Origin of the sequence: Prauserella muralis, assembly GCF_003202285.1 — a bacterium.
Classification (GTDB): domain Bacteria; phylum Actinomycetota; class Actinomycetes; order Mycobacteriales; family Pseudonocardiaceae; genus Prauserella_B; species Prauserella_B muralis.
The window spans coordinates 1,243,630-1,301,300 of record NZ_MASW01000002.1 but is presented as its reverse complement, the minus strand read 5'-3'; the positions used below and the strand labels follow the sequence as shown (position 1 = coordinate 1,301,300).

The window sequence follows — 57,671 nt, the reverse complement described above, 5'->3', positions numbered from 1 at the left end:
CCGGGCGGGGAGCAGCGCATCGCCGACCTTGCCGCGCGCACGGCCGCGCTCGCCGCGCGACGGGAGGGCTCGTGAGCGCGCCGGGCCGCGTCGTGGTGGTCGGCTCGGCCAACGTCGATCTGGTGGTGGACGTGCCCCGGCCGCCGGGGCCCGGGGAGACGATCCTCGGTGGGGAGCTGCGCCGCAGCACCGGCGGCAAGGGCGCGAACCAGGCCGTGGCCGCCGCGCTCGCGGGCGGCGCCGACACGACGTTCGTCGGCACGCTGGGCCACGACGAGGCGGCGAGCCTGCTGCTGGCGTCGCTGGAGCGGGCGGGGGTCCGCACCGATCTCGTCGAGCGCGTGGACGCCGCCACCGGCACCGCGCTCATCACCGTCTCCCCCGGCGGCGAGAACTCGATCGTCGTGGCGCCGGGCGCCAACGCGCGCGTGCGGCTGACCCCCGGGCACGAGGAGCGGATCGCCTCCGCCGAGGTCGTCCTCGCACAGCTGGAGATCCCGCTCGACGTCGTGCGCGCGGCGGCCGCGGCGCGCCGTCCCGGCGCGCTGCTGGCCCTCAACGCCGCCCCGTCCCGCGACCTGCCCTCCGACGTCTGGGCGGCCATCGACCTGCTGCTGGTCAACGAGCACGAGGCGGCCGAGCTCGCGGGAACGCCCGGGGACGCGGAGGCCCTCGCCCGCACGCTGCTGGCGCGGGTGCCCGCCGTCGTGATCACGCTCGGCGGCGACGGCTGCCTCGTCGCCGAACGGGACCGCGCTCCGATGCGCGTGCCGGGCACGCCGGTGCGGGCCGTCGACACCACCGGCGCCGGGGACACCTTCTGCGGGGTGCTGTGCGCGGCACTCGCCCGGGGACTGACCCTGCCCGGCGCCGCGCGGCTCGCGGGCGCGGCCGCCGCGCTGGCCGTGACGCGTCCTGGTGCCCAGGCGGCGGTGCCCACAGCCGAGGAGGTCGCGGCGTTCGCCGCCGGAGGAAAGGCACGATGACGTACACGTTCGACCCGCTCGTTCCGCGCCCGATCGACCGGCCGACCGAGGTGCCCGCGGGCGGCCCGGTGAGCCCGGAGACACTGGCCGCGCTCGACGAGGCCAAGATCTTCGCCGGCCCGCCCGATCCCGCCGACCGGCCCGCGTGGCGGCAGCGCCTGCACGAGTGGCGGGCCGACGCGCGGCGCCGCCACGGCTACCGCGGCACGGCCTACGACCGCCCGGCCGCCGCCTGGGCGGCGCGGTGCCACACCGTCGCGCAGGTGTGGCTGTGGGACGAGCTGCTGTACTCGTTCGAGCAGCGCCGCTTCACACCCGAACGGTTCCTCGCCGACGCTCGCGAACGCTTCGGCGGGCTCGATGCGGTGGTGCTCTGGCACGCCTATCCCGTGATCGGGATCGACGAGCGCAACCAGTGGGACTTCTACCGCGACGTGCCCGGGCTGGCCGGCCTCGTCGCGGCCCTGCACGACGCGGGGCTCGGCGTGTTCGTCGACTACAACCCGTGGGACACCGGCACCCGGCGCGGCGGCGACGACACCGACGACGTCACCGAGCTGGCCGCGCTGGTGGCCGGGCTCGGAGCCGACGGCGTCTTTCTCGACACTCTCAAGAAGGCCGAGCCGGAGCTGGTCGCGCGCCTGGAGGCGGCGCGGCCCGGGATCGTGCTGGAGGGCGAGTCCAAGCTGCCCGTCGAACGGATCGAGGACCACTCGTGTTCGTGGGCGCAGTTCTTCGCCGACTCCCCGGTGCCCGGGGTGCTGCGCGCCCACTGGTACGAGCGGCGGCACATGCAGCACCACGTGCGCCGCTGGCACCGCGACCACACCGAGGAGCTGCAGTCGGCCTGGCTCAACGGCGTCGGCGTCATGGTGTGGGAGGTCGTGTTCGGTGTGTGGGTGGGCTGGTCGCGGCGCGACGCCGCCACCGTGCGCCGGATGGTCACCGTGCAGCGCGCGGCGGGCGAGCTGCTGCGGGACGGCGAATGGACGCCGCTCGCGCAGCTCGACGACCGTGCCGAGACCGCCGGGGTGTACGCCTCCCGCTGGGAGCTCGACGGCCTGACACTGTGGACGGTCGCCAACCGCGGCGAGCACGACTACACCGGTCCCCTCGTCGCCGCTCCCCGCGACGGCACGCTGCTCGACCTGTTCGCGGGCGGGCAGGCGGGTGAGTCCGTCACCGTGCCGGCGCGCGGCATCGCCGCCCTGCTGCACCGGGCGCCCGGCACCGCCGAGCCCGCCTGGCTGCCCGCGCTGCTGGAGACCCTGCCGGGCCTGCGGCACGACCCGGACGCGCGCTTCCCGCACCGGATCGCCATCCGCAGGAACCCGGAGCCGAGCACCGGCGAGGCCGAACCGGACGCCGTGGTGGTGCCCGCGGGGCCGTACGTGCTCACGGTGCGCTACCGCGCCAGGGAGACCGGCATGTACCAGGGCGCGCCCTATGTGGACGAGTGGAAACCGCTGCCGCCCCGGCTGCACGACGCGCGGACGCTGCAGCGGGACGGCGAGCTCACCGCGCCGGTCGCGGTGGGTGCACGCGAGGTGACCAACGCGCAGTTCGCGCAGTTCCTCGACGCCACCGGCTACCGGCCCGCCGAGCCGCACCGGTTCCTCGCGCACTGGGTGAACGGCAGGCCCGCACCGGGTGCGGCGGACGAGCCGGTGACCTTTGTGGACCTCGACGACGCGCGTGCCTTCTGCGCCTGGCGCGGTGGCCGATTGCCGACCGAGGACGAGTGGCAGCTCGCCGGGCAGAGCGGCAGGCTGCGGCGCGGCGAGCCCGCGGTGTGGAACTGGACCGAGAGCGAGCACTCGGACGGGCGGAGCAGGTTCGTCATGCTGAAGGGCGGCTGCGACCATCGGGCCGAGGGCGCCGACTGGTACTTCGACGGCGGCAGGCAGAGCGCGGACTTCAGCGCGAAACTGCTGCTGCCGGGGCTCGGACTGGCCCGCGGCGCCACGGTCGGCTTCCGCTGCGCCTGGGATCTGGCGGCGGAGGTGACGCCGTGACCGTCTCCCGGGACCCGTCGGCTGGTGCGCTGGCCGGGTTGCGCGTCGTCGACGCATCCACGTTGTTCGCCGGGCCGATGGCCGCGATGCACCTCGGCGACCTGGGCGCCGAAGTCATCAAGGTCGAGCACCCCGGCAGGCCCGACCCGTCGCGCACGCACGGCGTCGCGAAGGACGGCGTCAACCTGTGGTGGAAGACGCTGGGCCGCAACAAGCGCACGGTCACCGCCGACCTGGGCAGCGACGGCGGGCGGGAGGTGTTTCTCGCGCTCGCGGCGTCGGCGGACGTGGTGATCGAGAACTTCCGGCCCGGCACGCTCGAACGGTGGAAGCTCGGCTACGACGAGCTGTCGGCGGCCAACCCCGGACTCGTGCTGGCCCGCGTCACCGGGTTCGGGCAGACCGGCCCCTACGCCGCGCGGCCGGGCTTCGGCACGCTGGCCGAGGCGATGAGCGGGTTCGCCGCGATGACCGGTGAGCCCGACGGCCCGCCGACGCTGCCGCCGTTCGGCCTCGCCGACGGCGTCGCCTCGCTCGCCACCGCGTTCGCGATCATGGTGGCACTGTCCACGAGGGACACCCGCGGACACGGGCAGGTGGTCGACGTGGCGATCATCGAGCCGATCCTGGCGATGCTCGGGCCGCAGATCACGCGCTGGGACCAGCTGCGCACCGTCCAGCCGCGCACGGGAAACCGCTCGATCAACAACGCGCCCCGCAACATCTACCGCACGGCCGACGGGCACTGGGTGGCCGTGTCCACCTCGGCGCAGTCGATCGCCGAGCGCGTGCTGCGGCTCGTGGGCAGGCCGGATCTGGCCGAGCAGCCGTGGTTCGCGCGCGGCGCCGACCGTGCCCGGCATGCCGACGAGCTGGACGAGGCCGTGGGCGGCTGGATCGCGCGGCACACACGCGACGAGGTCGTGGCCGCGTTCGCCGAGGCGCAGGCGGCGGTCGCGCCCATCTACGAGGCCTCCGACATCGTGGCCGACCCGCAGTTCCGGTCGCTCGGCACGATCCACGAGATCACCGACCCGGAGCTGGGGCCGATGCTGATGCAGGGACCGTTGTTCCGGCTGTCGAACCACGACGGCGTCATCGGCTTCACCGGCCGCCCGCACGGCGCCGACACCGACGACGTGCTGGGCGAACTCGGGTTCGCCCCGGAGCGGATCGCCGCGCTGCGGGCCGAGGGAGCGATATGACCCCGCCGCCGCTGACCCTGCTCTACGTGCCCGCCGACCGGCCGGACCGGGTGTCCAAGGCACTCGCCTCGGACGCGGACGTCGTGCTCGTGGACCTGGAGGACGCCGTCGCACCGGCCCGCAAGGACGAGGCCCGCGCGGCCATGCTGCGGCTGCTCGCCGACGCCTCGCCTGCCCGCCCCGTGCAGGTGCGGCTCAACCGCCCTGGCACGCCGTGGCACGCAGGCGACCTCGCCGCCGTGGCGGGCCTGCCCGCCGCCGTGGGCGCCCGGCTGCCGAAGATCGAGGAGCCGGACGAGGTCCGTGCGCTTGCCGCCGCGCTGCCGGGGCGCGCACTGCATCCGCTGCTCGAGTCGGCACTCGGGGTCGAGCGGGCGCTGGAGATCGCGACGGCGTCGCCCCAGGTCGCCTCGGTGGGGCTCGGTGAGGCGGACCTGCGCTCCGATCTGGGCGTGGCCGACGACGCGGGGCTGACCTGGGCGCGCAGCCGCGTCGTCGTCGCGGCCAGGGCCGCGCGCCTGCCGCCCCCGGCCATGTCCGCCTACCCCCACGTGCGGGATCTCGCCGGGCTGGCCGCGTCGTGCCGGGAGGGCCGGGCGCTCGGCTTCCGCGGCCGCACCGCCATCCACCCCGCGCAGCTGGACACGATCCGCGCCGCGTTCCTGCCGACGGCCGAGGAGATCGAGCGGGCCCGCGAGGTGGTGTCCCGCCTGGCCGGGGCGACGCAGGCGGGCGTCGGGGCACTCGCGCTCGCCGACGGCACGTTCCTCGACGTCGCGATGCTGGAGCAGGCCCGTGCCGTGCTCGCGCTCGCCGGTGTCCCGCGGCCCTGAGTCCCCTCTCCCGCCAGATCCGCCGACGCACGACGTCCATGCGAGTGCTGCGCACCCGCTTCAGCTCGACATACGCAGTTTTACGTTGACTGCGATCAAAAGTCCCCTTACTGTTCGACACGGCGTAGACACCCGGTGTGGGGCGCAGGACGCGATCCCGCATTCAGCACGACCGATGCGACGAAGGGGTCACCGCGTGAGCAGGATCGCTGCGGATCCGGACACCGCACCCACCACCTGTGCACCGGCGTGCCACGCCGCTTTCACCTCGCGAATCCCACTCGCAGTCCCGGAGGCCGCGGCCCCGTGCCCGGCTCTCCGATCCCCATCCCCATTCCCCACCGCACCTGACGAGAGGTAGGTGACCATGCGAATACCGCGCATGGTGGCACTGGCAGCGGCAGCGGGCACGGCTCTGGCCCTCGCCCCTGCGACAGCGGCGGTCTCGGCGGCGCCGTCGTCGCCACCGCCCGACTCGGCGTTCCAGAAGGTGACGCTGAACGACACCCCCGGCGAGCCGATCGACCTCGCGGTCGTGCCGGACGGACGGGTTCTGCACACCACCCGGGCCGGTGAGCTGTGGCTGCACGACCCCAAGACCCGCCTGAACACCCTGGCGGCCAAGCTCGACGTCTACACCCACGACGAGGAGGGACTGCAGAGCGTCGCCGTGGACCCCGGCTTCAACGGCCGGACCAACCGGTGGGTGTACCTGTACTACGCCCCGCCGATGAACACCCCGGCCGACGACCCGGCCACCCCCGACGTCAACGAGGGCGACGCGCCGACGACCGGCACCCCGGCCGACTTCGAGCCGTTCGAGGGGGTCCAGCGGCTGTCCCGGTTCCAGCTCGTGGGCAACAAGCTCGACCTCTCCAGCGAGCAGCAGATCCTGGAGGTCGAAGAGGATCGCGGCATCTGCTGCCACGTCGGCGGTGACATCGTCTTCGACGGCAAGGGCAACCTGTACCTGTCGACCGGCGACGACACGAACCCGTTCGAGTCCGACGGCTACAGCCCGATCGACGAGCGGGCCGACCGCAACCCCGCCTTCGACGCCCAGCGGACCTCGGCCAACACCAACGACCTGCGCGGCAAGGTCCTGCGGATCCAGGTGCAGCGCGACGGTTCCTACACGATCCCCGAGGGCAACCTGTTCGAGCCCGGAACGCCGAAGACCCGGCCCGAGATCTACCTGATGGGCCTGCGCAACCCGTTCCGGATCGAGGTCAACAAGAACGGCGACCTCTACGTCGGCGACTACTCGCCCGACGCGAGCTCGGCCGACCCGCAGCGCGGCCCTGCCGGTCACGGACGGTGGTTCGTGGCCAGGGACGCGGGCAACTACGGCTGGCCGTACTGCGTCTCGCCGGACCTGCCCTACATCGACTACGACTTCGCCACCCAGCAGTCCGGCGAGCCGTTCGACTGCGCGAACCCGGTGAACACCTCGCCGAACAACACCGGTCTCACCGAGCTTCCGCCGGTGGAGCAGCCGGACGTGTCCTACAGCTACGGCCAGTCCGCGCAGTTCCCCGAGCTGGGCACGGGCGGCATCGGCCCGATGGCGGGCCCGGCGTACGACTACGACCGCAGGGACCAGTACGGGCGCACTCCCGTGGCGTGGCCGAAGCACTACGACGGCATGCCGCTGTTCTACGAGTGGACCCGCGACTACATCAAGGGTTTCCGCCTCGACGAGTCCGGCCAGGTGTCGTCCATTGAGGACATCGTGCCGTCGATTCCGGTGTCCGGGCCGATCGACATGGAGTTCGGGCCCGACGGCGCGCTCTACGTCCTCGAGTACGGCAAGGGCTACTTCGCGGAACTGCCGGAGGCCCAGCTGGCCCGCATCGACTACATCGGCCAGGGCGGCAACCACACGCCGGCGCCGAAGGCCTCGGCCGACGTCGACAACGGCCAGACGCCGCTGACCGTCAACTTCTCCAGTGAGGGCACCGAGGACGCCGACGGTGACCGGCTGCGCTACGCGTGGGACTTCGACTCCGACGGACGGGTCGACTCGCGGCAGCCCAACCCCACGCACACCTACACCGAGAACGGCGCCTACACCGCGACACTGAAGGTGACCGACGTCGGCGGCATGCACCGTGGCCGCTCGGCCTCGGCCGAGGTCGACATCGTGGTCGGCAACAACCGGCCCGTCGTCGAGTTCGTGACGCCGGTCGAGGGACAGGCGTTCGAGTTCGGTGACGTCGTCCAGTACGAGGTCTCGGTGACCGACGACCAGCCGGTCGACTGCTCGCGGGTGGAGGTCACCTACATCGTGGGTCACGACGACCACGGTCACCCGCAGAGCACCGCGTTCGGCTGCAGCGGCTCGTTCGTGACGACGGTGCCGGGCGGGCACGACCCCGACAACGACCAGATGGCCGGCGTGTTCCACGCGTCCTACACCGACCCGGGCGGCGACGGCGCACCGTCGCTGACCGGTGACGCGGAGGTCGCCCTGTATCCGGCCCAGTGACATCCCGCCCGTGGCGTTCCGGTGAGCCCGGGGCGTCACGGGCGGGCAGCCATCCCGACAACGAGCGCGGTGTCCGCCGTCCGGCGGGCACCGCGCTCGTTCTTGCGTGGGCCGGTCAGCGGTAGTGCAGGCCGAACGGCACCGCACGGATCAGCGTGACCCGGACCGTGGCGCCGCTCGGCACGACATAGCTGCGCTGTTCACCTTGCCTGGCGCCGAGCAGGGCGGTGCCGAGCGGCGAGTCGGGCGAGTACACCTCCAGCCCGTCCTGCTCGGCACCGTCCCGCAGGCCGAGCAGGAACGTCTCGGTGTCGCGGTCGTCGTCGAACCGGACCGTGAGCACCATTCCCGGCTCGGCGATCCCGTCGTCAGGCGGGGTCTCGCCCACCGCGGCCCGGTGCAGCAGGGCTTCCAGCTCCCGGATCCGGTTCTGCCTGCGGTGGCGCTCCTCGACGTCGGGCTCGAGGGACTCCGCACCGCCGTCGGCAGCCGTGGGCACCGACCGCAGCCGGGCGAGTTCCCCGCACAACCGGTCGTAGGCGTCCTGCGTCAGCCAGACGCGAAGGGTGCCGGTCGCGGGTCGCTGCTCGCCGGTGGTCATCGCAGCGGATCGCAGTCGCGCAGTGCCTCGGGCCGCTTGCCCGTGGTGATCTGCTCGGCCAGCAGGCGTCCGGTGATCGGGCCCTGCGTCAACCCCCACATGCCGTGCCCGCCGGCCAGGTAGATCCCTGGCGCCCGCAGGGCACCGATCAGCGGCCGCCCGTCCGGCGTCACCGGCCGGGGTCCGACCCACTCGTCGGTGCGCTCGTTCCAGCGGACACCGCGCAGGTACGGGCGCGCCGAGGCGATGATCGCCTCCAGCCGGCCCGGGTCGAGCGGTGCGTCCGGGCGGCGGAACTCCATCGTTCCGGCGACCCGCAGCCCGTCGCGGTACGGCGTGCACGCGACACGCACGTCCGGCAGATACACGGGCCCGGGAACCGGCTCGTCGGTCGGCACGGAGAAGGAGTACCCCCGGCCCGCTCGCACCGGGACGCGCACCCCGAATCGCCGCATCAGCGTGCCGGACCACGCTCCGGTGGCCAGTACCACGACGTTGGCCGACACGGACGTTCCCGACCGCGAGCGGACGGTGGAGGCGACGCGATGCGGCCGCACGTCCACCACGTCGAAGCCCGTCCGGATGTCGCCGCCCCGCGCGCGCACCGACTCCGCCAGCGCGGCGACGAACCGGCCCGGGTCGACGTAGCGCTGCCCCGCCAGCCGCACCCCCGCACCGACGCGCTCCGACAGCTGCGGGCGGAGGTCACGCGCCTGGTCGCCGGACAGCCCGACGTAGTCCACGTCCTGGCCGATCTCGGTCATCCGGCGGAGCTCACCCAGCAGGCCGGACGCGTGCTGGGCGGACTCGAAGCCCGCGATGATCGGCGCCTCGACCGTGGCCGCGTCCACCCCGCCGGACGCCAGCACGTCGAAGGCCTCGAGACACTCGGCGTTCAGCGGCAGTCCCGCGTGGGCCGCGGCAGCCCACCCCCGCCACGTGCAGTGCGCGGCGAACCGCAGCAGGAACCGCCACAGGCCCGGGTCGGCGGTGGCGGGAACGTGCAAGGGTGCCTGCCGGTCCAGCAGCGCGCGCAGACCGTAGCGCAGCACCGCGGGCTCGTTGAGCGGGATCGCCAGACCGGGCGAGAGCCATCCCGCGTTGCCCCACGACGCCCCGGCGGCCACGTCCTGCCGGTCCAGCACGGTCACCTCCAGACCGCGCTCCTGCAGGAACCACGCGGCCGACAGGCCCACCACGCCGGCCCCGACCACGACCGCCGTGCGCGGTCCCGATCCGGCGTAGGCGATTCCATCCATGCGTACCTCCGAGCCTGCTCTCCACGTCAACGCCGAGCATGACCCACGCCGCGAGCGGGCACGTTGTCGAGATTCAACAAACTCAAGGCGTTGGTTTGTCCGTCTTGGACAACGGCCACACGAGGTCCCGTGCGAGAATGGGGCGTGGCACAGGCGAGGACACCGGAGGGCAGCGTGCCCGGCATCGATCCCGCGCGCCGGCGAGAGGCTCGCGACCGATGATCAAGCTGGACCGGCTGGTGACCGTACTCGGCAGCTACGGCGCGCGCCTCGCCACGGCCGCGGAGGCACCCGGCGCCGAGCTGCGCAGCGTCGCCATGCACGATCCGACGGCGCCCGGCCCCACGGTCGGCGACGCCTTCCTCGCCGTCGGCGTGCCGTCCCTGCGAGAGGCCGTCGATCTCGCCGTCGGCGCCCGCGCCGCGGTACTGCTGGCACGGACCGGCGACGAGCCCGAGCGCGATGTCCTCGCCACAGCTCGCGACCACGGGCTCGCCGTGGTCCTCCTCGATCGCGGGACACCGTGGAACCAGGTCGCGGCGGTGGTCTACGGCCTCGTCCTGGAGGGGCGCGAAACGGAGTCCGGCCGAGGGCCCAGCGACCTGTTCGCCCTCGCCGACACCATCGCCGCCGCCGTCGGCGGGCCGGTCACGATCGAGGACCCGCTCTCCCGGGTCGTGGCCTACTCCAGCCTGCAACAGGATGCCGACCCGGCGCGCCTCGACACGATCCTCGGCAGGCGGGTTCCGGACCAGGTGCGCGCCCTGTTCGACGAGCGCGGCGTGTTCAGTCACCTCGCCGCCTCCGACGAACCGCTCTATGTCCCCTCGGTACCCGAACTCGGCCTGCGCGGCCGCACCGTCGCCGCCGTGCGCGCGGGCAAGGAGCTGCTCGGCTCGGTCTGGGTCACCTGCGCCGCACCGCTGGAGGCCGCTCGCACGCGCGTCCTCGCCGAGGGTGCCCACACCATCGCGCTGCACCTGCTTCGCTCCCGGGTCAGCGCCGACCTGGAACGGCAGGTCGAGTCGGAGCTCGTCATCCAGCTCCTCGAGGGAACCCCGGACGCCACGGCCGTGCTGGCCAAGCTCGGCCTGCCCCCACGGCAGCTGCGCGTGATCGCGCTGCAGGCACACGCTCCCGACGAGCGCAACGCGGCGATCCTGCTCGCGTTCGAGCGAGCCACCACGGGGTTCGGCTGGTCCCGTCCCGGCCGCTCGACCCTGTTCGGCAACACGGTCTACACCGTCCTGCCCTGCGATGACGACGTCGCGCCCGCCCACCGTTGGCTGCGCGACCTCGATCGCGCCCTGCCCGGCCACGTCACCATCAGCGCCGGAATCGGTGGCGCCGCCACGCCGGGCGACATCCCGGCCAGCAGGCAGGAGGCCGACGAAAGCCTCGCCCTGCACTCCGGGCGGCCCGCAGGCCCGGCCGTCAGCTACGACGAGGCGTGGGACGAGATCCTCCTGCAGCGGCTGCGAACGGCCGCCTCCGCGGGCCGCCTGCCCTCACGAGGCCCGATCGCCGAGCTCGCCCGGCACGATCGCGACCACGCGACCGGCTATCTGCCGACGCTGCGCGCCTGGCTCGAGGGCCAGGGCGACCTCAACGCAGCGGCCGCCGGCCTCGGCGTCCATCCCAACACGATCCGGTACCGGCTCCGCAAGATGACCGAGGTCGCCCACCTGCAGCTCGACGACCCCCGCAAACGGCTCGCCATGCTCATCACGCTCGCGATCCAGGAGCAGGAGGGCGCGTGACGTCCGCGCTGCCGCCGCACCGTCACCCGGCCGCGGCGTCTCCGGTCCGCTGGTGAAGCCGTCCAGGGACCGCCGGAACAGCTCCGGGCTCAGCGATCCGGCTGCTGCCGTGCGTCGTACCGCTGCTGGCTGCGCTCGATGTCGGCGTCGTGCTCGACCGCCCACTCCGCCAGCCGCACGGCCGGGTCGATCAGGGTGCGGCCGACGTCGGTGAGTTCGTACTCGACGCGGGGCGGCACCTCGGCGTACGCGGTTCGCGAGACGAGCCCGTCGCGTTCCAGCTGCCGCAGGGTCAGCGACAGCATCCGCTGGGAGACACCGGGAATGCGCTGCTGCAGGTCGGTGAAGCGCATGCGCTCGTCATGCAGTGTCGCGACCACCAGCAGCGTCCACTTGTTGCCGATCCGCTCCAGGATCCTGCGGATCGTCCGCCCGCCGTCGCCCCGGATCAGGCAGGTTCTCTCGTACGTCGACATGGCCACGTCCCTGTGAGCAACGAACACGTGTGTGCCTTTTGTATCGCCTCCGATAGTCACCCATCATGGCCATACTTACAAGTGGTAACCATTGGAGGATGCCGTGGAAATCGCCTACTGGATCGTCGCTGCGCTGCTGGCGGTGCTCTACCTGTACGCGGGCGCGAAGAAGGTGGTGCAGAGTCAGGAGCAGCTGGCGCCCATGATGGGCTGGGTCGACACGGTCCCGATGTGGCTGGTCCGCGGCATCGGTGCCGTCGAGATCCTCGGCGTCCTCGGCCTGCTGTTGCCACCGCTGACCGGTGTCGCGCCGGTGCTGGCGCTGGTCGCGGCCATCGGGTTCGCCGTCCTTCAGGTGCTGGCGGCAGGGCTGCACCTCTCCCGCGGCGAGGTGAAGGAGACCGGGCTCAACATCCCCCTGATCGCCCTGGCGGGCGTCGCGGCATGGCTGGCCACCGTGTGGTGAGCGTCCGCGCTACCCGTGGCCCCTGGGTTGCGGCTCGGTCCTGATGTCGACCTCCGAGCGGAGTGTCCGGTGCACCGGGCACTTGTCGGCGATCGCCAGCAGCCGCTCCCGCTGCCCGGCGTCCAGGTCGCCCTCGAGCCGGATGGTGCGCTCGATCCGGTCGAGCCTGCCGGCCCGGGTCTCGCAGTGGGCACAGTCCTCGGCGTGGATGCGGGAATGGCGCAGCGCGACGGACACGTGCTCCAGCGGCCAGCCCTTGCGCTCGGCGTACATCCGCACGGTCATCGACGTGCAGGAGCCGAGTGCGGCGAGCAGCAGGTCGTAGGGGGCGGGGCCGGAGTCGGCGCCGATCGGCGCGGGCTCGTCGGCGGCCAGGACGTGGCGGCTCGCCTCGATCCGCTGCCCGAGGGGGCCGTCGCCGGTCTCGGACACGACGACGGTGCCCTCGGCGGTGCCGTCGGTGCTGTCCGGCGCGCTCCCGGGATCGAGGACGTACCGGGACGCCCAGGCGCCGAGCACGGTCGCCACGTACTCGGCGTCGGCCGGTTCACTGAGCAGGTGGTCGGCCCCGTCGAGTGCGACGAAGGACTTGGGGTGGCGGGCGGCGTCGAAGATCCGCCGGGCGTTGTCGATGCTCACCAGCTGATCGCCGGGTGCGTGCAGCACGAGCAGTGCCGCGTCCAGCGTGGCGATGCGCTCGGTCTGCGGCTGGGCGGCGATGTCGTCGAGGAACTGTCTGCGGATCCGGAACGCCCTGCCCGCGAGCACCACCTCCGCCTCGCCACGCTCCTCGACCTCGGCCGCACCGTCGCCGAGCAGGTGCCGCACGTGCTCGGGGTCGGCGGGGGCGGCGATGGTCGCCACCGCGCGCACCTCGGGGATGCGGTGCCGCGCGGCCAGCACGGCGGCGCCGCCGAGCGAGTGCCCGATCAGCAGGGCCGGGGCGGCGAACTCCGCACGCAGGTGGTCCGCCGCGAGCACCAGGTCTTCGATGTTGGAGCTGAAGTCGGTGTTGCCGAAGTCGCCGCCCGACTCGCCGAGCCCGGTGAAGTCGAAGCGCAGCACGGCGATCTCGGAACCGGTCAGCGCCCGGGAGATCCGCGCCGCCGCGACCACGTCCTTGCCGCAGGTGAAGCAGTGCGCGAACACCGCGTACGCCCGTGGCTCTCCCGCGGGCAGGTCGAGCCGGGCGGCCAGCGGTGTCCCCTGCGATCCGGTGAACGGGACTCTCACGGTTCTCGTCATCGTCTCCCCTGCGCGTCGCGTGGCTGAGACGAGTCTGCATCATCGGACCGCCCGCGGCCGGGTCGCGCGCCCGGCCCCGTGTCAGATCACGAGCGCACCGGCGTCGACGGGAAGCGCGACACCGGTGATGTAGCGCGCCTCGTCCGAGGCGAGGAACAGCACCGCGTTGCTCACGTCGATCGACTCCACCCAGGGGATGGGCAACAGGATCGTGGCCCCCGACGCCTCGCCGAAGTCCTCGCGGGTCGGGTTCTCCACGTCCGGGCAGAACAGCCGGTACATGCTCTCGTTCTGGATCATGTCCGTGTCCACCTGCGTGGGGTTGACCGTGTTGACGCGGATCGAGTGCTCGGCCAGCTCCTGGGCCAGCGTCTTCATCAGCCCGACGACGCCGTGCTTGGCCGCGACGTAGTGCGAGACGCCGCTGTAGGAGCGCAGGCCCGCCACGGAGCTGGTGAGGACGATGGAACCGCCGCGGCCGCCGGCGATGAGGTGCGGGATGGCGACGGTGCACGTCCGCCAGACACCGCTGAGGTTGATGTCGATCATCTGCTCCCACGTCTGCTCGGACAGCTCGTGGGAGGGCCCGTTGGACAGGATTCCCGCGTTGGCGCACACGATGTCGAGCCTGCCCAGCTCGGCGACGCCCTCGTCCACGGCGGCCCGCAGTGACCCGGTGTCGCGCACGTCGGCCTCGCGTGCCACCACCCGCCCGCCGAACTTCTCCACCTGCCGCGCCGTCTCGGCCAGGTCCTCGGCGGTGGCCATCGGGTAGCCGACGGTGTCGATGTCGGCACAGTGGTCCACCGCGATGATGTCGGCACCTTCCTGGGCGAGCCGGACGGCGTGGCTGCGCCCCTGGCCGCGTGCTGCTCCCGTGATGAAGGCGACCTTGCCTTCGACCCGACCTGGCATGGCAACTCCTCTGCTCGTGGTCACTTGATGAGTACACCCGCGTCGACGGGAAGCGCGACACCGGTGATGTAGCGCGCCTCGTCCGAGGCGAGGAACAGCACCGCGTCGCTGACGTCACGCGGCTCGACCCAGGGCACCGGCAATGCGTTCATCGCCTGCGACACGGGTGCGAAGTCCTCCCGGGTGGGCTCCGCGACGCCGGGGCAGAACAGCCGGTACATCGGCTCGTTCATGATCATCGGGGTGTCGACCTGCGTGGGGCTGACCGTGTTGACCCGGATCCGGTGCGGCGCCAGCTCCTGGGCCAGCGTCTTCGTCAGGCCGACGACGCCGTGCTTGGCCGCTGTGTAGTGGGCGATGTTCGCGTAGGCCTTCAGCCCGGCGGCCGAGCTCGTCAGCACGAGGGAGCCACCGCGGCCCCCGGCGATGAGATGCGGGATCGCCGCCGCGCACGTCCGCCAGACACCGCCGAGATCGATGTCCACGACGTCGCGCCACACAGACTCGGGCATGTCCTTGGCCGGGGCGGGCTGGTTGACACCCGCGTTGGCGCACACGATGTCGAGCCTGCCCAGCTCGGCGACACCCTCGTCCACCACGGCACGCAGGGCGCCGAGGTCGCGGACGTCGGCCTGGCGCGCGAGGACGCGCCTGCCGAGCCGCTCGACCTGCCGAGCCGTCTCCGCCAGGTCGGCCGCCGTGCCCAGCGGGTACGGCACGTTCTCCAGGTCGGCGCACACGTCGACGGCGATGACGTCGGCGCCCTCCTCGGCCAGCCGCACCGCGTGCGCGCGGCCCTGCCCGCGCGCCGCGCCGGTGACCAACGCGACCCGCCCGGCCACCCTGCCCCGGCTCATTTGATGGTCCCGTAGCGGCGGCGGTCGATGGTGAGCACCACCGCGGCGATGACGACGGCGCCCTTGACGATCAGCTGCGTGTACGGGTCGACCGACGTGATGTCCATGCCGGAGCTGAGGATGACGATGACGAGCGTCCCGAGCAGCGTGCGGTGCGGGCCCCCGACGCCACCGGAGAGCGCAGTGCCGCCGACGACGATCGCGGCGATCGAGTTCAGCAGGCTCGGGTCGGCGCCGAGCGGGACGCCGGTGCTGGCCTGGCCGGTGAAGATGATCCCGGCGATCGCCGCGACCACGCCCGACAGCGTGAACACCGACAGCTTCACCGCCCGGACCCGGACCCCGGACAGCCGCGCCGCACGTTCGTTGCCCCCCACCGCGTAGATGTGCCGCCCGTACGAGGTGGCGAACGCGACGACGGTGAACACCGCCACGAGCACGAACGCGATCAGGGTGCCGTTGGGCAGGCCGGGCACCCACGACTCGTTCACCAGTGTGTTCAGCAGGCCCGACTGGTAGGAGACCGGGCCGCCGTTGGACACCGTGTTGGAGATGCCGTTGAGCACCGACATCATGCCGAGCGTGACGAGGAACGACGGCACCCGCAGCAGCGTCGAGATGAGCCCGTTGGCGAGCCCGACGACGGCGCCGCACAGCAGGACCGCGGCGATGGCGAGCGGGCCGCCGAGGTCGTCGATCCACGTCGCGACCAGGATGCCGGACAGTGTCGCCCCGGCCGCCACCGAGAGGTCGATGCCCCCGATGAGGATGACGAACGTGCCCGCCAGTGCCAGCACAGCCAGGAACGCGAGCTGCCGCAGGATGTTCTGCGCCGAGTCCGGCGACAGGAACGCCGCGTTCTGCACGCCGAAGTAGACGACCAGCACGATCAGCGCGACGATCGGCACCCCGATGTTGCGGTAGCGGCCGAGCCACCCCGGGCCGGCGGGCCCCGGCGCGGCGGGCGGGCCGCCCACGTCGGGGACCACCACCTTGGTGGGATTCTGTGTCATGGACAACCTCACATCATGTGACTGACGACGTCGACTTCGGTGGGCTTGGCGGTGGCCGGTGCGGGGATCTCGGCGGACACCCGCCCGTCGCGCAGCACGACGATGCGGTCGGCGAGGCCGATGATCTCCTCCAGCGACTCGGTGCACAGCAGGATGCCGACGCCGCTCGCGGCGAGCTCGCGGATCAGGCCGTAGATCTCCTCGCGGGTGCCCACGTCGATGCCCCGGGTGGGGTCGTCGAGCACCAGCACGCGGCAGTCCCTGGCCAGCCAGCGGGCGAACACGGCCTTCTGCTGGTTGCCGCCCGAGAGCTCACCGACGGGGGTGGCCAGCGACGGCGTCTTGATCCGCAGCCTGCCCGCGAGGTCGGCGACCCGGGAGCGCTCGGCCGCCAGCCGCAGCAGCCGCGTCCAGCGGGAGGCGAGCACGTCGAGGAAGCCGACGGAGATGTTGGGGCGCACCCCCAGCTTCGGGAAGAGCGAGTCCTGTGCCCGCTCGGGAGGGACGTAGCAGACGCCTTCCCGCACCGCCCTCGGCACGGTCCACCGTGGCCGCCGGACGCCGCCGAGCACGATCGCGCCCGTGTCGAGCCGCTCGGCTCCGGCCACCGCCGCGGCCAGCTCGGACTTGCCGGAGCCGATCACCCCGGCCAGCCCGACGATCTCCCCGGGCCGCACCACGAGATCGACGCCGGTGAACGCTCCCGCCTTGCCGCCGCCCACGATCTGCACCACCGGACGGCCCGACACGGCGCCGCGCTGCGCCTCCTCGTGGTAGTAGTCGGCGCTGCGTTCCCTGCCCACCATCAGCTCGTGCAGCCGGGCGTCGGTGACGCCGTCGTTGGGCAGGGTGTCGATGACCCGGCCGTCGCGCAGGACGAGCAGCCGGGAGCTCACGCGCAGCACGTCGTGCAGGATGTGGGACACGTAGAGAAACGCCGCCCTGCTGCGCCACCGCTCGATCAGCGAGAAGAGCAGCTCCGTCTCGTGCTCGCTCAGCGCACTGGTGGGCTCGTCCAGCAGGATCAGTGGCGGGCGGGCGGTGTGCTGGGCCGAGGCGAAGGCCTTGGCGATCTCGACGAGCTGCCGCTGCGGGTAGGTGAGCCCGGCCACGACGGCGTCCGCGCCGAACTCGTCGATGTGCATGTCGCGCAGCAGCTCGCCTGCCGCCGCCCGGAGCCGCCGGGCGCGGGAGAGCCCGCGGCTGCCCGCCAGCGCCTCCCGCCCGAGGTAGATGTTCTCGTAGACCCGCAGGGACTCCACGAGCGCCTGCTCCTGCACCACGACCGACACGCCGAGATCGGCGAGCCTGCGCGGGTCGCCGAGGGGCGCGTCGGTGCCGTCGACGGTCATCGTGCCGGCATCCGGCCGCACGGTGCCGCTCATGACGCCGATGAGCGTCGACTTGCCCGCGCCGTTCTCGCCGATGAGGCCGAGCACCTCCCCGGTGCTGATCTCGAGCGACACGTCCCGCAGGGCGCGCACGATGCCGTAGCTCTTGCTGATTCCCGTCAGCGTGACGGTGGAGGTGTCGGGCACGGCAGGCTCCCCGTTGTCGGATCGTGCGGGCTCAGGCGACCAGCTGGTCCTTGTACTCGAACAGCGGCCCCGACCGGAACGCGGCGCTGTAGGCCGTGCGGACCTTGCCGAGATCGGCGGAGTCCCACGCGGCGTTGAGCTGGTACTCGTCCTGCGGCACCCCGGCGTAGAGCTCCCGGGGATCGAGCGGGTTGAGCAGGGTCTGCGGGTCCCACGCGTCCGGGTTGAGCGCCTTGCTCATCTTCGGCCAGTCGAACGGCAACTGTCCGGTGTAGACGGTGTCGAGCACCTTGCCCGCCGTGTCGGGTGTCACCAGCAGCGCGCCCTGCGAGAGGAAGCGCTCCGGCAGGGCCAGCTCGACGCCGTTGAGGACGTCGAACAGCGTGATGCCCAGCAGCGCGGCGGTCAGGCCGCCGATCGTGACGCTGGTCAGGTACTGCTTGCCGTCCGCGATGTACTGCAGGTTCTGCTTGTTGCCGTCGAAACCGGTGACGACCTTGCCCTTGATGCCCCGGGAGTCGAGTGCCGCGATCACGCCGGCCGCCTCGCTGTCGTTCTGCGCGAAGACGCCGGCGAAGTCGCGCACCGACGGCAGGATGTTGGTGAACGAGATGCGCGCGGCCTCCGACGTCCAGTCCCCTGGCGAGGCGGTGACGAGCTTGATGTCCGGGTAGTCCCGCAGCGCCTTCCTCAGTCCCGCGGTGCGCTGGTTGTCGGCCGACGAGCCCTTCTGCCCCGGCACGTGGATGATCGTGCCCGAGCCACCGACCTCGTCGAACAGCGCCCGTGCCGTCGCCTCGGCGATCTTCGTCGACGGCGGGGTGATGAACCGGACCCAGCTGTCGGCGTCGGCAGGCGTGTACCACGGCGGCGCGGTGTAGGAGCTGGCGTAGAGGATGCCCGCGGCCTGGCAGGCCTTGGTGACGGCCGCGGCCTCGGACTCGGTCGCGGGCGTGCCGAACATCGACTTGCCGCCCTGCGCGCGGACGTTGCCGACCTGGTTGATGGCCGTGTTCACGTTGGCCTGCGACTCCAGCGACACCATCGCGACCCCCAGCGCCCCCATCGCCTGCTTGGCGCCCTCGTTGAACGCGACGAAGTAGTCGTTGGTCAGGGTCGTGACCTGGCACCAGGTCTTCTCCCTGCGGATGTCGCCCCCACCCTGGGCGGCACCGGAGCCGGAGCTTCCGGATGCGCCGCAGGCGCTGGCGCCGAGGACGATTCCCGCCGCTCCGGCTGCGGAGAGGAACGCCCTGCGCGACATCGGATGGGGGAACCGTCCGCGCACTGCCATGTCGACGATCCGCGACTCTGTGGACACCATTGTCCTTGTCTCCTTCGGGATGGGAATAACGGGTCAGGACCGCGGATTCGCGCCGTGGCCGAGCAGATGCGCGGCGAACCAGCGCGACGCCTCGTCGGCGGCGAGCGTCAGCTTGGCGCGGTCGCTGTACAGCGTCATGTGGGAGGTGCCGGGGAGCACCGCCAGCTTCTTCTTCGCCGTGGGGATCCGGTTGTAGCTCTCGATCTCCAGGTCCCACAGCGTCAGGTCGTCGCCCTCGGCGACGAGCATCAGCGTCGGGGTGTCGTAGAGGCGGCTGACGAACGGGCCGACGTCGTAGTTCAGCAGCAGGTCGACCGACTCCATCGTGGACGAGTTCTCGTACCGCGGCGCCTCGGTGCGCTGCAGCTCGGCGAACGTGCGGCGGGTCTCGGGAAAGGGCCATGCGGAGAGCTCCGTCTCGGGGCTCTCACTGGCGTGCGGCAGGTAGGTGCGCTTGCCCGGCTCCCGCGCGCGCAGCCTGCGGTCCTCCAGGATCGCCTGCCACAGCCTGCGGTAGCCGAGCGTGCCGTGGACGCGGCGCATGTTGCGGTAGCCGTCCACGACGGGGATCTGGCTGACGATGGCCTTCACCCTGGGGTCGGTCGCACCGAGAACCAGCACGTGCCCGCCGGAGTAGGAGATGCCCCACGCTCCCAGCCGGTCGGAGTCGACACCGTCGGTGCGTTCGAGGAAGCTCAGCGCGTTCTGGTAGTCCCGGATCTGCGCCCAGGGGTCGAGATGCTGTCGCGGCTCGCCGTCGGACGAGCCCAGGTTGCGGTAGTCGAAGACGAGCGCGGCCATGCCCGCCGCGGCGAAAGCCTCGGCGTAGTAGGGCATGACGAGCTCGCGGACGTAGCACCAGCCACCGGCCAGCACCACGGCCGGCACGTCGCCGGTGCCCTCCGGCCGGTACAGCCAGCCGCGGACGGTCGTGCCCTCGCTGTCGAACTCGATGTCGTCCCGATGCATCGTTGCCTCTCGGAAGGTGTTGAAGCGGCACGGTTTTCGCGTGCCACGGGCAGGACTGTTCGCGCGTCTGCGCGCCTGGCTAGTGCGGCGCGGCACCTGTGGTGAACGGGTGTGCCGACGGATGATCGGGCCGTCGAGCACCGAGTGCGCCCATCGTGAAACGCCGGACAGGCGTTGTCAAGTGTCACTTGACGAGTGTGATTGTAAAGCGACACTGGACACCACAGGGATGCCGGGATTACCGTTTCCGCACGCACCAGCGAGTCCGGTGGGCATCGTCGCCGCCGGGGCTGACGGGAGTGACCGCCACGTGAACCGCGCACAGCTGCTCGACGCCTACCAGCGGATGGTGCTCATCCGGCTACTGGAGGAACGAATCTCCGTTCTGTACCGCGATGGGAAAATCCCCGGCTTCGTGCACACGTCGGTGGGCCAGGAGGCGTGCGCGGTCGGGGCGCTGTTCCACACCCGCCGTGCCGACGTCATCACCTCGACACACCGCGGCCACGGCCACGTGCTGGCCAAGGGCCTGGAACCGCGCCGTGTGCTCGCGGAGCTGATGGCGAGGGAAACGGGCGCCTGCCGGGGCCGGGGCGGGTCGATGCACGTGGCCGACCCGTCGCTCGGCATCTACGGAGCCAACGGAATCGTCGGCGCGGGTCTTCCGATCGCGGTCGGGGCGGCGCAGGCCTTCGCCGCGCGTGGGCAGGACGGGGTCGTGGTGGCGTTCTTCGGCGACGGCGCCGTGGCCACCGGCGCCTTCCACGAGTCGCTCAACCTGGCGGCCCTGCGCAACCTGCCGGTGGTGTTCTTCTGCGAGAACAACCGATTCTCGGAGTTCTCCCGCGCCGCCGACCAGCACCCGGTGCCGATCTCGGCGCGGGCACTCGCCTACGGCGTGCCGTTCGTGGAACTGGAGGGCAACGACGTCGGCGCCGTGGCCGACGGGATGGCCGACGTGCTCGAGAAGGTGCGCTCCGGCGGCGGCCCGTGCCTGGTCGAGGGGCTGACACTGCGCGTGCGTGGTCACTACGAGGGCGACCAGCAGGCCTACCGCACCGAGGAGGAGCTGGCCGGGTTGGCGGCAGGCGACCCACTCACCGTGGCGCGCGACCGGCTGCTGGCGCTCGGCGCGGGCACGGCCGAGGTCGAGCAGGCCGAGAACGCCGCGCGGCAGGCTGTCGCGGACGCGGAGGCGTTCGCGCACGCCTCACCACATCCGGAGGCCGCCTCCGCGGGCGACGACGTGTACGCGCCGCGCAGGCGGGTCGCCCCCGTGCCCGCGCCGGAGCGGCCGGGCGAGCGCCCCTCGTCGGTGTCGCGGATCCTGCGCCAGGCCCTGCGGGACGCGCTGACCGCCGACGAGCGCGTGTTCCTGGCCGGGATCGACGTCGCGGGCGGCAACGTCTTCGGCATCACGCGCGGACTCGCCGAGGACTTCCCAGGACGGGTGCTCGACACCCCCATCTCCGAGACGGCGATCATGGGCATGGGGGTGGGCGCGGCGATGTCCGGCCTGCGGCCGGTAGTCGAGCTGATGTACTTCGACTTCCTCGGCGTCTGCTTCGACCAGCTGCTGAACCAGGCGGCCAAGCTGCGGTTCATGACCGGCGGCGCGGTGACCGTGCCGCTCGTGGTGCGCACGCAGTTCGGCTCGGGCCGTTCCTCGGGAAGCCAGCACTCGCAGAGCCTGGAGGCCCTGCTCGCCCACGTTCCCGGGCTCACCGTGGTGATGCCGAGCTCGGGGCCGGACGCCTACGGGCTGCTGCGAAGCTCCATTGAGGACGACAACCCCGTCGTGTTCGTCGAGAACCGCCTGCTGTACGAGAAGAAGTTCACCATGCCGCCGGAGAGCCACCGCGTGCCGCTCGGCCAGGCGCGGATCGTGCGGCCGGGAACGGACGTCACCCTCGTGTCCTGGTCGCGCATGGTGCACGATGCGCTGGACGCGGCCCGGACCCTGCACGGGGAGGGCATCGACGCCGAGGTCGTCGACCTGCGCACGATCGTGCCCCTCGACCGCGAGACCGTGCTCGCGTCGCTGCGCCGCACCAACCGGCTCGTGATCGCGCAGGAGGCCGTGGTCGACTTCGGGGTCGGTGCGGAGCTGAGCGCACTCGCGGCGCGCGAGGGCTTCTGGTCGCTGGACGCGCCCGTGGCCCGGGTCGGTGCGGCCTACTCCCCCGCACCGTACGCGCCGGGGCTGGAACGGCAGTGGCGCGCCGGGCCCGCGGACATCGTGCGCACGGTCAGGGACGTCGTCTCATGCTGAGCGCCACCCGGCCGCACACCGTCGACCACGCGCTGCCCGGTGCGACATTGGCCGACGTGCTCCGGCTGGCAGTGGCCGACCGGGGCGCGGACCTGGCGGTCGCCGAAGCCGGCACCACGCTCACCTACGCCGAGCTGGCCTGCGCCGCCGGGCGGGTCGCCGCGGGCCTGCGGGAGCTGGGCGTCCAGCCCGGCGACCGCGTGGTGACCCAGCTGCCGAACTGGTGGGAGACGCTCGTCGCGTCGTGGGCCGTGCTGCTCGCCGGTGCGGTGCTCGTGCCGGTGGTGCCGATCTACCGCGCCCGGGAGCTGGCCTTCATCGTCGAGCAGGTGCGGCCTCGCGCCGCGATCGCCCCGGCGTGGTTCCGCTCGCACGCGCACGCGGCCGAGCTGCGGAGCCTGCTGGACCGCTCGGATGCGGCGGCGGCCGTGGTCAGCGTGCGCGGAGGCCTGCAGGGCACCGTGCCGTTCGAGACACTGCTGGACTCGACGGCCCCGGAACCGGACGCGGCGGTGTCAGCGCGGGACATCGCCGTCGTGCTCTACACCTCGGGCACGACGGCCCGGCCGAAAGGCGTGCTGCACAGCCATCAGACGTTGCTGGCCGAGGTCCGCGACGTCGCCGGGTGGTGCCGGCTCGGCGGCGGCGACCGGGTGTTCATGGCCTCGCCGCTGTCGCACATCACGGGGCTGTGCTACGGCGTCGTGCTGCCCGCGCAGCTGGGATGTGGCGTCGTGCTGCAGGACCGGTGGGATCCCGCGGCGGCCGCCGGGCTCATCGAGGACCACGGCTGCACGTTCACCGTCAGCGCCACACCGTTCCTGCGCGGCCTCGCGGAGGCCTACGCGGGCCGCCGCGCCCGGTCGAGCCTGCGCGTCTTCGTCTGCGGTGGCGCGGACATTCCGGCCGAGCTCGTCCGCGACGCCCGGCGGGCCATGGGTACCCGCGTCGTGCGCACCTACGGTTCGACCGAGCTGCCGACGTCGTCGATGGCCGACCCGTTCGGCGACCTCGACGCCGCGGCCACGGGCGAGGGCACGCCGATGGGCGGCAACGAGCTCCGCGTCGCGGATCTGGGCGAAGGGCCGGAACTGCTGGTGCGCGGTCCGGAGATGTTCCTCGGCTACCTCGACGAGCGGCTCAACGAGTCGGCGTTCACCGCCGACGGGTTCTTCCGCACCGGCGACCAGGCCCGCATCGACGCCGATTCCACCGTGCACATCACGGGCCGGATCAAAGACATCATCAACCGGGGCGGCGAGAAGTTCAGCGTGGCGGAGGTGGAGGAGCTGCTGCTGGGACACCCGGCGGTGCACGAGGTCGCGGTGGTGAGCTGTCCGGATCCGGTCCTCGTGGAGCGGGCCTGCGCCTACGTCGTCCCGCAGGACGGCCTGGTGCCGACGCTGGAGCAGCTGCGCGCGCACCTGTCGGCAGCGGGGCTGGCGGTGCAGAAGTCGCCGGAACGGCTGGAGATCGTCGCCGAGCTGCCGCGCACCGCCAGCGGCAAGGTGCAGCGGCACGTCCTGCGCGAGCGGCTCCGGGCACGGGACGGCCTGCCCGGCGGAGCGCTCGGGTGAGGCGCGGGCAGGCGGAAGCCCCCGCGCGTCGCGGTACGCTCGGCTCCGCACCACCGCCAGCACGCGCAGGGAGTGACACGTGGCCGAATCGCGCAGGGTCGGCCGGGCCGACCCCGGTGGGATGAGCGTCTCCGTCGGGCAGAACGTCCGGCGCGAGCGGGAGCGCGCCGGGCTGTCGGTCCGTGAGCTCGCGCGGCGGCTCGGCGTGTCGGCCAGCTTCCTGTCCCAGTTCGAACTGGGCCAGAGCCAGGCGGCGGTCAGCACCCTGTTCGCGATCGCCACCGAGCTGAACCTGTCGCTGGACGACCTGCTCGGGCACTCGGTGGCGCCGGAGAAGAAGTCCGACGGCCGGCGCGGCAGGGGAAGCCGGCCGGCCAGGGCCACGGACTACCTCGCGTTCCAGACCGGTGTGCGCTGGCGCAGGCTCGCCGAACTGGAGGGCGACCACGTCGACTTCCTGCTCACCGAGTACGAGCCCGGCGCCGACTCCGCACCCGCCGACCAGCCGCAGCGGCATCAGGGCAACGACTACGGCTACGTGCTGGAGGGCACGCTGACCGTCGTCGTCAACGGCCGCCGCAGGCGGGTCAAGCAGGGCAACGCGATCGCCATGCGCGGCGACGTGCCACACCGGCTGCTCAACGAGACCGATCAGCTGGTGCGCGCCATCTGGTTCGTCACGAGCTGACCTGGCCTGCCCCAGAAGGGCCCACTGCGGACTCCCCAGCACGGTGACCGCGACGGCACGGTCGCAACACCGCATACCTCCCGGCCGCACACGCCTGACGTCACACAACCGTGATGCAACACGAGGCAATGCGGAACCGACTTGCGGCGTGGGTACTACTGGAGGTGCCGCGTGGACGCTGGTGACGACAGACCCGCCTTCGAGACCTGGGTCGCCACGCGGGGTGACGCACTGATGCGGTTCGCGTACCTGGTGACCGGCGACCGTGAGCGTGCCGCCGACGCGGTGCAGGACGCGCTGGTCGGGGCCTGTGCGCGCTGGGAACGGATCGTCGAGCGTGGCGACCCGGAGGCCTATCTCCGCCGCTGCGTCGTCAACGCGGACACGTCCCGGTGGCGGCGGTTCCAGCGCAGGGAACGCCCGGAGGCGGACGCGACCCGGCTCGCCGAGCCTGATGCCGGTGTCGACGTGGCGCAGGCGGTGGTCCTCGAGGAGACCCTGTGGGCGCTGGGCGGGCGGCTTCCCGCCCGGCAACGGGCCGCGGTCGTTCTGCGCTACTACGAGGACCGCTCCGACACGGAGATCGCGGCGATCCTGGAGTGTTCGGTCAGCACGGTCCGATCCCAGATCCATCGCGGCCTCGCGACCCTCCACGACTGGCTCGCCGCGACCGAGGAGGCAGCGACACCGTGACCGAACCCGACGAGGAGACGACGTCCGCGTTGACGCGGGCACTGCGGCGCCATGCCGCCGAGGCGCCGTCCACGGCAGGCCTCGCCGAGGAGGTGCAGGCCGTGGTCAGGCGGCGCCGCCGGCGGAAGGCTCTCGCCGCACTGGCGGGGGCCGTCGTCGTGGCGGTGGCCGTCCCGGTCGCCGTGACGGCGGTGTTCGGTGACGGTCGCACCGCGCCACCCGCCGGGTATGTGGTCGACCCGACCTGGCGCTGGGAGTCGTATGCCGGTATCCAGCTTCAGGTGCCGCCTGACTGGGGGTACGGCGTCCAGGGAGACCAATGGTGCGTGGAAGTCCCTGGCGAGCCGCGCCGTGTGCGGCCCGGTGCGGTCGGCAGGCCGGGTGGGTCGACCGCGGTTGGCTGCGGCTCGGAGTATCCGCCCCTGGACAAGCGGGAGAACTGGCTGACCCTCGACAGGCGGACCGAGGCCGGCGTGCGCACGTTCGACGGCGGCTGGGTGGAGGAGACCCGGGACATCCACGGCGTGTTCGTGACGGTCTTCTCCGATGACCCGGTGCTGCGCGCCGCCATCCTGCGTTCGGCGCAGCCCGTCGTCGGCGAGGACCGGCACGGCTGCCCGGCCGACCACCCGATCACGACCGACAAGGCCGGATACCGCCCCGAACCGCCAGCGCAGGGTCTCCCCTCGGCCGGAGACGTCGAGTCGATCTCGGTCTGCCGCTACGCCCTCGAGACGTTCGGTGGCACACGCCGCTCGACGGCGCCGATCCTGGCCTCCAGCGTGCTCACCGGCGCCGACGCCGCACGCCTCGTCGCCGCGATCGCGACCGCGCCGCCGGGAGAGGGGCCCAACAGCTCGGAGATCCACAGCGTGCCCGAACTCGCCTACGGGGAGGAAGCCATCGTGTTGCGGCTTCGCACGCACGACCGGATCCAGGAGGTCGTCGTGCGCTACAGCGGAGAGCTCGGCAACGGCATCGACGACGGAGCGACGAGGCGCAGGCTCACCACGGAGGTCCTGCGCCCGCTCAGCACGGGCGTCCACCAGTGGTCCGGCGGATTCATCCTGCCGGTCGCCAGGCTCCTGCCGGCAGGCCCCGGCTGAGATCGCATCAGCCGACCGGGTGCGACGCCCACCGCGGGTGCACGGCCAGTCTGTCGGTGTCCGGAGCCTGCGGCCCAATCGCCTCTCCACGGTGCGCAGGTACTCCAACCCGAACTGCTTCCGCTACGAACGCTCCCAACGTGGGCGGGTCCGCCAGCACTGGCAAATCAACGTCGACGCCGGCAGCAGCCGATGACGTATGGGGGTGCCGACGCCTCCGGACATCTGTCCGCCGTCGTTCTCGTCCTCAGGGCGATTGTTCTCGGGTGCCCGGCTCCACACGGCAAAGCTGCATTCAGCGCGTTTCGGCGGGCGCACGGCTCACAGGTCGAGCACCAGCCGCCGCGAGCGGGAACGGCCGACACAGATCATCATCGTTCTTCCGCTCTCGCGCTCCCGCGCGGACAGGATCGTGTCATGGTGGTCCGGTGTGCCGTCGAGCACCTTCGTCTCGCACGTGCCGCAGAAGCCTTCCTCGCACGACGAGAGCAGGTCCGGCACCGCCTCCCGCACCACGTCGATGAGCGTGCGGTCGGGCTGGACGGTCAGCGTCACTCCCGTGCGCCGCAACTCGACCTCGAAGGTTCCGGGCGGGCCGCCCGGCACAGCGTCCCCGCCGACAGTGGCCTCGCCTGGTGTCTCCTGGCGGCCAGGTACGGCGGAGAATCGTTCGACGTGGAGTTCCACGCCACGCGGTCGGTTCTCGCAGCGCTGCTCGACCGCCCTCAACAAGCCCTCGGGGCCACAGCAGTAGACCCGGGTGCCGTCGGCGAGGTCGGCCAGGATCGCGTCGAGATCCGGAACGCCGCACTCGTCCTCCGGCACCATGTCCACTCGGGAAGCGGCCCGATCGGCGAGTTCGGCGAGGTCACCGGCGAAAGGCATGCTTTGCCGCGACCGTCCCCCGTAGACAAGCCGCCACGGGACACCCCACGCGTGGACCCGCCGCACCATCGGCAGGATCGGCGTGATCCCGATACCGCCGGCAATGAACAGGTAACGGGGCGCGGGCACGAGCGCGAAGTGGTTGCGCGGGCCCTGCACGTCCACCAAGCGGCCGGCCAGCGCACTACTGTGGATTTCCCGTGAGCCGCCGCGGCCATCCGGCTCGTCCCGGACCGCGATCGTGTAGGCCCTGCGGTCCGCGGGGTCCCCGCACAGCGAGTACTGGCGCACGCGACCTGACGGCAGCACCAGGTCGACGTGTGCGCCCGGCTGCCATTCAGGCAACAACCCGCCGTCCGGGTCGGTGAGGCGCAACGACAGCACGCCCTCTGCTTCCCACGTCACCTGCCGCACCAGCAGGGTGCGGCGCCCGTGCAGGTCGGCGTTGCCTGCGACGGTCTCCTCGACGGTCGTCATCGTGCTCACGCCGCCACCACGCCATCGCGCCTGCCGCCACGCAACACGTCCACGAAAGAAGCAGCCAGTTCAGGACCGCGCACCACGACGAGCATGTCCACGGCAGCCCGCAGCGCCGCCATGGCACCATCGCCGCCGGGGGTGTCCTGCCCGATGGATCCCACGACCAGTGCGGCCACCAGGCCACCGTCCCGCCGTGCGGTCTCGGCGATCTCGGCGCACACGTCGCCGTGTACCTCGGCCAGGTCCGTGGCGAGAAGGATGACGATGTCCGCTCCCGCGACGGCGTCGGTCGCGCTGTCCACCCGGGACGACGCGGCCCAACCGTGCCTCCCGAGCGGCCGCAGGCCGAAGCCACCGCCGGCGGCCTCGGTCGCGGTCAGCACGCCGTCCAGTCCGAGGTCCCGCATGGTGGCCGCGACGTCGATCGCGGAACCACCCTGAGGAACCAGCAGGACACGCGCTTCGTAGTAGTGCCGCATCCCGTTCACCATCAACTCCTTTCTCGGGCCGGCCGGTCCTGCCAGGGACGCACGACGACGTGCGGGGTGTCCGGCCCGGTTCCGGCCGCCATCCTGTCCAGCATCGTGCCCACTGCGGACAGTGCAACCGTTTCCGTCGGCACCTTCTCCAGTCCCAGCCCGCCGCCGCGCAGGAGCTCCAGGCTCTGCCGCACCCGTTGCGGCGCCCGCCCGCGCACGCCCACGACGGTGGCGGTCAAGCGGGTGAGCGCGGAGGTGTCGACGCTCGCCGCGGGCGGCGACTTCGCCCCTGCCAGCACCAGCCGTCCGCCCTGTCCCAGCAGGCGCGCCGCGTCGGTGAAGGTCTCCGGCGGCGATGCCGCGAGATCGAGCACGACGTCGGCCATCGACCCACCGGTCAGGTCGCCGATCGCGGACACGAGGTGATCGCCGGACAGGGTCAGCGGGGTGGCACCGAGCGCCGCGGCGAGTTCCAACCGCGCCTGGTCCCGCTCCAGCCCGCACACGATCACCTGCCGCGCCCCTGCGTGCCTCGCGGCCGCCGCGGCGGCGATGCCGTGATAGCCCGGGCCGAACACCACGACCGTCTCACCGGCCTCGAGCCTGCCTGCACCGAGCACCCAGTCCAGCGCGTTGCCCAGCGGCAGCGCCCAGACTGCGAGCTCCGCCGCGAGACCCTCGGGAACCTTGTGCGGCACCGAGTTCGGGGACAGGTAGAGGTACTCGGCGTTCCCGCCGTACAACCCGGGCGGCTCGGACACGGGGACCAGTCCGACCCGCCGTCCACCGCGCCACAGGTCGGTGTCCGGACACAGCCGGTATCGCCCGCGGCGACACGGCGCACACTGGCCGCACGGCAGATACTCCTCGACGACCACCCAGTCGCCCTGGGCCAGGTCCCAGCGGCTCGCGGCCAGCTCGCCCAGCGCGGCGACCTGGCCGAGTACGTGGTGGCCCAGCACGCAAGGCCCAGCCAGCTTCCCTGAGAACAGTGCGACGTCGGTGCCGCAGATGCCGCTGGCGTCTACCCGGAGCCAGCCCGCATCCTCCGCGCAGGCGGTCAGTGGCAGCTCCCGCACCTCAGCGTGGCCGTCGCCGAGTGCGACGCTCGCGAGCGCTGCCGTGGCCGGTGGGGTAACCATCGTCAGCGCCCTCCCCTGCGCAGCCCGAACCGGCCGCGGCGAGCGGGCGCGGCGGCCTGAGCCTGCTGGCTGCGCTCGACCTCGTCACGCAACTGCTGCCAGATGTCGTAAACGATGTCGCCGTACTCCGGCCGGTGCCGCAGTTCGAGAACGTCTCGCGGCCGTTCGAATGGCACCTCCACGAACGCCTTCGCATTGCCCGGGCGTGAGGTCATCACCATGATCCGGTCGCCGAGCGTCACCGCCTCGTCCACCGAGTGCGTGATGAACACGACTGTTTTGCGGGTCTCGTCCCAGATTCGCAGTAGCTCGCTCTGCAGCAGCGTCTTGTTCTGCTCGTCCAGCGCCGAGAACGGCTCGTCCATCAGCAGCACGTCCGGGTCGTTGGCGAAGGCACGGGCGATCGACACCCGCTGGCGCATGCCGCCGGAGAGCTGATGCGGGTAGGAGTCCCGGAAGGCCGTCAGCCCGGTCTTGTCCAGGTAGTGGCCGACGACCTCCCGGATCTTGCCGCTGGGCACGCCGCGCATGCGCAGGCCGTACGAGGCGTTGTCCCACACCGTCATCCACGGAAAGATCGAGTCGCCTTGGAAGATCATCGAGTTCTCCGGCCTGCCCTCCGTCGCGGTGCCGACCTCCACCTCGCCGGTGGTCGGGTCCTCGAGGCCCGCGAGAATCCGCAGGAGGGTGGTTTTCCCGCACCCGCTCGGCCCCACGATCATGAAGAACTGGCCGCGCGGGATGTCCAGTGTCAGCTCGTCGAGCGCGGTGACCGTGCCGGACCTGGTGTCGAACCGCTTCGCCACCGCTCGCACGGCGACCTTGACGTCGGTGTCCTGCCGTTTGGTCGGGGCGACTGCCGCTGTCTCTGCGCCCACGGTGTTCCTCCCGATATCGGTACTGTCGATGGGTACGCGTTTGCCGGTCACCGCTGTGCCTGCCATGGGGTGACGATCCGGGCGACCTGTCCGAGCAGCAGGGCCAGCCCATACCCGATCAACGCGATCACGAGCAGCCCGACATACATCGTCTCCACGGAGTAGAGCTCCCAGGCGTTCCAGATCATGAAACCCAGACCGCTGTTCGCGCCGACCATCTCGGCAATCGCGATCAGGATCAGCCCGAGTCCCGCGCCCAGCTCGACCCCGGTCATGATGCTCGGCATGGCGCCGGGCAACGCCACGGTGCGGAAAACCTGCCAGCGCCGGGCGCCGAAGTTCTTCGCCACGTCGTAATACATCGGCTGGATCTGGAGGACTCCGGCCATCGTGTTCAGCACCACGGGATAGAACACGCCGATCGCCACCATGACGATCTTCGACATCTCGCCGAGCCCGAAGATCAGCAAGATCAGGGGAAGCAACGCGCTCTTCGGGATCGGGTAGGTCCCCGAAACCAGCGGGCTGATCGCGGCCCGTAGTGACCGGGACAGTCCCATCACGACACCCAGCAGCAACGCGGGAACCAAGCCGAGCCAGAACCCGATGAACAGCCGCCGCAGGCTTGCCACCGTGTGATCCCAGAGCTCACCGCTGGACATCATCGTCAACATCTGCTCGAAGATGGCGCTCGGCGCGGGAAAGAACCGCGCGTCCACGGCATCGACTCGTACCAGCAGCTCCCAGACGAGGAGCAGGACCACCGGAGTGAGGACCGCGAGCGCCGAGTCCCGGCCACGTCCGCCCGAGCGGCGCTTCGGACGTTGCGCACGTCCTTTCGTGCCGACCTCTGCCGGCATTTCACTGGTCACCATGGCTCAGCCTCCTGTCCGCGCCGCTCAGGAGCTTGCCTGCTGGTACTCGCCGAGCTTGCCGACCGCGGCTGTGGCGAACGACGAGTCGACGATTCCGTCGACGTCCACATCGGCCTGCAACAGGCCCTGGTCCTTGAAGAAGGTGTAGTCCTTCCTCAGGCTCTCGACATTGACCTGCCCGTCAGGGTCGACGTAGTTCGGTACGATCTTGCGGTAGAGGGCCGGTTCCAACCCGACAGCCTCCGTGACGATGTCCACGACCTCGTCACTCCGCTCGCCTTCCCTGAGCTTGCCGTTCTCGAACGCGGACATGTAGTCACGGGCACCGCGAAGATAGGCCGCCATGAAGCAGGTGCCGACAGCCTTCTCCTCCTCGGCAAAGGTTCCGCTGTACAGGAGAACGGCCAGTTGTTGCTGGTCGTAGAAGTCCGGCGGGGTGGCGAGTCGTTCGGCGACGCCCCGCTCCTCGGCGACCGTCGCGGACGGCTCGGTGGTGAGCGCCGCGTCGATCGCGCCGTTCTGGAATGCGGTGACGTGTTCGGCGAACCCGATGTACTCGTGCTTGACGTCGTCGTAGGTGAGGTCGGCGCTGCCGAGCATCGTGCCCAGTGTGGACGAGGTCGCCGTTGCCTGTGCCGGCTCGGCGACCGTGCGTCCCTTCAGATCGGCGATCTCGCCGACCTTGCCCGAGTCGACGAGATCCTTGCGCACCAGCAACGGCATGTAACCGTAGTGCTCGGGCATCGACCCCTTGTCGGCGACGATGCGGATGGGCAGGTCGCGGCCGACGGCGTTGTAGAAGCCGGCCGAGGGTGCCCCCGCGCCGACGTCGAGCTGCCCGGAGCCAAGTGGCGCGATCATCTTGGCGGCCGAGTCGAAGGGCTGGAGCTTCACCGAAAGGCCCTCGTCCTTGAAGTAGCCCTTCTCGTCGGCGATGTACAGCGGCGCGTCGCTGGAGCTGTTGGTGATGCCGACGGTGACCTCGCTGCCCGCGCAGCTCCCGCCCGCCGCGGGCGTGTCCTCGCCGCAGGCGGTGAGCAGCGCGGCCGTTACCAGCACCGAGGGCAGGGCGGCGCCGACCTTCGTGGTCCTCTTCATGCCGGTTGTTCCTTCCTGTCAGGACCTCGTGCGAGGCCACCGTTGGACGCTTGTCAGATCGAGACGAACTCCTGGCCGGGCCGCGCCACGAGCGCGGAGCTGGCGCCTTCGTGGAAGGGCACCGAGTTCGGCAGCACGAGAGACGCTGAGCGGACCTGCTGGTGCACGGGTTCGGTACCCGGCAGGGGGTTGCCCTCCTCCAGGTCCTCCACCGCGGCCAGCAGCCTGCGCCGGGCGAGGATGATCGCGGCGTCACTGGTGCCCAGGCGTTCCTTGGTCCGGTCGGCGATCGTGCCCATGCTCTCCTGCAGCGAGAAGTCCTGCGCGGAGATGCCCTCGACGCCGCTGAAACTGCGTCGCTCCCGCTGTGCCTGCCGGTCGATGAGGTAGTCGTTGTCCCGGTTCGCCAGTGGCCGGTAGGTGCCGGGGACGTACTTCACGTGGATGCCCTCGCCGGCACGCATGGACTCCAGCTCAGGCTCCGTCAGCGGCCTGGTGGGGTGGTAGTTGATGCTCCAGGCCCAGCAGTTCTCGTCGTCGATGGGCACCCAGGCGTGCGCGCCCAGCGGGTTGTGGGTGCCGAACGGTGGGATGATCGTGTACCACGGCATGATCCACTGGGTGATCCGCCAGTAGTAGTTCTCGTCGTCGGCGACCCGGCGGGCGCCGATCACCAGACCTCCGTCGGACTCGGCCACCTCGAACTTGGGCCGCGTGTCGGCCTTAAGGTATTCCAGGCCGGGCGTGCCCGCGTGCATCGGGTCGGTGTCGATGTTGTAGCGGTGGGCGAACGAGACGTGACTCGAGTCGATCCCGCCCTCCATGGCCTGCAGGTAGTTCGACTCCTGCCACCGCTTCGACACGAACCGCTGGTCGGCGTCGAGCGTCGCCCACTCCAGTTCCGGCAACGGCGGCTGGGTGCCTTCGGGCCCCAGGTACGCCCAGATGACGCCCGCGCGCTCCACGCACGGGTAGGAGCGCAGCTTGATCTTGTCCTTGAAGCGGGAGTCCTCGGGTTCGGACGGCATGTCGACGCAGTTGCCCTCGACGTCGTACTTCCAGCCGTGGTAGGAGCAGCGCAGACCGCACTCCTCGTTGCGCCCGAAGAACAGCGACGCGGTGCGGTGCGCGCAGAACTCGTCGAGCAGCCCGATGCGGCCGTCGGTGTCGCGGAACGCGATGAGCTGCTCCCCGAGCAGCTTGGTCCGCACCGGTGGGCAGTCGGGTTCGGGGATCTCCTCGGCGAGCAGCGCGGGGATCCAGTAGCGGCGGAACAGCTGACCCATCGGGGTTCCGGGACCGGTCCGCACCAGCTTCTCGTTCTGCTCCTGCGACAGCATGCTCATCCTTTCCGTGGGTGATCGACCGAGGTCGTGGGTTGTCAGTGGGCCGGGTGTGCCGGGCGACCGCCGTCGCGAGTGCGCCACAGCAGGGCCACGGTGGCCGCTGCGACGGAGACCGCGGCCACGCCGGCCCACCCGGTGGAGTAGCCGAGAGCGTCGACGACACTGCCGAAGCAGACCGGTCCGACAGCGAAACCGAGATACAGTCCGACGGCCAGCACACCGGACGCGGTCCCGACCACGCTCGGATCAGCCACCCGGACGATCGCGAGCATCGCGACGACGTTCGTGGCGATGCCGGACGCGCCGAACAGTGCTGCTGCGAGCCACATGAGCCACGCCCAGCCGGCGATACCGGCGGCGAGCAGGACGAGGGCCGAAACGGCGGAGGCGCCGGCCAGGAAAGCCAGCGGGCGATGCGGCAGCCGGCACCGGTCGGCCAGCTGTCCCCACACGATGCGGGCGGCGAGGCCCACCCCTCCGACCATCGCCGCGGCGAGCCCTGCCGTGGCGACAGGGAGATGGAGCCGTTCGTACCCGAACAGTGGCAGGTAGACGTTCGTCGCCTGCACGGCGGCGCCCGTGAGGAACGCGTAGCCACCGAGCCACCACACGGCCTTCGGCAGGTCGCGGGCGCGTCGGCTGCCGGCGAACTGCGTGGCCGATTTGTGGGCGGGGATGGAGTGGTGCAGCAGGGCCAGGCCAGGCAGCGCGAAGGCGGCCGCGGTCGCGATGGCACCGCGCCACCCGAGCAGCAGCGCGACACTGGGGAGGGCGAGTCCGGCCACGAACTGGCTCATCTGTACGCCCGACTGCTTGACGCCCATCAACGCGCCGCGCCGACCCGGCGGGATGTGCGACGAGATGAGCCGGTTGGTGATCGGGTTGGACAAGGCCTGGGCGGAGCCGGACACGGCGACGGCGATGAGGAGCCACAGGTACGAGCGCGCCAGACCGATCGCGAGCAGCGCGACGCCGGCAGCAAGAAAGAGCACCGCCATGACCAGCCTCGCGCTGAGCACATCCGCGGCCCGGCCCACCACTCCCGAGCTGATCGCCGCCGCGATGAAAGCGATGGTCGCGAGGAGGCCGAGCTGGGTTCGGTTGAGGTTCAGCGCGGAGGTGACCAGCGGGCTCAGCGCACTCAGTGCGTAGACGGCGAGCGGGCCGATACCCATGGCGAGAACGAGGACCGCGCCGAAGCCCGTGGCACGCGCTCCCGCGCGCGCCGCCGCGGACCGGTCGGCGGCCAAGCCCTCGTTCACGAGGAGCACCTCTTTTCGCTATACGAACTTAGTGCGCATTACGGTTGGCCGAGGTTAAGCAGACGGCACTGCCGGCGTCAATAGCGGGATATGCTGGCTATAGGCTGTCCAGGTGCTGGCCGCCCACGTTCGACCGAGCGCACGCTCCCCGCTTCCGGCCCCGTCGTCCCGACGCGCACCCGGTTTGACCGGACGGATCGATGCCGCTACCTTTCGCTATCAGAACTTTGTACGGATGACGCGCCGCAGGCGCCAGAAAACTTTCGACCGGAGCCGCGTTGCGGACTACCTGGAGGACAAGGACGCGGATGACAGCCGAACCCACAGGCGCCCACCCGCCGGAGTTCGTCCAGTCCCTTCAGCGCGGACTCGCCGTGATCAAGGCGTTCGACGCGGAACGGCCGAGGATGTCACTCAGTGAGGTCGCCAAGGCGACCGGGCTCACCCCCGCGGCCGCGCGCCGGTTTCTGTTCACCCTCGTCGCGCTGGGCTTCGTCGATCAGCGGGATGGCCTGTTCGAGTTGCGGCCGGCCGTACTCGGGCTCGGGTACGCCTACCTGTCCAACTTGTCCCTCCCGGATGTCGCCCAGCCACACCTGGCGCGGTTCGGCGAGCAGTCCCGCGAGGCGGCGTCGCTCGCGGTGCTCGACGGTGACGACGTCCGCTACGTCGCCAGGGTCGCGCCGCCTCGACGCATGGCCGTCACCATCAACGTGGGAGCCCGCTTTCCCGCGTATGCCACCTCGTTGGGCCGGGTACTGCTGGCCGGCCTGCCCGATGACGACATCGACGCCTACCTCGCGCGGGTCGACCTGCGCCCGCTGACCGCCAAGACCGTGGTCGAGCCGGCCTCGTTGAAGCAGGAGCTGCTGAAGGTACGTGACCAGGGCTGGTCACTGGTGGACCAGGAACTCGAGGAGGGGGTGCTCGCGGTCGCCGTCCCGCTGCGGTGGCGCTCCGACGTGATCGGCGCGATCAACGCGTCGACCCACGCCACCGAAGCGCAGGCGGAGTCCCGCCGCCGCGCCTTACTGCCCCCGCTGCTGGAGACGGCCGCCAGGATCGAGGCGGACCTCGCGGTGTACCCGTCGCTGCACCGGTTCCGCTGACGAACCCCGAGACCACCGAGACAGGAGGTGCCATGGCCGGGCAGGGGCGCACCGAGCCGTTCGTGCAGTCGTTGGAGCGCGGGCTCGCGGTGGTGCAGGCGTTCGACGCCGAATCGCCGCGACTGCCGCTGACAGAGGTGGCCCGGCGCACCGGGCTGACCCGCGCGGCCGCCCGGCGGTTCCTGATCACCTTGACCGAGCTCGGCTACGTGCACACCGACGGCCACACCTATGGGCTGCGACCGCGCCTGCTCGAGCTCGGCAATTCCTACCTGTCCGCCATCCGGTTGCCCGACATCGCCTTGCCCCATCTGGAGAGGCTCGCGGCCGAGGTGCGCGAAACGTCGTCGCTCACCGTGCTGGATGGCGACGAGGTGCTCTACGTGGCTCGCGTGTACGGCTCACGGCTGCTGACCGAGGCGATCGCCGTCGGGACCCGGGCACCCGCGTACGTCACGTCGACCGGTCGCGTCCTGCTCGGCGGGCAGCCACCCGACGCTGTCGCCGAGTACCTCGACCGCGCCGACCTGCGCGCGTTCACCGACGCGACGATCACCGAGCCTGCACGCCTGGCCGACGAGATCGACAAGGCGCGCAGGCAGGGCTGGGCCATCGCCGACGAGGAGCTTGCCGATGGCCTGCGCTCGATCGCCGCACCGGTACGGGACGACGCCTCGGACGTGGTTGCGGCCGTGAACATCTCCTCGCACGTGAGCCGCGCCTCGGTGCGGACGATGCGCCGCGACTGGCTTCCGGAGCTGCTCGCCACCACCGCGCGCATCGAGGCGGACCTCACCCGGGCCCGCGATTGAGGACCCGGCCCGTCCGGTCAGCACCGGCCGGGTCGTGCGTTCGATCAACGTCTCCCGCGAGGTGACCAGCCGCGAGCTCATCATTCCGAAGGAGCTCCGCGACAAGTACGGACTGGACGGGTAAGGAGCCCGAGCTCACCTCAACGGCCGTCGGGCACGGAGGGCAGGAAAGGGCTGCGTGTCCCGCTCCAGGACACCGCGAGCCGTTCCCGTGCCCGCGTACACGCGACGAAGAGCAGGCACCGCTCCTTCAGCATGTCGCTGACGTGTTGCTGACCGTCCACCTCCGCGGGAGTCACTTCCCTGCCGAAAGGAATGGCGCTCGCGGTGGCTCCCACGACAGCGACACAGCGGAACTCGAGTCCCTTCATGGCGTGCATGCTGGCCAGCCGTACTCCCTCGGCGTGAGGGCCGGGGCGGTCCCTGACCCGCACGGCGGGGACGCCCGCGGCCTGCAACCTGTCGAGCACCCTGTCCTGGAGAAGGTTGAACCGCGTGCAGACAGCGATCTCCTCGGCTCGCACCCCGTGGTCCAGCCACTCCCGCACTCGCTCGACCAGCGCGGCGACCTCGTCCTGCTCGCTCGCGTACCCGGTCACCTGCGGCCGGGTGCCGCGCAGCAGCGAGCGGTAGCCGATCAGCGTGTCGTTGCCGTCGCCACTCAACTCGTCCACCGCCGTGTCAGCGAGGACGCCGACGGACCAGGACAGGATCTCCGCCGTGCTGCGGTAGTTGATGCGCAGTCGGCTGCTCCGGCCCGTGACCGGGATGCCGAGCGCGCGGAGCGAGACGCGCGAGTCGTAGATGCGCTGGTGCGGGTCGCCGGTGATGAACAGGTCGTCCGGCCCTTCAAGGACCGCTGCCCGGATCACGCGCCACTGCGCCGGGTGCAGGTCCTGGGCCTCGTCGACCACGGCGTGGGTAAAGCGGTGGGCGTCGGCGTCCGGCGCGCCGAGCAGTTCCGCGGCGCGGGCGCACACCTGCAGGTGCGTGGTCTTCCCGGTGGACCGCAGCTCGTCACGGAAGGCTTCCACGGCCCGCCAGACCTCCTCCCGCTGCCGGGCCCGCAAGGCCGATCCGCGACCGCGCCGTTCGGCTTGCAGGTACTCCTGCTCGCTGGTGATGTTCTGGGCCAGCACGACGTGCCGGAACTCCTGCGCCAGGAACTGTTCCGTCCATGGCAGGTCGAGTCTGCGCCGGACCCGTCGCCAGATCTGCCGCTCGTCGGCGTCGGTGATCGGGTCGGGTGGCTGTCCCGTCCGTTCCCGCACCACCCGGTTGGCGAACGCGTCGACGGTGGTGACCTGCACGCGCGCCAGCTGCGACTCGTCGCCGTCCAGGAGTAGCGCGAGGTTCTCCCGCAGCATCCCAGCCAGGGCGTTGGTGAACGTGGTCAGCAGGATCCTGCTGTCCCGCGACCGGGACAGCAGGTGCTTGACCCGGTGCAGGGCCACGACGGTCTTTCCGGTGCCCGGACCACCGCTGACCTGCGCGGGCCCGTTGTAGGACACGCGATAGGCGACGCGGCGCTGTGACGGGTGCAGGAACACCCGCCACGCGGTGAACGGCTTGTCGAGGATCTCCGCGAGGTCGTCGGGACCGGCGACGAGGGTGATGCGGCTGGGTGTGTTGCGGATAGCCATCTCGAGGCTGTCCTCGGCCTCCGAACCGGCTGTGGCGGGCCTGCGTTCGGTGACGACATCCCGGTAGACCTCCTCGGGCGAGAAGCCCTCGGCAAGGAACTGCAGGACCTCGAACTGGTCCTCGGGCAGGACCCCGCCGAAGGCTTCCAGCTGCGCTGTGTCGGTGATGGCCCGTGCGGCGCGGAGCACCTGGTCGTCGATGCCGAGGTCGCGGAGCACGGTGTCGGAGAAGCGCTCGAACAGCCGCGTCGGCGCATCCGCGGACGCCTGCTCCAACGAGGGCGTGAGCTGTTCGATCGCGACAACGTTGCGCACTTCCAGCGCGCGGGTCGCGGTGTTGACGGTGTAGAGCCGCTTGGCCGCCCACGCGTACGCGTCGTCGTGCGGCACCACGTTGAGCAGGAGAAACACGTCGCTGCCGTCATCGGGGGCGAGGACGACACCACGCCAGAAGTCGGTGATCCGGATGGTCCGCATGCGCGGGTCGCGCGCCTTGTCCACGGATTCCAGGTGCAGGCCCTTGTCCGCGTACAGCTCCGCGATCGGCAGCTCCTGGAACTTCGCCATCGCCTTGCGCACGCCGGCCTTGACCGGTTTCTCCAACAGGTCGTAGGTCTCCCAGAAGCTGCTGGCGAGAGCGAGCTGCGGCATGGTTGACGATCATATGGCCGTCATGGGGCGAGAGACCACCGCTTCCGTACGCGTTCGGGGAGCGGAGAAGAACCGGGCGCGAAACGATCGGTTCTCGCGGGGCAGTGGCCCTTCATGTCGTCCCGAGCCGTCTCGCCAACAGGCTGATGGCGCGGAGCAGGTCCCCGGGTGGCCGGTCCAGATCGAGGGCGTGCTGGTGGATCGTGACGCCCGCGTGCTTGACGCGGTGGGAGCCGTGCGGTGCGTTGCCCCTGGCGTAGATGAGGTGGCCTTCCCTCAGGTTCAGGGCCGTGCAGTAGGCCAGCATCTGGTACAGGTCGGCGTCCGGGAAGCCCGCGGGCTGTTCGGCCTTGTACTTGGTGTCGGCCACGGCCAGCGGGGTGCCATCCTCGGCGTAGGCGACGAAGTCCGGGACGATGCGGATGGCGTTGGACTCGTCCAGGTGGTGGGTGGCCTGCAAGACGCAGTGGCCGCGATAGTCGCCGTCTCCGGCCAGCGCGGCGCGAAGAGCCGCGGTGACGAAGTCCTCGAAGACCTTCGCCAGGTCGAACAGGAACCCGTGCACGGTCACGTCCCCGGGCCGATGCTCCACGGAAGCCCCGCGCAACACGAGGCTGGCCAGCCGGAGAGCGTCGTAGTAGCGCGCGTTGAGGCGGCTGGGCCGCCACGTGGGCAGCGGGTGCCCGCGTGGGACGGGGGTGATGTCGCCCAAATGGGCTCGCAGGCGGAGCAACCGTCCGCGCACGTCAGCGGGGACGCCAGCGGGGCTCGTGCCGGGAAGGCGCAGCAGCGCGTCGCACGCGGTGCGCAGCAGGCGGTTCTCCGCGATGTCGGTGGTGTACTCGTCGTGGGTGAGTTCGAGTGGGATGAGCCTGCCGTGCTGTCGACTGACCTGGTCGGCATGCCGGACGCGGCCACGCATGACCAGCGCGGTCTCTTCCACCTCGCGGTAGCCCTTAAGCAGGCCCTGCCGCAGCGATTGCTCCGCCTGGAGCGTGAACAGTTGGGCGAACGCGGGCAGCAGGTCTCGTTGCTCGCCGACCACGACCTGATCGGTGCGCCATCGGACGCGGCTGTAGCCGAGCAGGAATAGCAGCCGGGCGATCGGGATCTTCGGCGCGACCCGCACGGTGATCGCCGCACCATCACCGGTCCTGATCGTCGCGACGCCCACCAGGTTCTTGGCCCGGACCCGCCACTGCCCGGCCACGTCCGGGTCCGGCGCCGCGTCGACCACGCCGGAGCGGATCAGCGCTCGACCCGCTGGTTCAGCCAGCGGTACCGACTGCGGCGGGCCGTGCTCGGCCAGGCCGATCGTGGTCATTCCGGGCTCGGCGGCTCGTGCGGCGAGGCTCCGATGGCCCTGCGGAGCGCGCGCAGCCCGTACCGCTGTTCCACGTCGAGTCCCTCGCCGTAGTGGTGTTCCTCCAGCAGGGGAAGGATTTTCGTGCGCCAGGCGCGTTCCAGCCCACCCTCGCGGTAGACACCCTTCTTCATCAGGTAGGACGGACCGACCTGGAAGTCCGGGTCGTCGATCCTGGCATTGAGCGCGTCGAGCAGATCGGCAGGCTCGAAGTCGTAGCCTTCGCGCTTTAGCCACCGGCGCAGCAGCCCGCTGGCCGGTTCGGCGCGGGGAGACAGCTCCACGAAGGAGAAGCGCCGCCGCATCGCGGCGTCCACCAGCGCGATCGAGCGGTCGGCGGTGTTCATCGTGCCGATGACGAACAGGTTGGGTGGCAGCGCGAAATCGTCGCCGGAGTACGTGAGCCGCACGGACCGGTTGCGGTATTCCAGCAGGAAGTACAGCTCACCGAACACCTTCGCCAGGTTGGCCCGGTTGATCTCGTCGATGATGAGAACGTGCGGGAGGTGCCGGTTGCCCTCGCGTGCGGCGGCGTCGGCGAGTTCACGCAGCGGGCCGTCGGTGAGCCGGAAAGCGACCTCGCGGGTGATCGGGTCCTCCTGGGGCCGGAACCCCTCGAAGAAGTCTTCGTAGGCGTACGAGGGGTGGAACTGCACGAGTTTGACCTGTTCCGGTCCGCCGGCCAGGTACTCGGCGAGTTTTAGCGCCAGGTAGGTCTTGCCGGTGCCGGGTGGGCCGTAGAAGACGATTTGGCGGTCGTCCCAGAGGAGATCCCGGACTTCGCGCAGCCAGGCCACGTCGTGGACCAGCAGCTCGTCCGCGAGTTCGCGTGTCGGTTCGGGAAGTTCCAGCTCCCGCCGGGCGAGTGCCGCGATCTCCACGCTGGTGTCGCCGGGCGACTCGCGTGCCTCTTCTTCCAGCTCCTCGTCGGTGCGGCCGAGCCCGGCCACGAGCCCTTCGACGGTGGTGAGGTCGACAACGTCGTGCTGGACGGACAGCTTCTGCTGTAGCTCCTCGGGCAGCTCGTGGTACGGGTAACCGTCGTCGTGCCAGTCGACCGGGCGGCGCAGGTTCGAGCGGCCACCTTCCGAGGCGACCTGCTCGACGTCACCGGTGATCTCGCCGACGTAGAGCGAGCCGTTGGAGATCGTGCATACCGTGTCACCCGGTTTCATTTTGGTCAGGTACGCATGCAGCTCGTCGACCAGCCGCACGCGCTGGTTGTAGGTGAGGGTGGACTCGTAGTCCTCGTCGACGAAGGCGCGAAGCAGGTCCTTGCTGACGCCCGGCTCGACCTGCCGCAAGTGACCGGCCGCAAGGCTGACGAGCCGCTCCGGCAGCCACAGCCGCTGCACGAGGTCGATCCCGAAGACGTTGGATCCGCGCACCAACCATGTGTGGTTCGGACCGGACCACGGCCGTTCCACGAAGTCCTCGAGTGGGTGCCCGTCGGCGGTCTTCCAGACTTTCCACCCGTTCGCGCTCCTGCCGAGCACGATCGACGCGGCGGCAGACGGGGCGTCGCACACGATGCTCTGCGCGGTCTCGAGATATCCCGGCCACGTCTGGGAAGGAACAATCGATCCCTCAGCGACAAGGCGTTCACGAAGTCTGGCGAAGGTTCTGACATGCTTGCCAAACGACGGCGCTATCTCGGCCCTGGCCGGCGATCCCGCAAGGACCTCGAACTTGGGGCTTCCGCCGGCACCCTTCTCCCGCAGCAACCGCCCCCGCGCGACCGGGCCGCCGCGCGGCAGGCGAAGCTGGAACTCGGGATACTCTTCGGACATCATGGAAGCGCCGAGTCGAGAGCCGATTGCCAGCCAATTGTCAGCGGGCGCTTCGCCGTTTCCAGGAACTCGATCAGCGTCTGCGTGATGACATTGACGGGCAGTTCGCAGTTGGGCGAGAACTCGTCCGTCTCGTACATGACGGGGTGATCGGGCTCCTCACCGTGGCTGTATAGCTGTACGGGCCCCGCGCCATGCCCGTCCGCTCCGCGATAGCTGATCGCGCCTCGATCGCCGTGAACGCCGACGATCACCGAGTGATCCGGCATGGTGAGACACTCGCCGGGATTCTCGTCGTCGGGGATGAGCGTCTCGACGCGGGGGCGCCCGGTGTGGGTGAGGATTGCGTCACCGACCTGCTCGTGGGCCAGCGTCGCGACGAACGCCCTGACGCCCTCGGCATCAGCCAGGTCCATGACCTGCTCACGCGGCGGTCGGCCGCGCTCCTGAGTCCAGAGTTCGGCCTGCAGGGGCATGACGTGCTCCTCCCCTCGTACACGAAACCTCTCGAACATCAGACGTTCCCAGCAGACGGCGCGGGGGCGTGCCGCGGCCCCTGACCGGGCGGCGGGGTGAGCGTGGAAGTGTAATTCTCACCGTCGACAAGCGGATTCGTGAGGCTCAGACCGGCTTCAGCCATGCGGTCGTACTCGGCGAGGATCAGGTCCTTGGTGCGGTAGGTGCCGTACTTGGCCTCGTCCTTGCGCTTGACGATCGGGAACGTGTCGAGGATGTAGTCCGCGTCCTCGCGCGAGACGCCGTACAGGTGGAAGAACAGGGCATCCAGCTCAGCGCGGATGACAGCCCGGCGCTCCTCATCCCATACGAAGGGCGGACCCGTGTCGCCGAGGTCGCGGGCGAACGGCTCCATATCGTAGGCGGTGCAACTAATTTCCACGATCCTGGGAACGATGAATGCGGTGTGATTCTCCACCATGGCGGGCGTCAGCACGGGGAGCTGCCGCCACACGAAGAATCCCATACTCGTTCCGCCGATCTTCTGACGCGAAACGAAATCGAAAGCGAACGAGCATTGAATGCCAAGTAGTACAGCATTCAGCGGCGCCGATACGTTAGGCAGTTCCAGGAGGAACTTGTGTCCAACAGCAGTCTTCGGAAAGACTGCCGGGATGCCAGTTCGCTCGTCCGTCGCGCGGCAAATGTCTCGCCAACCGAGAAGCCAGTCGTGTTCCCAGTGCTTGTTCGCCAAGCGGGTGGATACTCCGGCTTCGTAGATACGGTTCCCGTTCTTGTCGAAGCGATCGGTCGGCACGTCGTCTTCGGAGACCCAGTAGCGCGGGAGCACCACGACGTTGGGGTCTTGCTTCTCGTCAAGGGATAGATCGTGAACCGCGCCGTGTTCGTCGTAGGTGCCCCACCGGTGATCGTAGTGGTGGAGCATCTTCGCCTCGTAGAGCGGGAGCATGCGCTGGTCGCCCTTGGTGAAGATGTTGCCGGTGAGCGTCCAGCCGTCAACATCCAACTCCTCCCGGGTATGGAAGAAGCGGGCATCATGCGACATGTCGAACATGCGCAAGAACGAAACGCCCCACAGGTTGCTGCCGCCCTGGCCGCGTTCGTCTGGTTCCTTGATAAGGACGGGGACGCGACGGTAGATACCGAGGGTGATCTCTGCGTCTCGGCGGGAGCGGAACACCGGGCAGGTTCCGGTGTTGGGGTTGAGAAGTTTGATTTCCTCTGGTGTCAGGGAGAATGTCTTGTCGGCTTCGTCCAGCTCCACCGGGTCGTGCACGAAGAACGCAAACCGCGCGGCCGGCTCTCGTGCGGCGCGGCCAGCGAGCGACAAGAGGCAGAACTTGAACGAACGATGGACACCAGGGAAGAGCGGTGCCGCGTTCTCAAAGTCGTAGAGGGCCGCCAGGGAACCGCGTTCGACGAGATCTTTGAAGAAGTACTGCGTCCGGGCATCCGTCGCGATTCCGGTAGGAACAATGACACCCGATCGACCGCGAGGCCCGGCTATGATTTTGGCGGTCTCACAGAACACGGCATACGTATTGAGGTTCCCCTGACCAGTCAGCGGAAAACGACCCGAGCGACGTAGGAAATGACTCTCGGCGTAGACCTTGCGCTTCGCGACGGCGTATTCACCGAATAGCGACTGCGTCTCCGGGTCGTCACGCAGTTTGGCGATGAGTTTCTTACGAACATCCGACTTGCCGACAGCAGCGATCTTGGGCGAACGCTGCGCAAAGAACTCTTGCTCGTTGAGCGACACGCTGTCCCACGGAGGGTTTCCGAGTACACAGTCGAAGCCTCCTACCCATCCAGTCGTACTGGACACGCCTCTGCCGTCATCCGGGACTGAGAACACGTCAGGAAACTCAAGGTGCCAGTGGAAGAACTGGTACTCTTCTCGGAGTCGAATAATCTCACCGTGTGTCGCATCGGATACTGCGGCGGTCGTTGGGTTCTCCAGTGCACGAAAGATGTCATGCGTGACCGCTTGCGGTGATTCGTTCGATTTGATCCACACGAACGCCGCGCACCATGCATCAGCGAGGTGCAACGCGTTGAGGTACTCGGTGGATTCCATCAGCGACGCGTAGGCGGCTGCCTGTCGGCGCACCTCCCTGAGCTTGTTCGCCGGTGCACTCGTGATACGACGAGCGTTCTCGGCGAAAGTAGTGTTGACCACGTTCACTGCAGTTTCCTCGACGTCGAAGAGCCCCAGTTGCCCCTGACGCTCTTCTGCGTTCGTCTTCTCAAGCCTCTTGGTGACCTTCTTGTCGTCCCCTTCTGTGGCAATGAACGCCTCGTCCGGGATGCCCTTGCGCAGCAGCGCCGGTGTGGCGCCGACCAGGGCATTGCCACACTTGATGTGCGCGTCGAGGAAGCTCAGTGGCTTACCCGGCTCCAGTGCTTCCAGCCACAGCGACACCTTCGTCAGTTCCACGGCCATCGGGTTGAGGTCGACGCCGTAGATGCAGCGGGCAATCACCTCGTGTAGCGCGTGGCGCACCGCGTCCACGGTCGGCTCGGGGTTGCGCTCCCGCGCGGCTGCCACCCGCTTGGCGATGCGGCGCGCCGCCGCCACGAGAAAATGGCCGGACCCGCACGCGGGGTCGCACACAGTCAACGAGAGCAACTCGCGGGTGATCGCCTCGGCCGCATCGGACTCGCTTGCCGCCGACGCCGCCTGCTCGCCCTGTTTCACCGCGTCGTCGATCACCGGGTCCAGTGTGGAGTCCAGCAGGCACTCGATCAGCGAGGACGGCGTGTAGTACGAGCCCGTGGTCTTCCGCTCGTTGCCCGCCAGCTCCTCCAGACTGAACGTCCGGTCAAAGGGGTTGTGCCGTGGGACGAGCTCCAGCAGCGACTCGTAGATCGAGCCCAGTTCCTCGGCATCCAGGTGCTGGTAGTCTACGGCACGCACTCGGCCGGATCCGACATCGCGGATCTGCGCCAGGTGCCGCACGGCGCCCAGGAGATGCTCGTTGGACAACGACAGGCCGCGCAGCGGGGCGTCGGCCTCGGTGTCATCGAAGATTCCGCCGAGCCCCGGCAGGGCGAGCTCCGGCCGACCCTGCTCGTCGCCGAGCGCGTCCAGCACGATCCGCAACGCGCGGTACAGGTCGTCGTGCGCAGTGCCCCGGCGGCGGCGCGCATGCGCACGCAGCTTCGCCGTCGAGAAGTACCGCGCGTAACGCTGCTTGGCCAGCTCGTCGGCGCCGTCGGGGTGCAGCACACCCCGGTCCTCGGCCACGAAGACGAACAGCAGCCGGTAGACCAGCCGCAACAAGGCCGCGTGCAGGGTGCTGACGTCGACGTTCTCCCGCAACCGGGCGTTGTCCGGGTGCTTCAGGAAGCCGGTACCCAGCGTGGTGATGGCCGCGCGAACGCTCTCCCTGAGCTGGTCGAGCGCCCGCGTCCCCGAGGTGATCGCATCCAGCCGCCACCGCTCCAGCCAGCACGTCGCCGGGGACGCGCCATCGGCGACGGCGAAGCGGGACACGTGCAGCAGCCGGTACAGCAGCACGAACTCGCTGAACAGCTCACCGTCGAAGATGGCTTCCAGGTCGAACTCGACGTAGGAAGCGGTCGCCAGGGCGCTGGAGTCACGCAGCAGCCGCAGCTGGCGGCCGTTGGTGACCACACCCCATAGCTGCTTCTCGGTACGGTTGAGGCATTCCTGCACCAGCGACTGCGGCGGCACGGTGCCCGCACCGCCTGGCCGCCGGTCCAGCGCGTGGTGCCACGCCGCCAGGTGCACCGGCACGTGGTTCCAGCGGTGGCTGACCGGGAACGTCTTGCCCGTGACTTCGCTGTCGTCGGCGGGGATCCCCGCGGCGCCGACCGCGGTCAGCTCGCCGAAGCCGAGCTCGGCGAACAGCGGTGCAAGCCACTGGGTGCCTGCCAGCCCGGTGGTGTCCTGCGGAGTCTCCGCCTCCGGGGCCGGAGGCAGCTTCTCGCGCAGGTCGCTCCACACCGAGCGCAGGTAGTCCCAGTGACGTTCGGCCTCGTCACTCACCGAGCGGGAGCCCACGACCCGGTAGTCCGACGGCAGGCTCCCGCTGACATCCTTGCCTTCGGAGATGCGCACCAGCATGTCGGCGGGCAGCAGACCGCCGACCGTGTGCACGGCAGAGAAGACCTGGTTTCGGGCGACAGCGGACATCAAACATTTCCTCCCGACACCGGCAGGTAGACATACGCGCCGAGGACGTCGGCAGGCTTCTGGGCGGCCACGTGCAGGCCACGCACGATCTCACCGGCCGCACTGCGCACCCGGCGATGCGACGCGAGCAGCTCCGCGGCCAGTTCATCCCCATAGGACTCCAGATGCGCCGTGGTCGCGTCCAGCCCATCCAGCACCCGCTGCATGGTGCGCTCGGCGAACTCCCGGTCGGTGTTCTCGTCAGCACTCGCATCGAGCAGCGCCACGGCGTCGGCCGCGGGCAGCCAGTCGGCGTTCGCGGGCGAACCCCGGAAGGCGAGCAGCCGAGCGTCCTCGGCCACCAGCTGCCGCTGTCCCGACCGGGACGGCAACGTAAGGTGGAACCGGTAGCGCACCAGCAGCAGTGTGGTCCGGGTGTCCACCGCCCGGGTCCGGATCACGCCGCAGCGGCGGGCGGGGCGGGGCCCGCTCGCCTTCTCGTCGAGCGCGGCGTTGAGCACATGGCCGGCGATGGCGCCGACGACCGGATCGGTGCGCACCAGGGCGGCCTCGCCCCGCGCCACCGCGGCGGTGTCCCGGAACGGCACGAGACGTCCCGCGTCCACCACATCGCCGCCGAGGATCGGAGCAAGAGCGTCACGCAACCCGACCGGCGCACCACTCACGTCCGCGGTGAACCCGCCCGCACCGTCGTCGCGCAACACGGCCTCCAGCGCGGAGAGCGCGTGCCGGACGAAACCCCGGACCTCCGCCGCCCGGCCCAGCACATCGCGCACCGCAGCGACCTCGCGCGCCACCTCCTCCGGGTGAATTGCGCGCTGGGCGAACCGCGAGCGGGACGTCGTCTCCCGTTCGGCCGCCGACTTCCAGTCCGCCTCCAGCGCGTCGGCCTTCTTGTCGACCGCCTCGACCTCGAACAGGCCGGCCTGCTCCGGCTGCTGGTTGCGCATCAGCAGCCATTCGACGATCGCGTCGGTCACGCCGGCCGAGGCGGCGTCCGGGACCGACACGGAGATTCCCAGGTCCTTCTGGATCTGGCGGTGCTTCTTGATGAGGACCTCGAGCACCTTGCCGTCGATCCCGTTGTCGCTGCCGTACAGGGTGATGACCTTGACCGTGTCCCGCTTCTGGCCGTACCGGTCGACGCGGCCCTCCCGCTGGTCGTGCCGGGTCGGGTTCCAGGCGAGGTCGTAGTGCACGACGGCATCGAAGTAGTGCTGCAGGTTCACGCCCTCGGACAGACAGTCGGTGGCCACCAGCACGCGACGCGCCGCCGCGTCCTCCCCCGCCTCCGTGGCCAGGTCCTCGATGCGCTGCAGGCGCTGCTGCGGTGAGAGCGTGCCGGTCACGGCACGGACCACGGTGCGCCTGCCGAGCTTGCCGTCGAGGTGCTCCGCGACGTACTCGGCGGTCGGGATGTAGCGGCAGAAGACGATCGGGTGATAGCCGTCGGCGAGCAGCGCCTTGACGTGCTTGACCAGAGCCGCGAGCTTGCGGTCCTGGTCGGTGCCTTCCAGAGAGGCCGCCCGGTCGGCCAGCTCGGCCAGGCGCGCGCCCGCGTCGTCGGTCTCCGCGCCGGGTGCCACGTCGAGGCCCTCCAGCGCGTCGTTGTCCGTCGAGTCCCTGGTCAGCGGCGCGCCGAGCCGGTCTGCTTCCTCCGCCGTGGCGGCCAGCGCGGCCGCCGACCGGGTGCGCAACGTCTGGGCGGCTGCCCTCGGCGAGGAGACCAGCGAGCGCAGCAGCGCGATCGCCGACCACCATGCGATGCGCGCCTCCCGTTTGCCCCGGTTGCCCGCGGCGGTGACCCGCTCGCCCGCGTAGGCGATGGCGTCGTCGAGCAGCGCGCGGTATGCCGGGGACAGCTTGTAGGTCTCGTCCTTGAAGTACCGGTCCGACGGAAAGCTGGTGTCCTCGCGTAGGCTGTCGTCGGCCAGCCCGTCGTTCCTGGTGAGGAACTGCCGCACGTCCGCACGCTTGCGATGCACGAAATGTGCGGCGAGCAGGCGCCTGCCCGCCTCGCTGTCCAGGTCGACGGTGGCCAGCTCCGGCCGGACCAGGCCGAGCAGGGCGCGGAAGGCACTCTCCTTGCCACTGTGCGGGGTCGCCGTCACCAGCAGGAGGTGCCGGTCGTCATCCGCCGCGACGCGTTCGAGGAGCTCGTGCCGCAGCTGGCTCTGCGTGGACGCGCGCTCGTCGGCCGCGACGCAGGTGTGGGCCTCGTCGACGATCACCAGGTCCGGGCAGTGCTTCACGAAGTCGTCGCGATGCCGAGTCGACTTGATGAAGTCCGTGGAGACCACCACGTGCGGATGCCGGTCAAAGAGCGACTGCCCCAGGTCCAGCCCACGTTCCAGTTTGGACACCGTGGAGGCCAGTACCAGCTCGGCGTCGATGCCGAACTTGGTCCGCAGCTCCTCCTGCCACTGCTCGGCAAGCGCGGGCGAGCACAGCACCGCCAGTCCACGCGCGCTGCCCTGCGCCAGCAGTTCCTTCGCGATCAGCCCCGCCTCGATGGTCTTGCCGATGCCGACGTCGTCGGAGATCAGCATGCGGACCACCCGCTGCCGCAGCGCCATCAGCAGCGGCACCAGCTGGTAGGCGCGGGGCTCCACGGCGATACCGGCCAGTGACCGGAACGGTCCGGCGCCGGAGCGGAAGCCGATCCGCAGCGCGGAGCGCAGCAGGCCGGCGGCGAGCGCATCGCCGAGGTCGTCCGGCGAAGGACGCTCGAACTCGGCCTGCCGGACTTGCTCGAACGCCGGGAACACGGCCGCGACATCGTCGTCGGCGCCGCCGAGCGGGCGCAGGACCAGCATGTCGTCGGCGCTTTCGGGCAGCACGACCCATTCGCGACCGCGCGCGGACACCAGGGAACCTGCCGTGAAGGTGGTCGTCATGTGCTTTCCGTCTTCTCTTTCCTCGTCAGACGCCCACGCCGGGGCCGAAGTAGCGCTCGAAGCGCTTGGCGATGCCGGACCAGTCACCGTCGTACGGGAAGCGCACCACGTCCCAGCCCTTGTCGAGCAGCCGGTCCTCCGCTTCGAGGTCGCGTTCGGCGACGACGCTGTGCTCGTGCACCGGACCGTCGACGAACACCGCGACGTTGACACCGTGCAAGCGGTAGACGTAGTCGGGACGCGCGAGCGCCTCGGCGACGAACGTCTGCGCCTCGTCCGGAAGCCGCAGCCCGTGCTTCTTCAGCCACGTGATCAGCTTGCCCTCCAGCCCCGTGTCCGACTGCGCGGCCAGCCGCTCCAGCTGCTCGGAGCGCGACTCACCCCGGCCGGTGGTGAGCGCCCTGGCGCCGGAGAGGCGGACCAACAGGTCCTTGATCGAGTGACGGTCAATCGCGCCGTGGTCGGGCTGGTTGCCGTAGGTCAGCAGGCAGTCGTAGCAGCCGCGCGCACACGGCCGGTCGGGATGGGGGCCGCCCCGGTCGGCGCCGTCCGGGTCGAAGTGGCAGATGTCCAGCGCGACCTTCGCCGCGCGCTGGAGCGCGTCGGGGTCCGCCTGCAGCAGCCGCAGCACCCCGGCGCCGCCCTCCGCGGCCTCGGTGAACAGCATGCGGTCCCGATCGCCCTCGTCCGGCGGCAGGAGCTCGCTGGTCAGCTCGGCGTCCTCCAACTCGAAGGCCGCCTCGATGCCGCGTTCCAGCGCGTACATCAGCGACAGCGCCGTCGCCTCCGGCAGCGCGCTGGCGAGCCTGACGACGAGGATGTTGCGGCGGTCCTCGACGTAGGGGATCACCCGCTTCTTCCGGCGCTTCTCGTTGCCGTCGGCGTCGACGACGGGCATCTCACTGGAGTCGCCCGACGCCTCGGCGGCGTCTCGCTCGTTCATCCATCGACCGTCGACGGGGTCGAGCCAGAACCCTGGCGGCTCGTCCTCGGCGGCACGGAGCCTGCCGACGTTGGTGATGCGCACCGTGGCGGAGTCGCCATAGGACACGGTGGCGAGGACGCCGTGTTCGTCGGAGACCGTGGCATCCCGGCGGCCGGGTCGTGCCCCGTGGTCGTGGAACCGGTAGGAGGTCACCAGCCGGAACCCCGCCCGCCTGCGCTCCTCCTCGTCGGAGGAGATCCGCTCGCGGCGCTGGGTGTAGACGGTGTGCAGCTGGAGCAGACCGGTGGCGACCTCGCGCAGCGGTTCGTCGCACATCTGGCAGCGGTCGACGTTCTCTCTCGCGTCGTGGTGGTAACCGCAGACGGCGCAGCGTTTCGCGCTGGTGGTCACCACGTCGCCGGTGGCGTCCGGCGGCAGCTGGATCCGGGTGACCTGATAGCGCGACCCCTCGTGGTAGATCAGCGCCCCCGGGCCGAACTCGCGGATCGCGAGGAACCGTGGTCGCTGCAGGTAGTCACCGTCACCGAACCGGCGCCCGGTGGTGGGAATGTAGGCGGCCAGCGGCAGCCGGGGGAACGAGTATCCCGGCAGGAAACCCTCGCTGGCGAGGTAGCGATAGGGGTAGAAGTCCGAGAGCACGGACTTGTTGTCGACGCTCTCGTTCTTCAGCAGGTTCAGCTGGGTCTCCGCCTCCTTCCGGCGCCGGACCGCCGCATTGCGATCGCGCTCGGCCAGCGTGTGGTCGAGCACCCTCCGGTTCTGCTCAGCCTGGTCCACCAGCGCGGCCCGGAACAGGTCCCGCCAGCGATCCAGGGCTCGGTCGAACTGTTCCCCGGCCGCCCGGACGGTGTCGTCGATCCATTGGTCGTGCCACCACGCGCTGTCGGCGAACTCGGCCAGCAGGCCGCCGAGCACCTGGCGAGCGGCCGCGGTGGCCCGCCGCCACGCGGCGCTGTCCCGCAGTGCGGCGGCCACGTGGTCGTGTAGGGGCAGTTTCGGATCCGGCCTGCGGCTGTCCTCGGCGTAGCTGATGTCGACGATCTCGGGAATGGACCTGCCCAGCTTGAGACCCGACTCGGCCAGCCAGATGGCCTGGACGTGTGAGCGCACCAGATCCTCGTTGGCGAGGTCGAGCCGTGGGGGTGCTACCGCCCCGGCGACCATGCGGTCGGAACGGCGGAAGTAGTACTGGTCGTGGCTGTTCCCCGTGGCGCAGTAGGTGGTGACGAGGGCGGGCTGCCCCGACCGGCCTGCCCGGCCACTGCGCTGGGCGTAGTTGGCGGGCGTCGGTGGCACGTTGCGCATCATCACCGCGTTGAGCTCGGAGATGTCGACCCCGAGTTCCATCGTCGGTGAGCAGTAGAGCAGCTTGAGGTCACCGTCGCGGAAGGCGTCCTCGCGCCGTTCCCGCTCCGCGGGGTCGACCTGAGCGGTGTGCTCCTTGGCGCCGAACCCGCCGAGGGCGCCCGCGGTGCTGCGGTACAGGTCACGGAAGAACGCGTTGACGCGCGGCCCGTCCCCACTGGCGTAGGTGCGGGTGAGCGGATCGTGGGTGCCACGCTCCCCGGTCCCGGCGCGCCAGATCAGAGCCCTGGCAGCGATGCGGTAACCGGTCATGACCGGACCCGTGGAGCGCCGGAAACGTCCCGCGCGCTGCGGAGCCGTCTCCACCTTGTGCAGCAGCTGAGCGTCGGCGAGCACCTCCAGCAGGTCAGCGATGACGTGCTGGGCGTCGTCGGTCGAGAGTTCGGGGAAGTGTGCCCTGCGCAGGTATTTGCCGAACTTGCCGCGTCCCGAGAGGAACAGCCCGGAGCGGTCCACACCCGGCTTGGAACCGCGTGGATAAGCAGTACCGACCTGTGGCTTGTCACTGCCCGACAGCACCCACGGTTCGACGAGCCGCTCCTCGCTCGCGCGCTGGAGCGTGTCGAAGTCGTCCCGGAAGTACTGCACGTCGATGGCGAGCGCCCGGCGCATTTCGTCCAGCAACACGCGCATGATCTCGATGCGGCGACCCGGCTCGGCAGCACGGAGTTCCGGCTGTGCCTTCGCCCAGCGTTCGCCGTTGGCGGCCAGCCACTCCAGGTCTTCGTAGTGGATCTCCAGCAGGCCGGTCTGCTCGAGGTTTGGCATGGTGACCCGCCAGCCACGCTGCAGATCCAGATAGAGCCGGAACGCGATGACGTCCCGGAGTGTCTTGGCCGCGTTACGCGCCAGCGAAGGTGGCAGGTCGGCGGTTCCCGCGTAGTCGGCCACGCCCACATCCAGCGCGTCAGCGACGCGGGAGGCGAGCTCCTCGTGCCGGATCCCTTCTTCACCCGCCTCGACCGTGGCCTGGTACAACGCGGCGCGCAGCTGAGTGATCTGCACGAAGTCGTTGAAATGACCCGCCTGCAGCGAGGCGTCCTGCCGGTTGTCGACGAAGGTGAGCAGTTTGCGGGCCTTTTTGTCGAGCGCCCCGACTGGGGCCTGTTTCAAGGACCGCACGATGGACGCGGAGACGAGTGAGGTCGCGGACGAGCGGCCTTCCTGGTCGAGCGTGGCCAGCTTGGCGAAGTCCTTCCCGCGTACCTGCTCGTAGCTCACGGCACAGTGCAGGCAAAACAGGAACGGCGCCGGGATGAACGCGGCGTCCAGCTCGCCCTGCCCCTCGTTGCCGTAGGCGTCGACGGTCACGGCCCGGGGCAAGCGCTTCTGATACGAATCCCGCACCGTCTCGTGGCCGTGGTCGTCGACCTGCAGCCAGGACTCGGGAAGGCGGCGGTCGACGATGGCTTCTTCCGTGGTGCGGGGCCACGGCCGGTCGGGATCAATGTAGAGGTAGCCGTCGCCGGCGCGTCCACCCGTCGCGGAGGTGTCCCGGCGCGGCTCGTAGCGGGTTCCGTCGGGGCCGGTCTTCCGCCAGACCGTCAGGTACTCCTGCCCGCACTCGCGGCAGAAGGCCAGTGGCAGCAGGATCTTGCCGCCCGAACCCGGATGGACGCGCTGGTAGTCGCGGGTGAGGTGGCGGCTCTCCTTGTCCTCGAGAGTGACGTAGACCGTGTCGCCTTTGGACAGGAACTGGTGCAGCCGGAACGCGAACAGCGGGCGGTCGGTCACCGGATGCCGTGCCTGGGAGCCCGCCTCCAGTGTCCGGCGGATCGCCTCGGCGCAGACGTCCGCTGAGACGCCGCTGTTCCTGGACAGCTCGTCCGCGGCCTCCTCGATCTTCACGGGACGTTGCCTGACGAGCCTGCCGGAGCCTTCCTCGGTGGCGAGGCCGAATCGGGTTTCGATCCACTGCGCGAGCGGGTCGGCCACGAGGTCCGCGTAGGCCCGCGGCGCGTCCTGCGCCCGGAGCCGCTCAGCGGGCACCGTGCCGGGCGCGCTGCCGGTCGCGCGCACCAGGGTCTCGCCGATCACGTGCTCGGGACGCACGGTTGCGCCGAACAGGGTCGAGGCGACCTTGGCGACGACGGCACGGCGGTCGCCCTCTGTGCCCTCGCTGGACATGGTGGCCGACGTGCCCACGCACTGCAGCGCTTCGGCCTGGCAGGCCTCCCGGACCCGGCGGATGAGCAGCGCGACGTCAGCGCCCTGGCGGCCACGGTACGTGTGCAGCTCGTCGAAGACGAGGAACTCCAGTCCGGTGGCCATCCTGATGAGCGAGCGCCGGTCGTCGGGCCGGGTGAGCATCAGCTCGAGCATCACGTAGTTGGTCAGCAGAATGTCTGGTGGGTTCTGCTGGATCTCCCGACGCCGTTCCTCGTTTTCCTGGCCGGTGTAGCGGGCGTAGGTGACCGGTTCGCGGCCGGTGCCGTAGCCATCGAGCAGGAACTTGTCCAGTTCCTTGAGCTGGCTGTTGGCCAGCGCGTTCATCGGGTAGACGATGATCGCGCGAACGCGTTGGGCGGCCTCCGAACCTTCCTGCTCGCGAGCACGCAGCACCCGGTCGACGATCGGCACGAGGTAGGACAGCGACTTGCCGGATCCCGTGCCGGTGGTGAGCACGTAGGATTCGCCGGACCGCGCCACGTCGATCGCCTCGCGCTGGTGGCGATGCAGGGTGACCGGGCGGCCGTCGCAGACCGTGCCGCCGTCGGTCTTGCCGGTCTGGAAGATGTGCTGACACTCCGGGTGCAGCACGCCCGCCTGCACCAGCTCCAGCACGGTCCCGCCGGAGGCGAAGAACGGGTTGAGCGACAGCCAGGGATCCGGCCACTGCGACTTCGCGTTCAGGTCCTCCTCGACGAACGCGGCGATCCGCTGGTCCCGGATGACCGTGCCGCCCTCGGTGAACGCACGGTAATCCTTGATCAGCTGACGATGGATACCGAAGACATCCATCCCCGTAGGTGCTGCCCGCGTTTCAGATGCTGCCGCAGCTGCCACTGGCGAGGGCGCACGCATCGCGCGGAGTTCGGCGAGGCCCACTACCGGGTCAAAGGCATCCCAGCCCGTGACTCCCTCGTTGGCCGAAGCAGGCACCTGTGCCAGGAGGACGTCTCGGACCGCGATCGCGTCGACCGGCCGATCCGCCGGGTCCTTCGCCAGCAGCTTGTCGATCAGCCTCGCGATGTCCAGCGGGACATCGGGCCGCAACGGCCGCACGGGTGGCGGCGCCTCGGTCAGGTGCTTGTGCCCAAGTTCGTGCGCCGACTCACTGTGGAAGGGTGGTACCCCGGTGAGGAGTTCGAAGAGCACGCAGCCGAGGGCGTACAGGTCTGCTGCGGGGCCGACCGCGGACGCCTGGAACTGCTCGGGCGCCATGTAGCGGGCCGTTCCGACGGTGACGCCGCTGCTCGTGAGACGTGTGGTGTCATCGGCGATGCGGCCCATGCCGAAGTCGAGGACCTTGACGACACCACCACGGACCACCATCACGTTCGACGGCTTGAGGTCACGGTGAATCACGCCCGCGGCGTGGGTCGCGGCCAAACCGTCCGCGATCTGCGCCCCCAGAGCCGCAACCCACGACACCGGTGACTGTGCGCGCTCGGAAACGAGGTCGCGGAGCGATCGCCCGTCGAGGAACTCCATGGCCAGGTACGGCAGCCCGTCAGAGTCCACACCGCCGTCGACGAGTCGCGGCAGGTTGGGGTGGTGGAGTTTGCGCATGATGTGCAGTTCGCGTTCGAAACGCTGGGCAGTCTTCGTATCAGCACTGGCATCGACGATGGCGCCTGAGCGAGTACGGAGGATCAACTTCACCGCAACGATGCGGTCGCGCGCACCGTCGGCCACATGCGTGTCCTCGGCGCGATGCACCTCGCCCATGTTGCCCTTGCCGATCGGGCCGAGCAGGCGGAACCGGCCCGCCACCACCTCCGGTCTCGCTGACACTCAGGCCCTCCTGCGCCGTGATCACCGTAGTCTGCACGCTGTACATCGGGCGGGATCCATTCTCCGTAACGCCAAGCGCACGCGCAGCAACACGATCGTTGCACTAGCCTGTTAACTATGTCAACACGCACCTCAATGCGGGATACCGCGAGCCGGCCTCGGAGGCATCAGGCAACCGTGATACCCCCGACCTCGGCGAGGGCCGCCCGCAATCGCCGCTGGCGGTCGATGAACCACCCGATCAACCGTTCCCAGTTGTCGCGATCGGTGACGGCGCCGGTTCCGATCTCACAAATCCGGCAGGCTTTGCGCCCCTCCAGGGGTTGGAACGTCAAGGTGCCCCCGTAGGCGGCTTCCAATTCGGTCCGGGACTGCTGAAGACGCTGGAACCGGGACGTGTTGATCTCAGGATCGTGGTGGCCAAGGTAGAGCTCGGAGCGCACAGTGTCGCCACGGCCGAAATTGACACTGAACTCGGCCCCGGCGACGCCGGTTGTCGTGTTGAACCAGTTTTGCGCCGGTCCCTTCCGAGCTCGTGACCAATCCAATCCCGCGTCCCCCAGGGCGGCGATGTAACGGTCCCAGAACTCGGCGTAGAGCAGGTTCTTGTCGCTTCCGCTGCTGTCCCCGCCATGGGCGTGGCTTCGCACCGTCTTGCCCCAGTCGTTGGGTTGCACGATTACCCGGAACAGCGGGGCCGGCGCCGAGTCGCCGATGCGCACCGCGGAAACCTCGACGCCAAAGAAGCGCGTATCGGGATCTGTCCGCGCATTCAGCCAATCCAGGGCCGCAGGGTGCTCCTCGCGAAACTCGCGGGCGATCCAGACGACGTTGACCGCGTCCGTCCCGCCCGCGTACGTGAGCAACTGCCCGAGGTGAGAGTGATCGGTGGTTTCCAGCTGGTTCTCGACGATGACGCTCTCGTTGGTGCCGACATCACGCCCCACGAGATCCAGCGAGAAGCCGCCGACAGGATGTTCCGCCGTGGTGATGTCCAGCTCCATGCCCAGCGCTTCACCCAAGGCGTCTGCGTTGTCGAGCAACCAAGGCGTGAAATCGAGCGCTTCGTGCGGCCAGATTTCCCGAAGGGCCACGGGCTCCAGGCGCCCGAGTACAGGATTCGTACGCTCCCCGCTCCCCGTCATCCACGAGAGTCTACGAGCCGCCAGCCTGCCTTGAGAGCCGAAACCAGCTGGCGAATCACTCGGCGCAGCGGTCACCCATCACCGCCGAGGTGGTACAAGGCGATGTCGACATCACGGGCCCGCCAGTCCTCTCCGTACTCAGCCGCGACGGCGCGTAGGACCTCGATGCGATGGAGATAGCGGCCATAGCGATCGTTCCAGCCGGTCAGCTCCAGCCCTAGCCGGGACAGCCCCGTCATCGCCCGCCGGTCGTAGACCGCCATGCGATCCGGCGCGGCTGCTGTGAGCAGGGCGGACGCGAGGGCGGGTCCGTGCCGGAATCCGGGTACCTTTCGCAACTCGGCACAGCCCTGCCGCCCGGCGTCCGCGACCGGCAGCCGATCATCGTTGGCTGCCGCGACCGCGGCCGCCGTGGCCTCGCGCACCTGCTGGTCAGGCATGTCGCCCAGCCGGCGGGCCCAGCGCGTGTCCGCGCGGATCCGCTTCCACAGGACCAGCGCCCCGATGTCGGCCTTGCCGATCGAGCCAGTCGCCGCGATGCGTGCCGCCACCTCGCGCAGGACCTCGTCGTAGATCTCCTCCGCCCGCGCGCTGTATCCGACACGGGCCGCGGACAGCAGCGG

The 57,671-nt window shown here is 70.3% G+C and carries 42 protein-coding genes and 1 pseudogene (2 of these 43 only partly in view); 15 read left to right on the top strand and 28 right to left on the bottom strand.

What is annotated here, in order from left to right; all coding sequences use genetic code 11:
• The 6 genes from BAY60_RS17280 to BAY60_RS17255 all read left to right on the top strand — a co-directional run.
• Positions 1-75, top strand: the 3' end of a protein-coding gene (locus BAY60_RS17280) for an ADP-ribosylglycohydrolase family protein (protein WP_112281934.1). The gene continues 1,269 nt to the left of window position 1, outside the view; the window shows 75 of its 1,344 coding nt (coding positions 1,270-1,344); its start codon lies beyond the left edge, outside the window; it ends in the stop codon at positions 73-75.
• On the top strand, positions 72-986 hold the full coding sequence (locus BAY60_RS17275; RefSeq protein ID WP_112281933.1) for a ribokinase: 915 nt from the start codon (positions 72-74) through the stop codon (positions 984-986). Before BAY60_RS17280 ends, BAY60_RS17275 begins: the two co-directional genes overlap by 4 nt.
• A complete protein-coding gene (locus BAY60_RS17270; RefSeq protein WP_112281932.1) occupies positions 983-3,001 on the top strand; it encodes an SUMF1/EgtB/PvdO family nonheme iron enzyme in 2,019 nt (672 codons plus the stop codon). Before BAY60_RS17275 ends, BAY60_RS17270 begins: the two co-directional genes overlap by 4 nt.
• Complete coding sequence (locus BAY60_RS17265) at positions 2,998-4,206, top strand: CaiB/BaiF CoA transferase family protein (protein ID WP_112281931.1); 1,209 nt, start codon at positions 2,998-3,000, stop codon at positions 4,204-4,206. Before BAY60_RS17270 ends, BAY60_RS17265 begins: the two co-directional genes overlap by 4 nt.
• Complete coding sequence (locus tag BAY60_RS17260; RefSeq protein ID WP_112281930.1) at positions 4,203-5,039, top strand: HpcH/HpaI aldolase/citrate lyase family protein; 837 nt, start codon at positions 4,203-4,205, stop codon at positions 5,037-5,039. The genes BAY60_RS17265 and BAY60_RS17260 overlap by 4 nt, the downstream gene beginning before the upstream one ends.
• A gap of 367 nt (positions 5,040-5,406) precedes the next feature.
• Entirely contained in the window at positions 5,407-7,527 is a 2,121-nt protein-coding gene (locus tag BAY60_RS17255; protein WP_112282442.1) for a PQQ-dependent sugar dehydrogenase, read from the top strand.
• Between the two features lie 115 nt (positions 7,528-7,642).
• Here the strand turns inward: BAY60_RS17255 and BAY60_RS17250 are convergent, their stop codons facing one another.
• A complete protein-coding gene (locus BAY60_RS17250; protein ID WP_112281929.1) occupies positions 7,643-8,128 on the bottom strand; it encodes a GreA/GreB family elongation factor in 486 nt (161 codons plus the stop codon).
• Complete coding sequence (locus tag BAY60_RS17245) at positions 8,125-9,387, bottom strand: NAD(P)/FAD-dependent oxidoreductase (protein WP_112281928.1); 1,263 nt, start codon at positions 9,385-9,387, stop codon at positions 8,125-8,127. Before BAY60_RS17245 ends, BAY60_RS17250 begins: the two co-directional genes overlap by 4 nt.
• 218 nt (positions 9,388-9,605) lie before the next feature.
• On the opposite strand from BAY60_RS17245, the gene BAY60_RS17240 reads away from it, so the two are divergent.
• Complete coding sequence (locus BAY60_RS17240; protein ID WP_112281927.1) at positions 9,606-11,147, top strand: PucR family transcriptional regulator; 1,542 nt, start codon at positions 9,606-9,608, stop codon at positions 11,145-11,147.
• Positions 11,148-11,236: 89 nt separating this feature from the next.
• Here the strand turns inward: BAY60_RS17240 and BAY60_RS17235 are convergent, their stop codons facing one another.
• On the bottom strand, positions 11,237-11,623 hold the full coding sequence (locus tag BAY60_RS17235; RefSeq protein WP_112281926.1) for a winged helix-turn-helix transcriptional regulator: 387 nt from the start codon (positions 11,621-11,623) through the stop codon (positions 11,237-11,239).
• Positions 11,624-11,726: 103 nt separating this feature from the next.
• On the opposite strand from BAY60_RS17235, the gene BAY60_RS17230 reads away from it, so the two are divergent.
• Positions 11,727-12,089 carry a DoxX family protein gene (locus tag BAY60_RS17230; protein ID WP_112281925.1) on the top strand — a complete coding sequence of 121 codons (363 nt, stop codon included), beginning with the start codon at positions 11,727-11,729 and terminating at the stop codon, positions 12,087-12,089.
• 9 nt (positions 12,090-12,098) lie between these two features.
• Here the strand turns inward: BAY60_RS17230 and BAY60_RS17225 are convergent, their stop codons facing one another.
• The 7 genes from BAY60_RS17225 to BAY60_RS17195 all read right to left on the bottom strand — a co-directional run bounded on the left by BAY60_RS17225 (position 12,099) and on the right by BAY60_RS17195 (position 19,950).
• Positions 12,099-13,334, bottom strand: a complete 1,236-nt coding sequence (locus BAY60_RS17225) for a bifunctional alpha/beta hydrolase/OsmC family protein (RefSeq protein ID WP_112281924.1) — start codon at positions 13,332-13,334, stop codon at positions 12,099-12,101.
• Between the two features lie 81 nt (positions 13,335-13,415).
• A complete protein-coding gene (locus tag BAY60_RS17220; protein WP_112281923.1) occupies positions 13,416-14,249 on the bottom strand; it encodes a mycofactocin-coupled SDR family oxidoreductase in 834 nt (277 codons plus the stop codon).
• Positions 14,250-14,269: 20 nt separating this feature from the next.
• On the bottom strand, positions 14,270-15,106 hold the full coding sequence (locus BAY60_RS17215; protein ID WP_112281922.1) for a mycofactocin-coupled SDR family oxidoreductase: 837 nt from the start codon (positions 15,104-15,106) through the stop codon (positions 14,270-14,272).
• Positions 15,103-16,119, bottom strand: coding sequence for an ABC transporter permease (locus BAY60_RS17210; RefSeq protein WP_112281921.1), 1,017 nt, complete (start codon positions 16,117-16,119; stop codon positions 15,103-15,105). The genes BAY60_RS17215 and BAY60_RS17210 overlap by 4 nt, the downstream gene beginning before the upstream one ends.
• A gap of 8 nt (positions 16,120-16,127) precedes the next feature.
• Positions 16,128-17,657: a sugar ABC transporter ATP-binding protein gene (locus tag BAY60_RS17205; protein ID WP_112281920.1), complete on the bottom strand. Its 1,530-nt coding sequence runs from the start codon at positions 17,655-17,657 to the stop codon at positions 16,128-16,130.
• Positions 17,658-17,688: 31 nt separating this feature from the next.
• On the bottom strand, positions 17,689-18,981 hold the full coding sequence (locus tag BAY60_RS17200) for a sugar ABC transporter substrate-binding protein (RefSeq protein WP_112281919.1): 1,293 nt from the start codon (positions 18,979-18,981) through the stop codon (positions 17,689-17,691).
• 33 nt (positions 18,982-19,014) lie between these two features.
• The gene (locus BAY60_RS17195; RefSeq protein ID WP_112281918.1) at positions 19,015-19,950 is read right to left on the bottom strand and encodes an alpha/beta hydrolase; all 936 of its coding nucleotides are present in this window, start codon (positions 19,948-19,950) and stop codon (positions 19,015-19,017) included.
• A gap of 310 nt (positions 19,951-20,260) precedes the next feature.
• On the opposite strand from BAY60_RS17195, the gene BAY60_RS17190 reads away from it, so the two are divergent.
• The 5 genes from BAY60_RS17190 to BAY60_RS17170 all read left to right on the top strand — a co-directional run bounded on the left by BAY60_RS17190 (position 20,261) and on the right by BAY60_RS17170 (position 26,286).
• Positions 20,261-22,222 (top strand): alpha-ketoacid dehydrogenase subunit alpha/beta, encoded by a 1,962-nt coding sequence (locus tag BAY60_RS17190; RefSeq protein ID WP_245992566.1) that lies wholly within the window; start codon positions 20,261-20,263, stop codon positions 22,220-22,222.
• Complete coding sequence (locus BAY60_RS17185; RefSeq protein WP_112281916.1) at positions 22,216-23,799, top strand: AMP-binding protein; 1,584 nt, start codon at positions 22,216-22,218, stop codon at positions 23,797-23,799. Before BAY60_RS17190 ends, BAY60_RS17185 begins: the two co-directional genes overlap by 7 nt.
• Before the next feature lie 79 nt (positions 23,800-23,878).
• Positions 23,879-24,487 (top strand): helix-turn-helix domain-containing protein, encoded by a 609-nt coding sequence (locus tag BAY60_RS17180; protein ID WP_112281915.1) that lies wholly within the window; start codon positions 23,879-23,881, stop codon positions 24,485-24,487.
• A gap of 171 nt (positions 24,488-24,658) precedes the next feature.
• Entirely contained in the window at positions 24,659-25,180 is a 522-nt protein-coding gene (locus BAY60_RS17175) for a SigE family RNA polymerase sigma factor (protein WP_245992565.1), read from the top strand.
• Complete coding sequence (locus BAY60_RS17170) at positions 25,177-26,286, top strand: hypothetical protein (RefSeq protein WP_112281914.1); 1,110 nt, start codon at positions 25,177-25,179, stop codon at positions 26,284-26,286. Before BAY60_RS17175 ends, BAY60_RS17170 begins: the two co-directional genes overlap by 4 nt.
• Positions 26,287-26,607: 321 nt before the next feature.
• On the opposite strand, the gene BAY60_RS17165 is transcribed toward BAY60_RS17170, so the two are convergent.
• Genes BAY60_RS17165 through BAY60_RS17130 form a run of 8 tightly spaced genes read right to left on the bottom strand, consistent with a single transcriptional unit; the run spans position 26,608 to position 34,731 of the window.
• Positions 26,608-27,648 carry a PDR/VanB family oxidoreductase gene (locus tag BAY60_RS17165; RefSeq protein WP_112282440.1) on the bottom strand — a complete coding sequence of 347 codons (1,041 nt, stop codon included), beginning with the start codon at positions 27,646-27,648 and terminating at the stop codon, positions 26,608-26,610.
• 5 nt (positions 27,649-27,653) lie between these two features.
• On the bottom strand, positions 27,654-28,139 hold the full coding sequence (locus BAY60_RS17160; RefSeq protein WP_146771030.1) for a hypothetical protein: 486 nt from the start codon (positions 28,137-28,139) through the stop codon (positions 27,654-27,656).
• A gap of 2 nt (positions 28,140-28,141) precedes the next feature.
• The gene (locus tag BAY60_RS17155; protein ID WP_112281912.1) at positions 28,142-29,272 is read right to left on the bottom strand and encodes a zinc-dependent alcohol dehydrogenase; all 1,131 of its coding nucleotides are present in this window, start codon (positions 29,270-29,272) and stop codon (positions 28,142-28,144) included.
• A 2-nt stretch (positions 29,273-29,274) separates the two neighbouring features.
• On the bottom strand, positions 29,275-30,150 hold the full coding sequence (locus tag BAY60_RS17150; protein ID WP_245992562.1) for an ABC transporter ATP-binding protein: 876 nt from the start codon (positions 30,148-30,150) through the stop codon (positions 29,275-29,277).
• 47 nt (positions 30,151-30,197) lie between these two features.
• A complete protein-coding gene (locus BAY60_RS17145; RefSeq protein WP_211330348.1) occupies positions 30,198-31,025 on the bottom strand; it encodes an ABC transporter permease in 828 nt (275 codons plus the stop codon).
• Positions 31,026-31,049: 24 nt separating this feature from the next.
• On the bottom strand, positions 31,050-32,123 hold the full coding sequence (locus BAY60_RS17140; protein WP_112281910.1) for an ABC transporter substrate-binding protein: 1,074 nt from the start codon (positions 32,121-32,123) through the stop codon (positions 31,050-31,052).
• Between the two features lie 53 nt (positions 32,124-32,176).
• Positions 32,177-33,463, bottom strand: coding sequence for a Rieske 2Fe-2S domain-containing protein (locus BAY60_RS17135; RefSeq protein ID WP_112281909.1), 1,287 nt, complete (start codon positions 33,461-33,463; stop codon positions 32,177-32,179).
• A 41-nt stretch (positions 33,464-33,504) separates the two neighbouring features.
• On the bottom strand, positions 33,505-34,731 hold the full coding sequence (locus BAY60_RS17130; protein WP_112281908.1) for an MFS transporter: 1,227 nt from the start codon (positions 34,729-34,731) through the stop codon (positions 33,505-33,507).
• Between the two features lie 308 nt (positions 34,732-35,039).
• Here BAY60_RS17130 and BAY60_RS17125 point away from each other — a divergent pair, with 308 nt between their 5' ends.
• Together BAY60_RS17125 and BAY60_RS17120 are read left to right on the top strand one after the other, a co-directional pair.
• Positions 35,040-35,840 (top strand): IclR family transcriptional regulator domain-containing protein, encoded by an 801-nt coding sequence (locus BAY60_RS17125; RefSeq protein ID WP_112281907.1) that lies wholly within the window; start codon positions 35,040-35,042, stop codon positions 35,838-35,840.
• Between the two features lie 32 nt (positions 35,841-35,872).
• Positions 35,873-36,652 (top strand): IclR family transcriptional regulator domain-containing protein, encoded by a 780-nt coding sequence (locus BAY60_RS17120; RefSeq protein WP_112281906.1) that lies wholly within the window; start codon positions 35,873-35,875, stop codon positions 36,650-36,652.
• Between the two features lie 140 nt (positions 36,653-36,792).
• On the opposite strand, the gene BAY60_RS17115 is transcribed toward BAY60_RS17120, so the two are convergent.
• From BAY60_RS17115 to BAY60_RS17075, 10 genes and pseudogenes are all read right to left on the bottom strand, one after another.
• Entirely contained in the window at positions 36,793-38,946 is a 2,154-nt protein-coding gene (locus tag BAY60_RS17115) for a UvrD-helicase domain-containing protein (protein WP_112281905.1), read from the bottom strand.
• A 112-nt stretch (positions 38,947-39,058) separates the two neighbouring features.
• Positions 39,059-40,270 carry an McrC family protein gene (locus tag BAY60_RS17110; protein WP_112281904.1) on the bottom strand — a complete coding sequence of 404 codons (1,212 nt, stop codon included), beginning with the start codon at positions 40,268-40,270 and terminating at the stop codon, positions 39,059-39,061.
• On the bottom strand, positions 40,267-41,697 hold the full coding sequence (locus BAY60_RS17105) for an McrB family protein (RefSeq protein WP_245992658.1): 1,431 nt from the start codon (positions 41,695-41,697) through the stop codon (positions 40,267-40,269). Before BAY60_RS17105 ends, BAY60_RS17110 begins: the two co-directional genes overlap by 4 nt.
• 60 nt (positions 41,698-41,757) lie before the next feature.
• Positions 41,758-42,099: pseudogene (locus tag BAY60_RS37930) on the bottom strand (DUF4357 domain-containing protein); the annotation flags it as partial.
• A complete protein-coding gene (locus BAY60_RS17100) occupies positions 42,099-42,575 on the bottom strand; it encodes an Imm1 family immunity protein (protein ID WP_112281903.1) in 477 nt (158 codons plus the stop codon). The gene BAY60_RS17100 and the pseudogene BAY60_RS37930, both read right to left, overlap by 1 nt.
• A 38-nt stretch (positions 42,576-42,613) precedes the next feature.
• Entirely contained in the window at positions 42,614-46,738 is a 4,125-nt protein-coding gene (locus tag BAY60_RS17095) for an Eco57I restriction-modification methylase domain-containing protein (protein ID WP_112281902.1), read from the bottom strand.
• Positions 46,738-49,635: a DEAD/DEAH box helicase gene (locus BAY60_RS17090; RefSeq protein ID WP_112281901.1), complete on the bottom strand. Its 2,898-nt coding sequence runs from the start codon at positions 49,633-49,635 to the stop codon at positions 46,738-46,740. Before BAY60_RS17090 ends, BAY60_RS17095 begins: the two co-directional genes overlap by 1 nt.
• Positions 49,636-49,660: 25 nt before the next feature.
• Positions 49,661-55,903: a protein kinase domain-containing protein gene (locus BAY60_RS17085; RefSeq protein WP_112281900.1), complete on the bottom strand. Its 6,243-nt coding sequence runs from the start codon at positions 55,901-55,903 to the stop codon at positions 49,661-49,663.
• Positions 55,904-56,070: 167 nt separating this feature from the next.
• Entirely contained in the window at positions 56,071-56,997 is a 927-nt protein-coding gene (locus BAY60_RS17080) for a DUF4268 domain-containing protein (protein WP_170160439.1), read from the bottom strand.
• A gap of 122 nt (positions 56,998-57,119) precedes the next feature.
• Positions 57,120-57,671: the 3' portion of a hypothetical protein gene (locus BAY60_RS17075; RefSeq protein WP_211330347.1), read on the bottom strand. It continues 39 nt past the right edge of the window; only the last 552 of its 591 coding nucleotides appear in the window; its start codon lies beyond the right edge, outside the window; its stop codon occupies positions 57,120-57,122.

What these genes read in the sequence shown, in the direction of transcription:
- BAY60_RS17270 (WP_112281932.1), top strand. Translation starts at nt 983, where the DNA reads ATGACGTACACGTTCGACCCGCTCGTTCCGCGCCCGATCGACCGGCCG.
- BAY60_RS17260 (WP_112281930.1), top strand. Translation starts at nt 4,203, where the DNA reads ATGACCCCGCCGCCGCTGACCCTGCTCTACGTGCCCGCCGACCGGCCG.
- BAY60_RS17255 (WP_112282442.1), top strand. Translation starts at nt 5,407, where the DNA reads ATGCGAATACCGCGCATGGTGGCACTGGCAGCGGCAGCGGGCACGGCT.
- BAY60_RS17250 (WP_112281929.1), bottom strand. Translation starts at nt 8,128, where the DNA reads ATGACCACCGGCGAGCAGCGACCCGCGACCGGCACCCTTCGCGTCTGG.
- BAY60_RS17245 (WP_112281928.1), bottom strand. Translation starts at nt 9,387, where the DNA reads ATGGATGGAATCGCCTACGCCGGATCGGGACCGCGCACGGCGGTCGTG.
- BAY60_RS17240 (WP_112281927.1), top strand. Translation starts at nt 9,606, where the DNA reads ATGATCAAGCTGGACCGGCTGGTGACCGTACTCGGCAGCTACGGCGCG.
- BAY60_RS17235 (WP_112281926.1), bottom strand. Translation starts at nt 11,623, where the DNA reads ATGTCGACGTACGAGAGAACCTGCCTGATCCGGGGCGACGGCGGGCGG.
- BAY60_RS17225 (WP_112281924.1), bottom strand. Translation starts at nt 13,334, where the DNA reads ATGACGAGAACCGTGAGAGTCCCGTTCACCGGATCGCAGGGGACACCG.
- BAY60_RS17220 (WP_112281923.1), bottom strand. Translation starts at nt 14,249, where the DNA reads ATGCCAGGTCGGGTCGAAGGCAAGGTCGCCTTCATCACGGGAGCAGCA.
- BAY60_RS17215 (WP_112281922.1), bottom strand. Translation starts at nt 15,106, where the DNA reads ATGAGCCGGGGCAGGGTGGCCGGGCGGGTCGCGTTGGTCACCGGCGCG.
- BAY60_RS17210 (WP_112281921.1), bottom strand. Translation starts at nt 16,119, where the DNA reads ATGACACAGAATCCCACCAAGGTGGTGGTCCCCGACGTGGGCGGCCCG.
- BAY60_RS17200 (WP_112281919.1), bottom strand. Translation starts at nt 18,981, where the DNA reads ATGGTGTCCACAGAGTCGCGGATCGTCGACATGGCAGTGCGCGGACGG.
- BAY60_RS17195 (WP_112281918.1), bottom strand. Translation starts at nt 19,950, where the DNA reads ATGCATCGGGACGACATCGAGTTCGACAGCGAGGGCACGACCGTCCGC.
- BAY60_RS17185 (WP_112281916.1), top strand. Translation starts at nt 22,216, where the DNA reads ATGCTGAGCGCCACCCGGCCGCACACCGTCGACCACGCGCTGCCCGGT.
- BAY60_RS17165 (WP_112282440.1), bottom strand. Translation starts at nt 27,648, where the DNA reads ATGACGACCGTCGAGGAGACCGTCGCAGGCAACGCCGACCTGCACGGG.
- BAY60_RS17155 (WP_112281912.1), bottom strand. Translation starts at nt 29,272, where the DNA reads ATGGTTACCCCACCGGCCACGGCAGCGCTCGCGAGCGTCGCACTCGGC.
- BAY60_RS17145 (WP_211330348.1), bottom strand. Translation starts at nt 31,025, where the DNA reads ATGGTGACCAGTGAAATGCCGGCAGAGGTCGGCACGAAAGGACGTGCG.
- BAY60_RS17140 (WP_112281910.1), bottom strand. Translation starts at nt 32,123, where the DNA reads ATGAAGAGGACCACGAAGGTCGGCGCCGCCCTGCCCTCGGTGCTGGTA.
- BAY60_RS17135 (WP_112281909.1), bottom strand. Translation starts at nt 33,463, where the DNA reads ATGCTGTCGCAGGAGCAGAACGAGAAGCTGGTGCGGACCGGTCCCGGA.
- BAY60_RS17125 (WP_112281907.1), top strand. Translation starts at nt 35,040, where the DNA reads ATGACAGCCGAACCCACAGGCGCCCACCCGCCGGAGTTCGTCCAGTCC.
- BAY60_RS17120 (WP_112281906.1), top strand. Translation starts at nt 35,873, where the DNA reads ATGGCCGGGCAGGGGCGCACCGAGCCGTTCGTGCAGTCGTTGGAGCGC.
- BAY60_RS17115 (WP_112281905.1), bottom strand. Translation starts at nt 38,946, where the DNA reads ATGCCGCAGCTCGCTCTCGCCAGCAGCTTCTGGGAGACCTACGACCTG.
- BAY60_RS17110 (WP_112281904.1), bottom strand. Translation starts at nt 40,270, where the DNA reads ATGACCACGATCGGCCTGGCCGAGCACGGCCCGCCGCAGTCGGTACCG.
- BAY60_RS17100 (WP_112281903.1), bottom strand. Translation starts at nt 42,575, where the DNA reads ATGCCCCTGCAGGCCGAACTCTGGACTCAGGAGCGCGGCCGACCGCCG.
- BAY60_RS17095 (WP_112281902.1), bottom strand. Translation starts at nt 46,738, where the DNA reads ATGTCCGCTGTCGCCCGAAACCAGGTCTTCTCTGCCGTGCACACGGTC.
- BAY60_RS17090 (WP_112281901.1), bottom strand. Translation starts at nt 49,635, where the DNA reads ATGACGACCACCTTCACGGCAGGTTCCCTGGTGTCCGCGCGCGGTCGC.